Consider the following 57,671-nt stretch of genomic DNA (forward strand, 5'->3'; position numbering starts at 1 on the left):
GAGAGGGACTCGAACCCTCACACCCGGGGGGCACTAACACCTGAAGCTAGCGCGTCTACCAATTCCGCCACCTTCGCACATTCGGGTTTTCTAGTTGGATTTACATGCTGCTGAATCAGCATGGCAGTATTGGTGCGAAGAGAGGGACTCGAACCCTCACATCCGTGGGACACTAACACCTGAAGCTAGCGCGTCTACCAATTCCGCCACCTTCGCATCACTGCGGAGGGGGATTCTATAGAGTTTTGGGGGAGCGTCAACAGCCAAAGGGGACTTTTTTCGCTGTTGACGCCCAAAGTGGCGCCAAGGGTACAAAACTTCAGCAATCAGCTGACGTTTGGCGTTCAGTAACGGCCCAATGCGCTCTGATACATCCGTTCATACTGGGTGACCGAGTCAGGCCAGTTGAAGCGGGTGCTCATGGCATTGCGCTGCACCTTGGCAAAACGCTCCTTGTCCTGCAGGAAATAGAGCAGGCTGCGGCGCATGGTATCGAGCAGGATGGCGGCAGTCGGATCGTTAAAACAGAAGCCGGTGGCATGCTCGGGATCGGCATCCCAATCCACCACGGTATCTTTCAGACCACCCACGGCGCGCACCAGTGGCAGGGTGCCATAGGCGAGACTGTACATCTGGTTGAGGCCGCAAGGCTCGAACAGAGAGGGCATCAGGAAGAAGTCGGCACCGGCTTCGACCAGATGAGCCAGCCGATCGTCATAGGTGTTGATGAAGGCGAGCTTGCCCGGATAATCCCGAGCCATGGTTTGCAGTTGCGTGGCGAGCGCAGGATCGCCAGAGCCGACGATCACCACTTGTACCTGATGGTGGAGGAATTTCTCCAGCGCAGGGAGCAGCAGGGGAACGCCCTTTTGCTCGGTCAGGCGGCAAACCATGCCGTAGATGGGCAAGTCCGCCACGGCCAGCCCCGCTTCCTGCTGCAGGCTCTCTTTGCAGATCTGTTTGCCAGCCATGTTGTCGATGCTGTAGGTCGCAGGCAGGAATTCGTCGAACTCCGGATCCCAGTCCTTGTAGTCGCAGCCGTTGAGGATGCCGCAGAGATCCGCCGCCCGTTGCTGGAAGATATGCGCCATGCCGTGGGCGCCGAGGTGAGTCAGCAGCTCCTGGGCATAGTTGGGGCTGACCGCATTGATCTTGTCGGCGTAGAGCACCCCGCATTTGAGCAGATTGACGTGGCCGTAGTCGTAGTTGATGCGGCGTTCGTAGTCGGCGATCTCGGGCATGGCCCAGAACTGCTCGCGGCCAAACACCCCCTGAAACGCCGCGTTGTGAATGCTGATCACGCTGCGGGTTTGCTGGAAGAAGGGGTTGTGGGCGTGACGGGTTTTCAGCAGCAGTGGCAGCAGGCCGGTGTGCCAGTCATTGCAGTGGGCGATATCAGGGGCAAAGCCGAGCTGCTCGCAGGCATGGAGGGCTGCGGCCGAGAAGAAGGCAAAGCGCTCGCCATTATCCGGATAGGCCTGATTGTTCTCGGCGTAGAGCTGGGGACGATCGAAATATTGCGGGCAGTCGAGCAGATAGACGCAGACGTCATCCAGCTCCATCTGGTAGATGCGATAACCGATATCCGGTAGCCCGGGGTGGGTTGGCAGCCAGCGTGACGCCACCAGTCTGGCCTCATCCCGTCGCTTTATCGTCTTGTAGAAGGGCAGCATGATCCTGACATCATGCCCCTTCTGGGCCAGGTACATCGGCAGGGCTCTGGCGACATCGGCCAGGCCCCCGGTTTTGACCAGCCCCTCAACTTCCGAGGCAACAAACAGGATTTTCAGTGGGTTAATAGCCAACTCTTGCTCCCTTAGGTACCACCACGATACCGCCTTCGGATACGGTAAATCGCTCTCTATCGTGGTCCAGATTTTCACCGATAACGGTGCCTGGCGCAATTTCAACGTTTTTATCAATGATGGCGCGCCGGATGGAGCACCCTTCACCAATCTTCACATCCCCCAGCAGCACGGATTCACTGATATGGCTGCACGCGCCGATATTGCAGCGGAAACCAAGGATGGATCGCTGGATCTGGCTGCCCTGAATGAAGCAACCGGCGGAGATCAGCGAGTTGGCGATCTTCACCTTGCACTCGTCGCTGTCGATGAAGGTGGCCGGTGGCAGCGCCGGATAGTGGGTGTGCAGGGGCCACTTGCGGTTATAGAGGGAGAAGGGGGGATTGTCGGCCACCAGGTCCATGTGCGCTTGCCAATAAGAGTCGAGGGTGCCCACATCCCGCCAGTAGACGTGCGGTTTCTCGCCGGGGATGACGTTGGTGCTGTAGTCGTAGACATAGACGGGGGCGCGCGGGTAGAGGCTCGGGATCACATCCTTGCCAAAATCATGGCTGGAGCTCTCCTCGGCGGCATCCCGCTTCAGTTCGCGGCAGAGAGCATCGGTCTCGAAGATGTAGTTGCCCATGGAGACCAGCGCCTGGGTCGGATCGCCGGGAATGTGCTTGGGCTGCTTCGGCTTTTCCTGAAAGCCGATCATCCGCCCTTCGGTATCCACCTCGATCACCCCGAAGGCACTCGCCTCTTCGATGGGCATGCGAAGTGCCGCGACCGTCATGGCGGCGTTCTTCTGCTTGTGGAAGGTGACCATCTGGCTCACATCCATCTTGTAGATGTGGTCGGAGCCGAAGATGCAGACGTGATCCGGTTCGGCCCGTTCGATAAAGCCTAGGTTCTGGTAAATGGCGTCGGCGGTGCCGTCATACCAGCGTTTGCCCATTCGCATCTGTGCCGGGATAGGGTCGATAAAGCGGTCGGTGATGCCGACGATATTCCACCCCTTCTTCATGTGCAGGTAGAGGGACTGTGATTTGAATTGGGTCAGTACATAGATGCGCAGAAAGTCGGCGTTGACGAAGTTGTTGAGGACAAAGTCGATCAGCCGGTAGCTGCCACCGAAGGGGACGGAAGGCTTGCTGCGGGTGGTGGTCAGAGGCTGCAGGCGAGTACCTTCGCCACCAGCCAGGATCATGGTCAAAATGCCTGCCATCGTATTTCTCTCCCTGAATTAACAACATGAAAAGGTTTTCAATGTTCAGTATAAAAACACCCCTAAAGGGGTGGTTTTTATCGTGTGCTTAATACCTTATCAGATGCCGGATGGCGCTCTCTAGCTGTTTTATTGTGCGGCTTACACTTATTTACATTTTGCTCAGATAGACCTTGAATTTGGCATCACTGCTGATCACTTCAGTCCGTTTGAAGTGTGTCTCCAGTATAGGCTGGTAGCGCAAGAAGGCGTTGGCAACAATGGTCAGCGAACCATTTGGCAGCAAAAATTCCGGCGCCTTGGCCAGGAACTGCTCGGTTGCCGCATAGAAGGTTTTGAGACCCGCATGGAATGGCGGGTTGGAGACGATGTGCTGGAAACGGGTGGAGACATCCGAATAGACATCGGAAGCGGTGACCTTGCCCTGCAGACCGTTGATCGCCAGGGTGCGGCGGCTCGATTCGAGCGCCAGCGCGCTGATATCCACCATGTTGACCTGCAGATCCGGATTGCGTTTGGCCAGCACGGACCCAATCACCCCCGCGCCGCAGCCAAAATCGAGCAGATCGCCCTTCATCGGTGGCACAGCAGCCAGCAGCATCTGGGTGCCGAGATCCAGCTCGGCGGCGCTGAAGACGCCGGGCAGTGCCAGCACGGTCAGCTCGGTATCACCGGCCTTGCACTGATAGCGGCCAAACCAGCTATCCAGATCGAACGGGGCGACCGGTTTGCTCAGCTCACCGTGATAGAGCGAGCAGCGGCGGGCCGAGTCACGTTTGATCGGCTTTTCGCCATAGGGGGCCAGCAGCTTGTCGGCGCCATTGATGCCGCCGCGGTTTTCACCGGCCAGGAACAGGTCGGCACCCGCTTCCAGCAAGGGGGTCATCATGGCCAGCAGATATTGTGCCTCGGCCTTGGCCTTGGGCATCAGCAGCAACAGGGCATCGAAGCGCGGGGCTCCACCAAGCTGGTGGTCGAACAGGATAGCCTCGCCGAGGGCTGCCTGCTGGCTGCGGTAGTAGCAGTAATCGGTGGTAAAGACGGTCAGGGTCTGGGCCAGGCTCGCCAGTTGGCGGGGGTAGTCATCCTCCAGCGCGCCGCAGACAAGTAGCCGCTTGCCGACAAAGAGGGCTTGGTTTCGTTCCAGCATCTGGCTGACGGCACTGATTGGGCTGCTCATCGGGTCTCTCCACGCAATTTTGGGCGGCCATTATACATAGCCCCTTTCGCCTTGACATTTATGCCGTGTTCCCGAAATATGCCCAGACACCATTTTTTGACCAGAGATGACGAAATGCGGTTCAGCGGGTTGAAACGAAAGCACAAAAAAAGCCTGAAATTCGGGCCTGCCGACGTTCGCGCGTAACCTCTCATCCCTGAGAAGCTTCAAACCCCGGTTGCGCACATCGTACCGGGGTTTTTTATTGCCATATGCGCGTCATTTAGGAGAAGGAGATCCCATGTTTCAAGGTTCAATCGTTGCGTTGATCACCCCGTTTCGACAGGGAAAGCTGGATGAAGAGGCGTTGCTGCGTCTGGTGGAGTGGCATATCGATCAGGGTACTCACGGCATTGTGCCGGTGGGCACCACTGGCGAAAGCCCGACACTGACCCATGACGAGCACTGCCGGGTGGTGGAGCTGGTGGTCAAACAGGTCGCTGGCCGTATTCCGGTGATTGCCGGAGCGGGCTCCAACAATCCGGTCGAAGCCATCGAGTACACCCTCCATGCCGAGCGGGTGGGGGCTGATGCCACTCTGCATGTGGCCGGTTACTACAACCGTCCCAATCAGGAGGGGCTCTACCACCACTTCAAGGCGGTCCACGATGCCACAGCCAAGCCGATCATCGTCTACAACATTCCGCCGCGCGCCATCGTCGACGTGCAACCCGCAACCCTGGCTCGTCTGGCCGAGCTGCCGCGTATTGCCGGGGTGAAAGATGCCACCGGCGACTTGTCCCGCCCCTGGACCGAGCGCCAGCTGATCAAAAAGCCCTTCGCCTGGCTCTCCGGTGAAGATGCCACGGCTGTGGCCTATAACATCGGCGGCGGTCAGGGCTGTATCTCTGTGACCGCCAACGTGGCCCCCAAGCTGGTGGCCGAGGTGCAGAACCTCACGCTGGCCGGCAAGTGGCAAGAAGCGCGTGAACTGCAAGACCAGCTGATTCCGCTCCATCAGGCGATGTTTGCCGAGCCGAGCCCGGCCGGTGCCAAATATGCCGCTTCCCTGCTCGGTTTCTGCAGCGAGGAGTGCCGCCTGCCGGTGATGCCACTGTCGGAAGCGACCCGCGAGCGCATTCGCAGCGCCATGCAGCAGCTCAACCTGCTGTAGTGCAAAACGGGTGAGCCAAGGCTCACCCGTTTTGTTTTCGGCTTTTGTTTCTGGCCTTTATTTCCGACCTTTAGTACCGGTATGGCCACGCTCAGGCTGCGTGATGCAGCCATGCGGCGATGGCCAGCTGCAACTCGACATACGCCGGATAGAGGAAGAGCTCGGCCAGTTCGGCAGGCCACTCGTCATGCTCGTCCGATTGGGCTTGCAGATGGGTGTGCAGGTTGGTCAGAGCTGGCAGCCAAGGTGCAGGTTGTGGCAGCACGGCCGCAGTGCGGGCGACCAGATCGATCCCCTGGCACAGGGCTGCGAGTGCCTGCTGTTGAATGCCTTTATCCTGAGGATGCTCCAGCCAGAGCTGCTCGTGATGCTGCCAGTGGCGCAGCCCCTCGCTTACCCCCGTTGTGCCATCCATACCTTCATGTTCGACCAGCGCCTGCAGGGCCAGCGGTTTGCCAAGACCAGCCAGTCGATAGCCGCGCTGGGCCTTGGATTGGGCGCCGAGACGCAGTCCACCAAGCTTGGCGAGGCGTTGGGCCAGTGCAAACAGCGCCGCGGTATCGCCCGACTTGAGCTCCAGTTCCAGCTCGTTGATCGCTGTGCGCCCCTGACTGCCGACGATCTCTCCCTGATCCCAGGCCAGCTCAATCTCGGCCCCCTCGAAGGCGATCAGCCAATGGCGGCGCAGGAAGTCGGTACGAAACTGGGCGACCAGCTGTTGCTGAATGTGGTCGCGCTCGGTCAGGGTCGGCCAAATCTCATCGGGAAAGGCCGAGAGGGTCGGCAGATCGCCGCTGACAGGGGCGTTGTACTCGGGTCTGGCGTGCAGGCCGCCCACCACCTGGCCACGGCATTTGATGGTCTGTTCGGCGAAGGCGTCGCAGCGGCGGATCCGCAGCCCCATGTCCAGACGACGCAGGGCAAGGGTCGGCGTATCGAAATAGACGTTGCCGAGCTGCTGTTGTGACGATTCTTTAATCTCAAGAGAATTCAGCAGGTTGGATAACTTGGCTTGAATGTCGCTGGCGACAAAAAACTTTATCTCGATCTCAGTTTGCATAGTCATTCCGGGCTGGCAGGCAACTTTGGGGGGCAGGATTCGGGTCGCGGGGATATAATGCCCGCGAGACGACTAGATTAATTCGCGGTTTAATTGAGGGCGCAGTTCGGTTACCATGCGCGCCTCATAAAATCGTATCGAGTGTTTTTTCACCGACACAGGTTTGGCCATGCCAGTAAATACTATTTTGGGGCTTTTTGCCAAGTCCCCCATCAAGCCGCTGCAGAAGCATATCGTCAAGGTTCACCAGTGCTCCCAGCAGTTGGTTCCTTTCTTTGACGCCGTTGCCGAAGACCGTTGGGAAGATGCCGAGAAGATCCGGCAGCAGATCGCCCAACTGGAAAAAGAGGCAGATACCCTCAAGCGTGAAATCCGTCTGAAACTGCCTCGCGGCCTGTTCCTGCCGGTTGCACGTACCGACCTGCTGGAGCTGTTGACCCAGCAAGACAAGATTGCCAACCGTGCCAAGGATATCTCCGGCCGCATGCTTGGCCGTCGCATGGAATTCCCCGCTGAAATGCGGACGGATTTCATGGCTTACCTCAAACGTTGTATTGATGCGACCGCTCAGGCCGAGAAAGCGATCGGGGAGCTCGACGAGCTGCTCGAGACCGGCTTCAAAGGACGGGAAGTGGAAATGGTTGCCGAGATGATCCACCAGCTGGATCTGATCGAGGACGATACAGACACCATGCAGATCGGACTGCGCCAACAGCTGCAAGCGGTTGAGCACAATTACAATCCGATCGATGTGATGTTCCTTTACAAGATCCTCGAATGGGTAGGTGACCTGGCAGATCAGGCCGAGCGCGTAGGCGCCCGTCTGGAACTGATGCTGGCTCGTTCGTAATCGACTGACTGGGTAAACACAACTAATGGACATTATCGCGAATTACGGCACCACTCTGGTGCTCGTGGCGGCCTTGTTCGGCTTTTTGATGGCTTGGGGCATTGGCGCGAATGACGTGGCCAACGCCATGGGCACATCGGTCGGCACCAAATCCCTGACCATCCGTCAGGCGATCATCATTGCCATGATCTTCGAATTTGCCGGTGCCTATCTGGCCGGTGGCGAAGTGACGGCCACCATCCGTAACGGCATCATCGACAGCAATGCATTTGTCGACAGCCCGGACCTGCTGGTACTCGGCATGATCGCCTCCCTGCTGGCGGCGGGCGCCTGGTTGATCCTCGCCTCCTACTTCGGCTGGCCTGTCTCGACCACTCACTCCATCATTGGCGCCATCGTCGGTTTTGCGGTGGTGAGCATTGGCCCGGAAGCGGTGCAGTGGAGCAAGTTTGGTGGCATCGTCGGCTCCTGGGTAATCACCCCGGCTATCTCCGGTGTCATTGCCTACTTCATGTTCATCAGCGTGCAGAAGCTTATCTTCAACACCGATGATCCCCTGAACAACGCCAAGCGCTATGTGCCGTTCTACATGTTCCTGACTGCGCTGGTGATCTGTCTGGTGACCATCAAGAAGGGGCTGACCCACGTCGGTCTGCACCTGAGCGATGGCGAGGGCATTCTGCTTTCCATCGCCATCTCCATCGCAGTGGCGTTTGCCGGCTGGATCTACATTCGCGGCCAGAAGTACAACCCGCAGGATGACAGCAAGATGCACTTCGCCAACGTGGAGAAGGTGTTCGGCATCCTGATGGTGATCACCGCCTGTGCCATGGCCTTTGCCCACGGCTCCAACGATGTGGCCAACGCCATTGGCCCGCTCTCTGCGGTGGCCTCTATCGTGGCTTCCGGTGGCGAGATTTCCAGTCAGGCAGCCATTGCCTGGTGGATCCTGCCCCTTGGCGGTATCGGTATCGTAATCGGTCTGGCGACCATGGGCGAGAAGGTGATGGCGACGGTCGGTACCGGCATCACTCACCTGACCCCGAGCCGTGGTTTTGCTGCCCAGCTGGCCACTGCCGCGACCGTGGTGATTGCCTCCGGTACCGGTCTGCCCATCTCCACCACCCAGACCCTGGTCGGTGCTGTGATGGGTGTCGGTCTGGCGCGCGGCATTGCGGCGCTGAACCTGGGGGTACTGCGCAACATCGTGGTCTCCTGGATCATCACCCTGCCTGCCGGTGCCATTCTGGCTATCGCCATCTTCTACGTGCTGCAGGCCTGCTTCTCCTAATCGAAGCGGCATTCAGCAAAAAGCCCGAGTCATCGACTCGGGCTTTTTTATTGTGCGCGTGAGCTGAGTGCTGCTCCCGTTGCATATCAGCCTTAGAGGCTGGCGCAGATTTGCCACAGATCGTACTGGATAGCGGCGGCGGTCACTTCCCGGCCCGCCCCCGGTCCCTGAATCACCAGCGGGTTGGTGCGGTAGCTGTCGCTCTCGATGGCGAAGATGTTGTCGCATGGCAAGAGGTTGGCAAACGGGTGATGGGGCTCCAGCGCCTCCAGTCCGACCCGCGCCTTGCCGTCATGCTCGAAGCGGGCCACGTAGCGCAGCACCTTGCCGAGGCGCTTGGCTCCCTCGAAGGCGGTCTGGATCGGGCCATCCAGCTCTTTCAGTCTGTCCATGAACTGATCGGCGGTCACCTTGCGCAGTGTGACGGGCACCAGATTCTCCAGCTCGATATCGGCGGAGTCGAGCTCGAAGCCCGCCTCCCGCGCCAGAATAAGCAGCTTGCGCCGCACATCCTGACCGGAGAGATCTTCGCGGGGATCCGGTTCGGTCAGACCGTGCTGCCACGCCTCGTCCACCAGCTCGGAGAAGGGGCGGGTGCCGTCATACTGCTGGAACAGCCAGGAGAGGGTGCCGGAGAAGATGCCGGAGACCCCCTGAATGCGGTCGCCGCTCTGGCGCAGCATCTGGATGCTGGACTGGATTGGCAGCCCGGCGCCCACGGTGGCGTTGTAGCGCCACTGCACCTGATGGTCGCGGCAGGTCTGCTTGATGCGCTGGTAGAATTCGCTGTCGGCGGCACCGGCAAACTTGTTGGCGGCGATGATGTGAATGCCGAGCTGGGCAAAATCCGGATAGTAGCGGCTCACCGTTTCGCTGGCGGTCATGTCCAGTGCAATCAGCGCATCGAAGCCGTGCTGCTCAAGCTGGGAGAGCAACTCCGGCCAGATCAGCGGTTTGGGGTTGAAGTTGTCCTGTACCTTGAGGGGGTTGAGCCCCTCTTCATCCAGCAGGCCCCCTTCCGAGCTGAACACCCCGTAGAGGGTGAGCGCCAGATTGAGTTCATGTTCCAGCCGTGCCTTTTCGCGGGCATAGAGGCTCAGCCAGTGGCCGCCGATATTGCCCTTGCCGAACACCACCAGTCCAACCCGGGTCGGGCGGCTGAAGAGGGCGCTGTGGAGGGCGATGAGCAGCGGCTCCAGCACTACCTGACGCAGCACGGCCACCAGACTCAGGCCATCTCGGGCCACCTGTACGAACTCCAGCGGTTGATCTGCCAGCAGCTGATAGAAGCGATGACACTGCTCCGCGTTGTCGGTGACACCGGCGCCGACCAGCGCCACCAGACTGAACCCCTCTTTCTGGATGAGGCCGGTGAAGCTCCCTTGCAGCTGGAAGTCGCGCAGCAGCTCGAAGGCGCCTTGTGCCACCTCGAGGGTGTAGGCGAGACGCAGGATCCGGCGATCCGGCTGGCGCTGCAGGGTGAGCGGGTTGAGGCGGTGACGGGCCAGATGGGCCTCGATGGTGGCCACCGTCTGCTCATAGTTGGTCTGCGGCAGCACCTTCAGCTCGATGAGGGCGATCTGATCCACCGAGGAGACGATGCGGGCGCCGCCGGAGCGGGGGGCGCGGCGCAGGATATGGGTGCAGCCCTCGTCCGGGTTGTAGCTGCAGCGCAAAGTGAGGCGCTGGCGGCTGTCGGCCACAGGTTGCAGGGTGCGTGAGTGCAATACCGAAGAGCCAAGGCGGGCCAGCTCGTTGGCTTCGGCGAGGCTCAGGCGCTCCAGCAGACGCGCCTCCTTCACCCGACGGGGGTCGGCGCTGTAGACCCCGGCCACATCGCTCCAGATGGTGGTGGATTCGCCGTCCGCCAGCAGTGCCAACAGGCTGGCGCTGTAGTCGGAACCGTTGCGACCGAGCAGCAGGGAGCGCCCCTCCATGTCGGCGGCGATAAAGCCGGTCACCACGATGCGACCGGCATGTTCGGCCAGCCGTGCCTTGAGCAGCTCGCTGGAGAGGGCGGTATCCACCTTGACCAGAGCGCCATCCTCGGCGCGCAGGAAGCTGCGGGCATCGAGCCAGATGGCCTTGTCGCCTCGGCTGGTGAGCAGGGCTGCCAGCAGGCGCGCCGACCACACTTCGCCAAAAGCGAGCAGGCCGTTGCGGGCGAAGCGATCAAACTGCCCTTCAAGCGTTTTGGCGATCAGTTGCATGTCGTCGGCCAACTGCTTGCTCAGATCGAGCTGCAGTTCACCCTCCAGCAGGCCGTCGATCAGGCTCTGCTGATAGGCCTGCAGGGCAGAGATGGCTTCACCGGCGGCTTCGTCCCCCGCTTCGGCCAGCTCCACCAGCTGGATCAGCCGGTTGGTGGTCTTGCCGGCGGCGGAGACCACGATCAGTTCATCCCCGCCCACCTGTTGTTCAACGATGCTGGCGACCCGGCGATAACAGACCGGATCCGCCAGACTGCTGCCACCAAATTTGTGGACGTGACGTCGCTTCAATCCTGCTTCTGCTGCCACCGCGATCTCTCCTTGTTGCTGCTGTTCCATTACTTCGCTACCTGTTCTGCCTGCTGCGCCTGTGCAAAAGCCTGAGCCAGATCGGCCACCAGGTCTTCACCGTGTTCAATACCGACCGACAACCGCAGCAGCTGGGCGCTGATGCCTGCTGCCTGCTGCGCCGCCGGGGTCATTGCCCTGTGAGTCATGCTGGCCGGATGGGCCACCAGACTCTCCACCCCGCCGAGGGACTCGGCCACCGAGAAGAGGGTGAGGGCCGCGAGGAAGGCGCGAATGCCCGCCTCGCTGCAATCGAGTTCAAAACTTAGCATGGCGCCGAAGCCGGACTGTTGACGGCGCGCAATATCATGGCCCGGATGGCTCGGCAGGCTGGGGTGATAGATGCGTTTTACCAGCGGCTGTTGTTGCAGGAAGGCGAGGATGCGGTCGGTATTCTCCTGATGGGTGCGCAATCTGGGGGCCAGAGTGCGCAGGCCGCGCAGGGTGAGGTAGGAGTCGAACGCCCCGGAGGTGAGCCCCAGACAGTTGGCCCACCACACCAGCGACTCGGCCAGTGCTGCCTCCTTGGCAATCGCCACTCCGCCCACCACGTCGGAGTGACCGTTGATGTACTTGGTGGTGGAGTGCACCACCACGTCGGCACCAAGGGCCAGCGGCTGTTGCAGCAGGGGGGAGAGGAAGGTGTTGTCCACCACCACCTGCGCACCCACCTCGTGGGCGGCGCTGGCAATGGCGCTGATATCCACCACTCGCAGCAACGGGTTGGAGGGGGTCTCCACCCATACCAGCGCAGGCTTTTGCGCCAGCGCGGCGGCCAGAGCGGCCTCGTCACCCTGATCGACAAATTGCACCCGGTAGTGGCCCTTGGCCGCCAGATACTCAAACAGACGCCAGGTGCCGCCGTAACAGTCGTGAGGGGCGATCAGCAGATCTCCCGCCTTGAGCAGTGCTGTGGTGACCAGATGGATGGCCCCCATGCCGGTGCCGGTGACCACGGCGCCAGCGCCCCCTTCCAGCGCCGCCAGCGCGTCCGCCAGATTGGTGCGGGTCGGATTGCCGGAGCGGGCATAATCGTATTGACGGGGCTCGCCAAAGTCGGCAAAGGTGTAGTTGCTGGAGAGGTAGATGGGGGGCACCACGGCACCGTGCTGTGTGTCTGTCTCAATCCCGGTGCGAACCGCCAGGGTGGCCTTGTGGGTCATATCACTCTCCTTGATGTCTTTTCACACGCCGGCATCTTGCTGCCACGCGCCATCCCGCCATTGCGGGCTCATGGTCAACCACACTACGCCAGCTTAAAAAAGCCGTCAACACTTCCAGACGTCTAAATGGCTTTGCTGTTGGATTGCCATTAATTTCCTTAAGGGTTAAAATCCGCGCTCACGGCTAAATGAGAACAGGTGAGTCATGGGAACAGAGTGGAACGGCGACTACGTCAGCCCCTACGCGGAACACGGTAAGAAGAGCGAACAGGTCAAGAAGATTACCGTCTCGATCCCGCTCAAGGTGTTGAAAGTGTTGACCGATGAGCGCACCCGCCGTCAGGTGAACAACCTGCGTCATGCGACCAACAGCGAGCTGCTCTGTGAAGCCTTCCTGCACGCTTTCACCGGCCAGCCGCTCCCTTGCGACGAAGACTTGCGCAAGGATCAACCGGACAGCGTCCCGGCCGAAGCGCGCGCCATCATGGAAGCGCTGGGCAAAGAGATCGAAGATTTCGACAAGGAATAACCCCCAATGACGCGGCCCTGGCCGCGTCATTGCTATCTGCCATGTCCCGCTTCAGCCTGCGCCACTATCACCACCAAGTCTGCAGCCATAGTCACGACTTTGCCCAGCTGGTGATCCCCCTCGACGGCCCCCTCGAGATCGAGGTGCAGGGCCGGGCGCGTCGACTTGCCCCCGGTTCTGCCTGCGTCATCGCCCCCGGCGAGCGGCACGACTACGCTGCCGATCCCGCGCTTTCGTTTCTGGTGCAGGAGAGCGACTGGCTACCCGGCGATTTGGCGGCCCGCCCCTTTATCGAGCTGGATGAGCCCCAGCGCCACTACCTCGCTTTTCTGCACCGCATGGTGGCCGAGGGGCGGCAGGTGGCGGGTATGGAGCAGGTGTGGCTCTCCCTTCTGGCGGAAGGGCAGGGGATGAAGAGCGCAGCCATTCCACGCCTTGCCGCCCGCATCCTCAAGGTGCAACGCCATATCGATGTCAACCTTGCCGCCCCGCTGACCAATCAGCAACTCGCCGCCATCGCCTGCCTTGGCCAGAGCCAGTTCAAGCTCGCCTTTCGCCAGCAGCTGGGGATGAGCGTCTCCCACTACATTCGCAGTCGACGCATGGCGCTGGCGCGTACCCTGCTTGCCGGTACGCAACTGCCTGTTGGCGAGATTGCCAGCCGCTGCGGTTACCAGAATCAGGGGGCCTTCAGCGAGCGCTTCCTGGCCGAGAACGGGCTTACTCCGTCCCTCTGGCGCCAGCAAAACGGCTACCTGCCGCAACGAAACGGCTGAGCGCCGAAGACGGGATGCTCTCTTTGGGCCATGCTGCGGGTCATGCAAGGTGCACGATAAACAGGAGCAGAAATGGAGACGATTAGCTGGCAGGATTTTGAGATGGTGGAGCTCCGGGTGGGCACCCTGGTGCGGGTCGAGCCGTTCCCCGAGGCGCGCAAACCGGCCTACAAGGTGTGGGCGGATTTTGGCTCTGAACTGGGGATTCGCAAGAGCAGTGCCCAGATCACCGCCCTCTACCAGCCAGAGCAGCTGGTGGGCCGCCAGATCATCGCCGTAGTCAACTTCCCGGCCAAACAGATAGGGCCGTTTCAGTCGGAGTTTCTGCTGACCGGTTTCTATCGGCCGGATGGCGCCGTAGTGATGGCTATTCCCGAGCAGGCGGTGGAGAACGGCGCCAAGCTGGGCTGAGTTCACGTCCGAACAGAGACAAGAGAGGCGACCCCGGGGTCGCCTCTCTTTTTTGTTTTCTGCTGCGAGTCGTTACTTCAACAGGCTGAAGATCAGCGCCGATACCGCCAGCGAACCGGTCAGCAGGATAAAGCCGTTGGTCCAGCCGTGACGGAAGCGGGCCAGCGCCTCCACCTTGTAGATGGCAATCACTGGCATGATGAACAGGATCATGGCGATGACCGGGCCGGAAAGGGTCTCCATCAGCCCCAGAATGCCCGGGTTGATCACTGCGGCGCCCCAGATGGCGAAGAACATCAGGACGATGCCCAGCTTGTCCGCCTTGGCAAGCGGCAGGCCGGTGGGCTTGGCGATCAGGCTTTTCAGGCTCTCGCGGGCACCGAGGAAGTGACCGAGGAAGGAGGAGCTGATGGCGATAAAGGCGATGAGCGGCCCCAGAGTCACAATCACCGGGTTGTCAGTGATGTTGGCGAGATAGGAGAGCACAGAGACGTTTTGGGCCTTGGCTTCGGCCAGCTGGGCTGGCGAGAGGCTCAGCACGCAGGAGAAGACGAAGAACAGCACAAAGCCCACCAGCATCACTGTGGTGTTGCGCAGGATCAGGCCGCTCTTGGCTTCTGCCTGCTCGCCATATTCACGGCGCTGCACGTTGGCAAAGCCGGAGATGGCGGCGGCGTGGCTGAAGGCGAACACGGTGACCGGCAACGCCAGCCAGACGGTGTTGAGGAAGCTGACTCCTTCAAACGCGGTCACTTCCGGCCATTGCCACTGAGGGATCAGGTAGCAGGAGAGGGCTGCCAGAATGGCCGCCAGCGGATAGACCATAAAGGCGAAGGCGCGCAGCATCGCTTTCTCACCCGCCAGCATCACGGCGATCATGGCGAATACCAGCACGCCGGAGAGCATCACCCGATCCGGGGTTGCCATGCCGAGCTGGTTGACCATAAAGCTCTCCACCGTGTTGGTCAGACCGACCCCGTAGATGAGCAGGATCGGGAAGATGGAGAGGAAGTAGAGCGCCGAGATAAGGCGGCCGGCCATTTTGCCGAAGTGCTCCTCCGCCACTTCGGTGAAGTCGGCGTGGGGGCGTGACGAGGAGAGCACGAAGCGCGCCAGTCCGCGGTGGGCCAGGAAGGTCATGGGGCCTGCCAGTACCGCGACGATGACGAGAGGCCAGATCCCGCCCAGACCCAGATTGATAGGCAGGAACAGGATACCGGCGCCAACGGCGGTGCCAAACAGGCTGATAACCCAGTGGGTGTCGTGACGGCGCCAGCGGGTGATGCTGGACGTGGTGGAGCAGGAACCGGATAGCTCCTTGGTAGCCTCTACAGATAAACTCATTACTAATTCACTTTTTGTTAGTGTTTTAATCTGAGTTCATTGTGGTTTATCGGGATTTAATTCTCAAAAAGCGAGACTGAAACATATCACTGCTATTGCGGGGTTTAGCCAGCGAGATTGGGAATGGAATCTGGGTCACAGAATGAAACAAAACTGATATTGGTGGTTTTTGTGAAATATAAAACCAAAATTTGATCTGCTGTCATTTTTTTATTTTGGCTAATCAGGTGTTTTCAGAATTACGTGAAAAATCGTACCATTTCTCGCCGACCGATTGTGATGTTTCACTATCATTTTGCCGCTTTGCCAGCGTATCACGCTGTTCAAGAGCGCCTTGACCAGCGGATCACACCGGCCATCACCCGGGGCAACTTCCCTGAAAAAGCAGGCGGCCATCGGGCCGCCTGCTTGTCTGGTGTGATGATATTGCTACTCGTCTAGTGGGCCAGAATGTTGCCCCAGGCGAGATCCGGATCCCCCATCACGATAAAGTCAGGGTTCTCCAGCGACTCGGTTTCGTTGTAACTGAGTGGCTGCAACGCCAGGCTGAGGATACGGCCACCGGCTGCCTCGACGATGCACTGGGCGGCGGCGGTGTCCCACTCGCCGGTGGGGCCGAGCCTTACGTAGCAATCGGCCGCCCCTTCCGCCACCAGACAGGATTTGAGGGAGCTGGAACCAAGCGGGATCAGCTCGTAGTTGATGGCCGGGTTGAGACGGCGGGTGAGGTTCTCCAGCTTCTGGCGGCGGCTGATAGCCACCACCAGTGAGTCAGGCTGGTCATGCTCGTGATGCATGGCGCTGATGGGCAACACCTCGCCATTCACCTCCTTGAAGGCGCCGTAGCCGCGCACCGCCCAGTAGAGCACGTTGGACTCGGGAGCATAGATGACCCCGAGCACCGGCACATTGTCCCGCACCAGGGCGATCAGGGTGGCGAAATCGCCGCTACCCTCGATAAATTCGCCGGTGCCGTCGAGGGGGTCCACCAGCCAGTACTGCCGCCAGTTGGATCGCTGGCTGAAGGGGATGTCGGCCGCCTCTTCGGTCAGCACGGGAACGTGGGGAGTGAGCGCCGAGAGCGCCTGTTTGAGGTAGGCATCGGCAGCAAGATCGGCACTGGTGACCGGGGTCGCATCCTCCTTCAGCTGACGCTCGAACTGACCGCCATGATAGATGTCGTGAAGGATCCTTCCGGCTTCGCGGGCAATCTCCTTGACCCCCGGCACCCAGGCCAACAACTCCTGCATCTCGTTATCCTCTGTCTGTTAACTGCCCGTCTGCGGGCTACTCTGCCTGCTCCGCCAGCCACTTCTGGGCCAGGAGCAGGGCACTGATGCTGCGCGACTCGGTGAAGTCGGGTCGCGCCAGCAATTCGTCGATCCGGTTCAGCGGCCAGGGGATCACTTCCAGCGGTTCGGGCTCGTCGCCGATCCGCTGCTCGGGGAAGAGATCCCGCGCCAGTAAAATGTCCATCCGGCTGGAGAAGTAACCGGGCGCCAGCGACACCTGCTTGAGCAGGGTGAGGCTGTTGGCGCCAAAGCCTGCCTCCTCCATCAGCTCCCGGTTGCCCGCCTCGAAGGCATCTTCGCCCGGGTCGATCAGCCCTTTAGGGAAGCCCAGCTCGTAGGAGTGGGTGCCTGCGGCATATTCGCGCACCAGCAGCAGGGTGTGGGCATCGAACAGCGGCACCACCATGACGGCGCCACGATTACCGCCGCGCATCCGCTCGTAGACCCGCTCTTCGCCATTGGAGAACTTGAGGTGTAGCGATTCCACCTTGAACAGTCGGCTCTCGGCGACGATATCGGCTTTGAGGATCTCCGGTTTGCTCTTCTCCTGCTCCAGCTGGTCGATCGAAATCTGTTCGGGGGGGCTTTTGTGGTGCTCACTCATCAGGGGTGACGGCTCGTTAAAAAATCGTGCTTCAAGAGTAAACGACTCACACACCGAACACCACGGGGCAGGGAGGGGAAAGGGGGGGGAAAAATCCGTTATACTGCCGCCCCGTTTTCCGAGATCCGCGATCAAGAGGCCCGATGCCACACTCCCGCTCCACCACCTTGCCATGGCACCAGATAGATACCGTCTTGCTCGATATGGATGGTACCCTGATCGATCTCCATTTTGACAACCACCTCTGGCAGCAGCTGGTGCCGGAGCGTTACGCCGAGCGGCTCGGGCTGCCACTGGATGAAGCCAAAGCGCAGATCGATGTCCACTATCACGCCGTCAACGGCACCCTCAACTGGTACTGCGTGGATTACTGGAGCGAGACCCTGGGGCTCGACATCCGTGCCCTCAAGCAGGAGCTGCTGGCGAAGATCCAGTGGCGTCCCCACGCCATCCCCTTTCTGGCCGCGTTGCGCGCCGCGGGCAAGCAGCTGGTGCTTTTCACCAACGCTCACCCCGCCAGTCTGTCGGTGAAGGATGCGCAACTCGGTCTTGCCGACCATCTGGATCTGATGGTGAGTACCCACGAGCTGGGCTGGTCGAAGGAGAGCCAGCACTGCTGGCAGGCGCTGGCCGAGCGGCTGGCGTTCGATCCGGCCCGTACCCTGTTTGTGGATGACAGCGAGCGGATCCTCCGGGCTGCCGCCGACTATGGCATCGGCTATCAGCTGGCGATCCAGAATCCGGATAGCTGCAAGCCGGAGCAGAGCATCACCGCTTTTCCGGCGATCCGCGATTATGCGGAGTTGCTGCCGCTGGCAATCTGAATTTGCTGAAACGAGAGAGGGCTGCATCATGCAGCCCTCTTTCTTTGATTTGAATTTTGGTTATCTGACGCCTGATGGCGAAAAATCACAGCTCCCGAAACGGGCGCCGTTTCTCTTCCTCGATGACGATCGCCTCCAGATTGGCGATCCGCTCCTGTAGCTCTCTTATGATCATATCCTGCTTGCCGAGGCGATCGGTGATGCGGGCATCCCCCATCTGGTAGCGAGCCCGTTTGCCGAGATATCCGAACAATAGGCTGATAAATACGATCAGGACTATGCCTGTCCACATGGTCATGTCACGACTCCTTGTCGTCTATAAACGGCGAAAACGCTGATGGGATCCGTTCTGTTTTCTCACAGCCGCCAATTGGCCGCAATGGGGCCCTTTTCGCCTTTGTGATGCAGTTGGCTATTGCTGCCAGAGGGGTCGACCGACCCAGAGCGCCCACAGGGTGAGGTGCAGCAGCACGATAAACCAGAAGACCAGCCGGTAGCTGCGCTTCTGGGTCTTGTGGCGCAGCCACTGGCGGGCAACCAGCGCCCCCGGCCAGCCGCCGCACAGCTCCAGCAGATGGAGCCTCGATTCGGGAATGCGCCACTCACCCCGTACCGCCTGCCGCTTGTCCCAGGCGTAGGCGGCTACCGTGAGCAGGCTCATGGAGAGCAACACGGCCAGCGGCCACCACTGCTGCTCGTCGAGGCCGAGCCAGAGGGCGGCGCCCAGTGGCAGCAGCGCCAGCGCCATCATTGGGCCAACTCCCAGCAGCGCTCCTCGTCCTGTTTGAGGGTGCGGATCACCCTGGCCGGATTGCCCACCGCCACCGAGTCGGCCGGGATGTCGCGGGTGACCACGGCGCCGGCACCTATGATGGAGCGCGGCCCTATGGTGACGCCGGGGCAGATGATGGCGCCGCCGCCAATCCAGCAGTCGTCACCGATCCGCACCGGCTTGTTGTAGGCGGTCCAGTTGCGTCGCTCCAGATAGTTCATGGTGTGGGTGGCGGTGTAGATCTGCACGTTGGGGGCCAGCAGCACATGGCTGCCTATATGCACTTCGCCCAGATCGAGAATGGTGACGTTGAAGTTGAAGAAGGTCTTCTCGCCGATATGGATGTTGCGGCCGAATTCGCAGGTAAACGGCGTGCTGATCCAGCAGGAGTCGGGGCAGTGGCCGAACAGCTCGCGGCAAATCTGCTGGCGCAAAGGGCCATCGCCCGCCGATGAACCGTTGAGCTTGGCCAGCAGCGCCTGACCGCGGATCCGGTCGTTGGCTATCTCCTCGCTCTGGCTATCCAGTGCCCCGCCTGCCAGTACCTTGTCCCAGTCGCTCGCCATTGCTACCTCCTCATGCTGCAAGAGGTGGCAGTATACGTGACAAGCGCGAGAGGCGTCAGTCTGTCACTTCTGGCGGGTGATCCCCGTCAACCTGCGGGCCAGACGAGGGGCAGGATCAGCAGGGCCGAGACGAAGTAGGGGAGCAGCACCCGCAGTCCCAGCCGGCGGCCGCCTATCCCCAGGGCCAGCAGCCCCTTCACCAGCGAGTTGACCAGCCCGGCTAGCAGGATGCCGCGGGCCGCCACCTCCAGCGCCAGCTCCTTGTGGGAGAGCTGGGAGAGCGACAAGGTGATGGCATCCACGTCGGTGATCCCCGACACCAGCGCCAGCAGATAGACCCCCGAGTTGCCCACCTTGTCTTGCAGCAGCGTTGCCATAAAGCCGATCAACGCCAGCAGCAGGCCGAACTTGATGGCAGTGGCCAGATCGAGCGGGTTGCTGGTTTCCGGTTTTACCGGTCCGTCGGTCAGCTCCTCGCGCTGACGCCAGAACCAGAAGGCAAAGCCGTAGACTGTGGTGGCCAGCAGCAACAGGGGGGCGACGAGGCGCATCGCCAGCTCGCTGTGAATGAGCAGCACCAGCACCAGCAGCCGCAGCCACATGGTGGCCCCTGCCAGCAGGATGCCGGTAGCCAGCAGTCGCTCCAGCCCCCCTTGTTCCTTGTTGAGGCGGGCGAACTGCAGGGTGAGGGCGGTGGAGGAGGCCAATCCCGCCAGTATGCTGGTGAGCACCAGCCCGGCGCGAGTGCCGAGCAGCCGCACCGCGAAGTGGCCACAAAACGAGATGCCGGCGATCACCACCACCATCAGCCAGATCTTGAAGGGGTTGAAGGCATCGAGGGGCCCCATCTCCTCGTTGGGCAGTACCGGCAGCAGCACCAGCGAGATGAGCAAAAAGCGCAGGGTGGCGTGAAATTCGGTTTCGCTGAGAAACAGCATCCCCTGCTGGATCTTGCCCTTGAGCCCCATCAGCAGGGCCGCCAGCACGGCGCAGGCCACCGCCTCGCTCGGGCTGAGCAGTACCGACATCAGCCCCAGCAGATAGGTGAGCAGCATAGCCACCGAGCTGGTGAGGCCGAACTCTCCCTGCCAGCGCTGGGCCAGCCAGACCGAGAGGCCGCAGCCGGTCACCACCGCCAGCAGGCCGAGCAGCGGCAGCCAGGGGCCCAGAGTGGGCAGCAACAGCGCACAGACCCCGCCGAGCAGGCCGATAAGGCCGTAGGTCCGCATTCCGGCGATGCGCTGGTTGTCCCCCAGCTGGCGCACCTGCCAGCCCCGCTCCAGTCCGATGATAAGGCCGATGGCCAGTGAGACCAGGGCTCCGTTGACGGGTTCGGCATTGATCCACATGGCGGCTTCCTTTTCGCGTTGTTGCTGCCTGATCCCATGATGGCACAGGGCGTAAGGAGGCAGAGGGGCATGGCTCACAGAGTCTGCGTCCGGCTCCCGATGCGAGTGGCCGATATGAGCAATAGAGATGGAGCGCGAGCACTGCACAAGAGTCGTGCAGGCTATCGGGAAGGTGTTATGGGCTGCTAGCCCGCCATCGACGTCCAGATTTGAACGGGGATAGAAGACAAGAAGGGGAGCCAATGGCTCCCCGTTTTATTGATGGCGTCATGACCCGCTGCGGATCACTTCAGCTCAATCCAGGCTTCTTGCCAGTGGGACCCGACACCCGGCTCGAACTGGGTGGCGGTGGTGGCCCACTGCACGCAGTAGCCGCTGTAGGGGAAGGGCTTGCACTGATAGACCTTGCCATTTTTCGGCTGCTGCACCTTGGTTCCGGCGGTGTAGGACTTGATGTTGTTCGGGAAGACGAAGTCATATTCGCCGCTGCTCTGATCCTTGAACATCAGATCCATGGTTTGCTGGATGGTCTCGCCGCCCGCTTTCGGGGTGGCCTTGATCACCAGCTGGTGGTGACCTGCCTTGAGCCCTTCCAGCGCCATGGTGAAGGTGTGGCTGCTGTCCTTGATGTCGGCACTGCTTTCACCCTTGGCGACGCCGCCGTGGTCATAGAGGGTGTTGGAGACGGTCAGATCGCCCTGTGCGGTGACGGTGAAATCGAGGGTTGCCTTGCCGTTGTCCAGCACATAGTCGCTGGCCAGACCGCTGACGCTGATACTGTCCACCACCGGCGGTTGCTGCTGTTGCAGGTCAATCTCGACCCGCTTCAGCTCGCTGTTTCGCTTCAGATAGATGGGGTTCATACCGTAGACCGGATTGAACTGGCCATCGGCCCCTTGCTGACCGGCGCGGATCAGGCTTTGCTCGGCGTTGATTTTGCTGGCGAGGGCATGGGCCCAGTTGTTCTTCTGGCCCTGTTCGGCAGTGGTGATGGTCAGCACGGTTTGCAGATCGGGGCGCTCGCCGTTGGCATCGAATACCCGGGTCATTGCCTTGTCACCTGCCGCGAGGTCGATGGAGGGGTAGATGGTGCCGGCCTGACTCCACTCCAGCGGCGGCAGGCTGCCATCTTTGAACTTGGCATCGATGATGTTGTAGAAGCTGTTGCTGGTGTCGCCAACTTCCCACACACCGAGGATCAGCTGATAACCGGTGCGCTCCGGCAGGATGCAGTTGTGGGTCACCTGCTTGGGCGGCTGCACCATGTTGCCGTCGATGACGCAGAAGGGATTAAGGTCGAACGAGGCGCGGGTGAGCGGCTGGTTGGGGTTCCAGTCCTGCTTGGTGAGGTAGTAGCGCCAGTTGCGGGTGACGTGGTTGGCGGTGAAGGTCCAGCTGATGGCGAAGGGGCCGGGCTGTACTTCACGCTTGGTCCAGCGGTCGCTGGTCTGGATGTTCAGCTCGCTCCAGCGCGGGCTGCCCGCCGAGGCGATTTGACCATCCTGTGGGCCGCTCTGCGGGAAGCCGGAAGGGCCCTCCACGCTCTGGGGTTCCCACTGCACGCCGCCACACTGGCTGTTGCCGCCGGTTTTGCACAGATAGTTGCGGCTCTCGGGCTGGCTGATGTAGCCATGCGCCAGAGCGCTGCCGCTGGCCAGCAGGGCCAGCATCGCCGCGATGTGATTGAGTTGGATTTTTGCTGCCATACATTCCTCTGTTCGATAGATGTGGGCAGTCAGTTGGCCGGGGAGTTCCCCGATGCACACTTGCGTGTGGCAACCCCGCTATCCTGGACAAAACGTCTGTAGACCGGAGGCTTTGCGTCCCGACCTTTCGGTCAGTTTGCCAAATGACTAGATGGTTAGTTATGGGCCAAATGTTCGGCCATCAGCATTGTGCACCGCATTGATTAATTGTTTGAAGTTAAATGTTTAAACGCATCATCCAATGGCGCGCAAATCATTCTAACTGGCTGTTTTTAAATTGTTCTCTTATCTGTGAATGGCGTCGAATGCCGTTGAATATGCCAATAAGATGCATGCTCGCCGCGTGTTTTGCGGCGTAAAAAAACCTGCCAGCTTGGCTGGCAGGTCGGGTGACAAGGCGACACGGATTGACGCCATCAATGACGGGCGCGCTGTTCTCCGGAGGGGGGAGACACGGGAGCCATCATTGGCGCAGTGGAGGACTCCTTGCCCAGTTTGAACACCGCAAGCCGCTCATCCAGACTGCGGGAGAGACCGGCCAGCAGCTCGCTCTCCTGCGCCAGTTGCGAGGCGGACTGGGACATCTCCAGCGCCGAGTCGTTGATGCCGCTGACGTTGCGGTTCATATCCTCGGCCACCATGCTCTGCTGCTCGGCGGCGGTAGCGATCTGGGTTGCCATGTCGCTTACATGCTGGATGTGGTTGACGATCAGGGTGAGATCCTGCCCCGCCTGCTGGGACTGGTTGACGCTGCTCTCTGCCAGTTTGCGGCTGGTGTCCATGGCATTGGCGGCGGTGACGGCCCGTTGCTGCAGCTGGGCTATGGTGCTCTGGATCTCCTCGGTGGACTGGCGGGTGCGGCTGGCCAGCTGGCGCACCTCGTCGGCCACCACGGCAAAACCGCGTCCCTGCTCGCCAGCCCGTGCTGCTTCGATGGCGGCGTTGAGGGCCAGCAGGTTGGTCTGCTCCGAAATGGCGCTGATAACGGCGGTCACTTCGCTGATCTGCATCACTCCCTCCTTGAGCTGGTTGACCTGCTGGGTGGCCTGCTCCACCTCGGTGGCCAGCGCCTTGATACCGTGCACGCTGGCGTGAACGTCGCGGTTGCCGAGCCCGGCTTCTCCAGTCGCTTCCTGGGTATCCCGCGCGGTATTTTCGGCGTGTCCGGCCACATCGGAGATGGTGGCGCTCATCTCGTTCATGGCGGTAGCGAGCTGGGCCAGTTGATCCCGCTGGCTGGTCACCGCCTGATTGGTCTGCTCGGCAGAGGCGGCGATGCGCAGGGCGGCATCTGCCACGTTGCGAGCTCCCTGGCTGGCCTCCAGCAGGGCGTGGCGGATGGCATCGAGACTCTGGTTGGTACAGTGGGCGACCACTCCCAGCTCATCCTTGCCCTGTACCGGGATGCTTACCACCAGATCCCCCTTGGCGACCCGCTGCATGGCGTGGTTGATCTGACTGAGGGGGGAGACGATGGAGTGGGTGATGCGCCAGCCCAGCAACCCCATCAGCAGGATCACGATGGCGGTGGCGGTCCCCATCTTCATGTACTGGGCCCAGATGGTCTGCTGAATATCCTGCAGCAGCATGCCGGAACCGAGGATCCAGCCCCAAGGCTGATAGCCGGAGACCATGGATAGCTTGTCGGCGGTTTCGCCCGATGGGCCGACCCACACATATTGCAGAGTGCCCTGTTTGCCCCCTTTGGCGATATCCACCATCTGATACCAGAACTGCCCGGCGGTGGCGGCGCCTCCTTCACCCATCTTCTGGCCGACCAGTTCGGGACGGATGGGGTGAACCACCATGGTGCGGTTCTCGTCGATGACGAACAGGTAGTTGTTGCCATCAAAGCGGGTGTTGGTCAGCAGCTTGCGTGCCTCCTGCTGAGCCTGCTCTGCTGGCAGGGTGCTGGCCAGAAACTGGATCTGGCTCATGGCCTGCTCCAGTACCGCATTGAGCCGCGCTTCTCGCTCGCTCATCAGATTGCGCTGGAGCGCGTTGGCCGAGATAAGCAGCAACGAGACAAAACCGACAAACGCCAGTGCGAGCAGCAAAATCAATTTGCGGCTCACGGTAATATCACCGAGCTTGAACATGACTAAACCCTCATTTCCCTGTTGATTTTATGTGGCTCTGTACCGCGGCAGCCAGTTCGTAAGAGTTAACAACTCATTTACTTTCAGTCTCTTGCCGAGCTTTCTCAAATGAGCGTTTTAACATCAGTATAGTCAGCAGACAGCAACCCCCACTTTTTGGTAGCGTGTTGATGCGCATCCCTGCGCAATTTTTGCCAAAGAGTGTGAATGGTTTGGCATTTCTTCAAAAAAAGGAGTGGGCCCCGCTGCGGGTGACCCCATAACAAGAGGGAATTTATGAGTTCCATTGCCAGGAATTACTTCAACCAGCTCAACGCCGACTACCTGCAGGTGCACAGGCGCAAGGAGGATCTCTTCTGGTCCACCTATATGGGCACCAGCGATGATCAGGCCGGTTTCACCACGGCCGAGCAGGCCTACAAGGCCTTTTGTGCCAATCCGGCCCGTCTGCCCGAATTGCGGGAGATGTTGGTGCAGGCCGACGAGGATGATCTCAAGCGCGGTCTGCAAGGCTGGATCGCCTTCTTCGAGTGCAATGTGATTGAAGATCCCGCCGCTGCCGCCCTGATGGATGAGCTGGTAGCTGCCGAGGCGGAGCTGTTCGCCCGCCGCAAGGGGCTGAAACTGACCCTGCTGGATGAGCAGGGCCAGCAGGTCGCAGGCAGCCTGCCCGCCGCCAGTACCTCGCTCGCCGCCAGCCCGAACGAGGCGGTGCGCCAGAGCGCGCTCGCCATGTTCCACACCCTGGAGCAGTGGGTGGTCGGCAACGGTTTTCTCGAGGTGGTGGCGATCCGCAACCGCTTTGCCCGCGCCATGGGCTATCGCGACTACTTCGACTATAAGGTGCGCAAGAACGAGCAGATGAGCCCGGAGCAGTTGTTTGCCATCCTCGACGACTTTATTGCCCGCACCGACGCCCGGTTGCAGCAGAGTCTGGTCGAGCTGAAGGCCGCCAAGGGCGAGGCGGCCCTGCTGCCCCACAACCTGCGTTACAGCGTGAGCGGCGACGTGACCCGCCAGCTCGATCCTTACGTGCCCTTCTCGCGGGCGCTGCGGGATTGGGTCGAGAGCTTCCGCCGGCTCGGCATCCAGTATCGCGGGGCGACCCTGACGCTGGATTTGCTGACCCGGGAGGGGAAATACGAGAACGGCTTCTGCCACGGCCCGGTACCGAGCTTCTTCCAGCAGGGGGAGTGGGTGCCAGCTGTGGTCAATTTCACCAGCCTGGCCGATCCGGCGCAGGTGGGCAGCGGCTGGAGTGGCCTCAACACCCTGTTCCACGAGGGTGGCCATGCCGCGCATTTTGCCAATGTCACCGGCAACGCCCCCTGCTTCTCACAGGAGTTTCCGCCCACCTCCATGGCCTATGCCGAGACCCAGTCGATGTTCTGCGACAGCCTGCTGGACGATGCCGACTGGCTGAAACGTTACGCCAGAAATGCGGCGGGAGAGGCTGTTCCCGACGTCCTCATCAAGGAGATGATCGAAGCGCGTCAGCCGTTTCGTGCCTTCAACGAGCGCCAGATCGCGCTGGTGGCCTACTTCGAACGGGATCTCTACGCCATGGATGAGGCCGAACGTAGCCCCGAGGCGGTGCTGGCGCTGGCCCGCCAGTGGGAGCGCAAGATTGTCGGGGTCGAGAGCCCGCGCCCGCTGCTGGCCATTCCGCACCTTCTTAATCAGGAGTCAGCCTGCGCCTATCACGGCTACCTGCTGGCGCTGATGGCGGTGGAGCAGACCCGCGCCTACTTCCTCAAGCGTGATGGTTACCTCACCGACAACCCGCGTATCGGGCCGGATCTGGCCGCCCACTACTGGGGACCGGGCAATGGCATGAGTCACGATGAGACTTTGCGCAGCCTGACTGGCGAGGGATTCAGCGCGGTGCCGCTGGCCGAGGCATGCAACCTGATCGCCGCCGAGGCGTGGCAACAGGCGCAAGCCTGCATGGCCGCCGCCCAGCAGCGCCCCGCGGCTGGCGAGGGAGGCCCGATCGACGCCCATATCCGGGTAGTACACGGCGCCGAGCTTATCGCCGACAACAGCGAGTCGGAAACCCGCATGCTGGCCGATTTCGAAGCGTGGATCCTGAGCCACAGCGCACGAGCCTCAGTTGCGTAAGCTGGAATGCTCCCGGTTCTTGAGCCGGGGGCACTCTTGGCGTGGTTCTGATGTCTGTTCGCGGCGATGACTGGCTGGTGCGACTTTAGAAATGCTGATGACACAGGCTGTCGCATGATGGTTTTGGTATGCGGATTTCAGATTAAATATGTATTCATATGAACAAGTCTCTACAGAGCAGGCCATAAGCTCTTAGAACCTTATCGCCTCATATCTTTGTTTATTTTGTTAATAGTGTTTTTTGCACTCACCTTTGTGCATAAAGATTGATCTATTCATCTTTTTGAGAACCATTCCCATCTTGTCGGATTGACTAAATTGTCCACAGCTGCAAAATCGCCCACCTTGCCACTCCCGATGTGAATCGGGTTCGGAAAGCCTCAGATCTCCGCCCGGAGATGGCTGGGCCGCACATAGGAAAGGTGTGGCCGCTGCCCGCCTTTCACCCTCGAAATCAGCACACAAGTCAGGAAGCCCTCTTGCTCATCAGGCAGGAGCGGACGGGTGTGTATATCCGTATGGTCGTGCAGGGACGATATGACCAGCGTTTGTTATGGGTGGTATGTTGCGAATGAATCGCATCTTTTTGATATTGGCGCTGTTGCCCCTGCTGGTGTGTGCCAGTGAGGTGGACAGAGTGCGTGAAGCCTGGGTGATCAAGGCCCGGGCGGGAGAGCTGGATGCGGCAGCGCATGGGCTGGATGCTCTCTATCGACAAAGTGGTGATGGCAAGGTGCTCGATGATCTGATTGCCGTGCAGCTGTGGCGGGGTGATCGCAAGGGGGCGCTGGCCGCCTGTGAGCCGTGCGAGCTCAGCCCCATCAGCAACAGTACGCTGGAAGGGGTGGCCCGTGCCGCCCGCGACGAGAAGCGCTACTCCGAGGCGATCAGCTATTACCGCATCCTGCAGGGACGCGATCCCGCCAACCGCAATGGCTGGCTCGGGCTGTTTCTCACTGCCAGTGATCAGGGCAACCGCGAGCTGGCCCGCCACGCTGCGGGTGAATATGAGGCCAACTTTGGCCGCGATCAGGCGATCCTCGAAGCCCGCATCTATGCCGCCCGCCAGGGTGAAGATCCCATGGGTGAGCTGCTGGCCCGCCAGCAGTGGCTGGAGCTGGAGCCGGATAACCCCGAGCAGGTGCTGGCACTTTATCGGGTAGCCGTGAGCCTGGGGGCGGGGCCTGCGGCAGCAGACCTGATGGGCCGTTACCCCAAGCTGTTCAAACCGGTCGACCGGCTCTGGCTCGACTACTACCAGGCGGTCAATCTGCTGCGGATCTCGGCCCAGACCGAAGATCCGGCGCTGGCCCGCCGCTCCCTGACTCGCACGTTGGCATTGCAAGACAGGATCCTGGCCCGCGCCCCCCACGATCATGTGCTCTATATCAGTGCCCGCCGAGATGTAGTGGTGACGCTGGTGGCCCTCGGCGAGTTTGCCCGAGCCGAACGGGAGTCCGCTACGCTGCAGGCCGAGGGGCCATTGCCTGACTATGTGCTGGAGGCGCGCGCCGATGCACTGGCCGGGTTGGGACGGGTGGATGAGGCCTCCGTGATTTACCAGCAACTGGCGACCCCCGCACGGGCCAAAGACAAGCGCCTGCTGGAGAAGCGCTTCTACGCCTATTCGGATGGCGAGCGCTATGGCGCGGCACAGGGTCTGCTGGCCGGTTGGCAGGAGCCACCGACTCGCTGGGATTTCACCGGCAATATGCGGATGGCCAACGACGACTACGAGAAGGTATTACAGCTGAAAACCTTGCTGCAGGCCTGGCGTGGTCAGGCGGGCGCCGCAGAGGCTCAGTTGGAAGCGTGGCTGCAAACCGCGCCAGCCAATCCCTGGCTCTGGCTGCAACTGGGGGATATCCGCCGCTGGCGGGGTCATCCCGATGAAGCCGAGCAGGCCTATCAGCAGGCTGTGCGCTGGCTGCCTGCAGGACGCACCGTGCTGGCCGAGCCCGGCCGCCTCAATGCCCGGCTCGACAAGGGCGACTGGCAGGGCACGCCGCAGGCTGTGCGCACCCTCGGCAACCTGACCCGGGATCGTCAGGAGTTACAGCAGCGGCTGACTCTGGAGCAGGCCCCGCAATTTGTCACTGACCTGACTCATGGTCGCAACGAAGGGGGCTCGGTGCAGGCCAGTCGTGACTGGAGCTACGACAGCCGCCTCTACAGCGCTCGCACTGATGGCGGTGATCGGCTGTTTGTCCGTCGTCAGGGCAGCTTTGGCGAGTTCGACCAGCAGCCCGAGCGCGCCGCCTATACCGGGTTGGGGGCCGAGCTTTCTTTCTACCCGCTGCAGCTGACGCTGGAGGGGGGCACGGGGAGCGAGCTCAACCACAAAGGCTATCTCTGGAGTCGCCTCGACAGGCGGTTGAATGATCACTGGACGCTGGGCACGGCCATCAACCTCAACAGTGCCGACACCCCGCTGCGGGCATTGGCGCGCGGCAACTACGCCGATCAATACCAGCTCGATCTGGGCTGGCGTCAGGATGAGACCCGCGAGGGGGCACTGCGACTGGAGCAGATGGATATCAGCGATGGCAACCGGCGGCTGACCGCCTCCGGCTGGCTGCGTCAGGATCTCTGGCGCCGGGATCGCTGGTGGTTCGATACCACCTTGCGTGGTGCCACCTCCTGCAACGAGGCGGTGGAGGTCGACTACTTCAACCCCCTGCAGGATCGCAATCTGGAGCTGGAGCTGGCGGGGCGCTACCGGCTGCCGCTGGATGGGCGCCGCTCTTTACTACAGAGCCTGACCATGAGTGGCAACCACTACTGGCAGCAGGGCTATGGCAGCGATCAGGGGTGGCAGCTCAGCTATCGCCACGACTGGATCCTCTCTCCCGCCCTCAGCCTGGGCTATGGCCTTGGCCGCCGTCAGGCCATCTATGACGGCAACCCCGAGTTCGGAAATTTCATCTTCGCCAATCTGCAATGGAGTTTCATGTGATGAGACGCTGGCTTGCCCCTTTCGTTTTGCTGCTTGCACTGCTGCCTTCGCTGACGCAGGCGGCCCGGCAACCCGATGACTATGTGGTGCTCTGCTACCACGATATCGTCGACCTGAAATTGACCCCCAACCTCAAGCTCTATCCCCAGACCATCCGGCGCGACACCCTGATCCGCCACTTCAACTGGATCAAACAGCAGGGCTATCACCCGGTCAGCTTCCAGCAGATCCTGGATGCCAAAGCGGGCAAGGCACCGCTGCCGGAGAAGGCGATCCTGCTCAGCTTCGATGACGGCTACGAGAGCTTCTACCGGCTGGTCTATCCGCTGCTCAAGCTCTACAACTATCCGGCGGTTTTTGCGCTGGTGGGCAGCTGGCTGGATGTGGCTGATGACAAGATGGTCCCCTACGGCAATGACAAACTGCCGCGCAGCTACTTCGTCGGCTGGCCGCAGATCCGCGAGATGCAGGACTCCGGACTGGTGGAGCTGGCCTCCCACACTTTCACCTCCCACTACGGGTTGCTTGCCAACCCGCAGGGCAACGTGCAGCCGGCGGTGACCACCGCAGGCTGGAGCCAGAATGGCTATGAGAGCATGGCCGACTATCGGGCCCGGATAAAAGCGGACTTCGACGCATCTGCCAGCCAGCTCAGGGAGCAGACCGGTCGGGCACCACGGATCCTGGTCTGGCCCTACGGCGCCTTCAACCAGACGGCGTTGGAGCTGGCCAGTGCGGCGGGGATGCCCTACACCTTCACCCTGGCGGAAGGGCTCAACAAGCTGAGTGACTCGGGCAGTACGGTGCGCCGTTATCTGCTGGAGGAGGACACCAGCCTCGAAACCCTGGATGAGATCATGGGGGGCAATACCTGGGAGCGGCAGGTGGAGCGCTTGGTGCACGTGGATCTGGACTATGTCTACGACAAGGATCCGCAGCAGATGAACAAGAACATCGACATGCTGCTGGATCGGATCAAGGGTTACGGCATCACCACCGTCTATCTGCAGGCCTATGCCGATGACAACGGCGACGGGGTGGCGGAGGCGCTCTATTTCCCCAACCGTCATATGCCGGTCAAGGCGGATCTCTTCAACCGGGTGGCCTGGCAGCTCAAGACCCGTGCCGGGGTCAAGGTGTTCGCCTGGATGCCGGTGATGGCCTACGACATGGGGCCGAACCATGCCTATGTCACCGACAGCCGTACCGGCGCCCCCGCCAAGGGGCAGTATCTACGCCTTTCGCCCTGGGATCCTGCCAGTCGTCAGCTGCTGCTGGATATCTATGAGGATCTCGGTTTTTACACCAAGTTCGATGGTCTGCTGTTCCATGACGATGCGTTCCTCAGCGACTACGAGGGGCCGATGTCGCTGGCTCGCACCCCGAATGCGCTGCAGGCGCAGGGGGAGCAGAAGACCGATCTACTGATCGACTTCACCATGGCGCTGCGCGATGCCGCCGCCCGCTACCGCCAAGGGGGCGCCGACGGCCTCAAAACCGCCCGCAACATCTATGCGGCGCTGGTGACCGAGCCGCAATCCCAACAGTGGTTTGCCCAGAGCATGGCGGCGTTTGCCAAGGCCTATGACTACACCGCCGTGATGGCGATGCCCTATATGGAACAGGCAGAAAACCCCGATGAGTGGCTGGCCAGGCTGGCGGAAGATTCACTGGCGCAGGTGCCGGCCAATCGGCTGGTGTTCGAGCTGCAGAGCCGCAACTGGCGCACCGATCAGCCCATCCCCGATGCCGAGTTGGCGCGCTGGATGCAGATCATCCAGCGCAAGGGGGTGACCAACTTTGGCTACTACCCGGATGATTTTCACAACAACCAGCCGGATCCGGCAGTGCTCAAGCCGGTCTTCTCGGTGCAGACCCAGCCTCAGCCGACCCAGCTGCCGGTGACGCCGGTCGCAGTCAGTGCAGCTAAAGCCACCCCAGGGGAGGCGATGCGGTGAAGGATCTTCTGGAAGGGATTGCCATCTTTACGTTGGCCTATCCCAGTCTGATGGCCATGGTGTGGGTCTGTGGTGGTCTCTATTACTACTTCCAGTGGGAGCGAAGGGATATTGCGCTGGCCAAGCGGGGGCTGGAGCTCCCCTATTACCCCAGAGTGACCTTGATGGTGCCCTGCTACAACGAGGGGGCCAACGTCGAGGAGACCATCGGCCACCTGCTGCGCCAGCGCTATCCCGATTTCGAGGTGCTGGCCATCAACGACGGCAGCAAGGACGACACAGGCGCGCGGCTGGATCGACTGGCGCAGCAGGATCCGCGCCTGACCGTGCTCCACCAGCACAATCAGGGCAAGGCGATGGCGCTCAACAACGGGCTGGCGGTGGCCAGCGGGGAGATCCTGGTCGGTATCGACGGGGATGCGGTGCTCGACTATGACGCGGTGCGCTGGATGGTGAAGCACTTCATCGAGAGCCCGAGGGTCGGGGCGGTCACCGGCAACCCGCGGGTGCGCACCCGCTCCACCATCATCGGCAAGATCCAGACCGGCGAGTTCAGCTCCATCATTGGCCTCATCAAGCGGGCCCAGCGGATCTACGGCACTGTCTTTACCGTCTCCGGGGTGGTGGTGGCCTTTCGCAAGCTGGCGGTCGAGGCGGTCGGTGGCTGGAGCAATGACATGGTGACCGAGGATATCGACATCAGCTGGAAGCTGCAGCTGGCCGGCTGGCTCATCCACTATCAGCCGCAGGCACTCTGCTGGGTGCTGATGCCGGAGACGGTACGCGGTCTCTACAAGCAGCGGCTGCGCTGGGCGCAGGGGGGCGCCGAGGTGTTTCTGCGCTACGGGTTGCAGGCGATGCGCTGGCGCAACCGCCGCTTCTGGTTGCTGCTGCTGGAGTATCTCTCCAGCGTGGCCTGGTGCTACAGCATGTTGCTGCTGGCGCTGATCTGGCTGATTGAGCCTGACGTGAGCGGACTGGCGGTGGGTCATCTGTTCCAGTGGACCGGGGTGATGATGACCGCGATTTGTCTGGTGCAGTTCGGGGTCAGCATCTTTATCGACAACCACTACGACAAGAGCATGGCCCGCAGCTTTATCTGGTGCGTCTGGTATCCGCTCATCTACTGGCTGCTCAATCTGGTGACCGTGGTGGTGGCGGTGCCCAAGGCGATCCTGCGTCGTCGTGGCCAGTTGGCGGTGTGGGAGAGTCCTGACAGGGGGGAGTCGTTCCGTGACAAAACATAAGTTGGCGAACGAGATGATCATCAGCAACGGTACCCGGCGCAGCTGGAAGTATCGGCTGCGGGATCTGCTGATCCTGCTGGTGACCTGGGTCGGCTGGATTTTTCTGGCCCTGCAACCCTGGCTCAACTATCTGGAGGCGGAGGAGGGTGAAAGCTTTATCGGCTCGCTGGATGCCATCGAAGTGGGACAACTGTTTCTGGCCCTGCTGTTCGGCATCTTCCTGCTGATCCACTCTTGGGCAAAATACAACAGGCTGCTGCACCGGTTGGTGGGCAAGCGAACTGCCTCAAAATCGCCGTAATCATAAGGGGCCGGTCGGCCCCTCTTTTGTTTCCGTTTGTCACACATTGCCACACAAGCTTCCCCCTCTGGCAAAGTCTTGTGACCGGACGGGGTTGTAATGGAGCCATGAGCAGGGGGGAGGCCCTGCCGCGATGTAACCAGGGAGCATGTTATGACGAACAAATGGATGTGGTGGCTGTTGCCGCTGCTGGCGGTCGGGGTCTGGTGGCTCGGTTATGCGGGGGATGCCAACGGGGTGTGGCCCTGGCGCCATGAGATGTTGCTGCTGACGGGCCTGCTGGGGATGGCCTATATGGCCATTTCGCTGTTGTTGGCGTTGCGCCTGCCGCGGCTGGAGGTGTGGTGTGGCGGTCTGGACCGGATGTTGCGATTGCACCGTCAGACGGCCATCGGCGGCGCATTGGCGCTGACCGCCCACTGGCTGCTGGTGGAGGCCCCCAAGTGGGCGGTCTCGGCAGGTTGGTTGAGTCGTCCCGCACGGCGTGGGGCCAGCGGTGCCGAAGTGGGTGCCGGAGCAGGCAATGGCATCTCGCTCCATGCCCTTGGCAATACCCTGGGGGAGTGGAGTTTCTATCTACTGATCGCGTTGGTGGTAGTGAGCTTGCTGGCGCTGGTGAGTTATGGCCGTTTTCGGCTGATCCACCGGCTGGCGCCGCTCATCTACCTGGCGGGGTGGGGGCACGGGCTCTGCCTGTTGCCTCAGGTAGGGGCCATGACCCCTGTTGGGGTATCGATCTGGTTGATCGGCGGGATCGGCGCTATCGGGGCCCTCTACTCCCTGCTGGGGCAAGTGGGGGCGCGGGATCGCCATCCGGGCCGGGTCATTGCGGTGCGGGCGCTGGCGGATCAGACCTGCGAGCTGACCATGCAGCTGGAGCGGCCGCTCGCCCATTACCGCCCGGGCCAGTTTGCCTTCTTCGAGTTTGACGCCAAGGAGGGGCCGCACCCCTTTACCCTAGTGCGGGTGTCAGCGGATCGGCGCCAGTTGGTGATCGCGGTGCGGGCGCTCGGGGATCATACCCGTCAGCTGGTGGCAGAGGCGCGCGTCGGGGATGGGGTGGTGGTGACCGGGCCCTATGGCGCCTTTGTCGCCCCGCAAGGGGGAGGGCGAGCCCTCTGGCTGGGGGCCGGGATAGGTATCACGCCGTTCGTAGCCTGGCTGGAGGGGGTGGCTGCCCGTGGGGAGCGGGGCGAGGGGATCACCCTGATCCAGTGCGCACCGGATCTGGCGGGGGCTGTCTACCACCGACGGTTGGCCGAGCTCTGTCATCGCACCGGTGTGTGCTATCAGCTGCATCTGGACAAGGCGGCTGGGCGGCTGGATCTGGCTCGCATCGCGCAGGATGCGCCCGAGCAGGTGTGGTTTTGCGGGCCGGAGGGGATGGCAGATGCCCTGACCCGGCTGTTGCCGGACGGGCATCTGCATCGCGAGCTGTTTCGCTTTCGTTGAGCTCGACGGGGGCCGTTATTTGGCGCTGGCTGGCAACTGCTTGAGGGCGGCTTGTACCGCCGCCTCCAGTTGTGGGTCACGCCCGGCCACCATGTCGGCGGGGGTGAGCGGCACCTGAACGTCCGGGATCAGCTCCTGATTTTCGTAGAAGGTGCCGTCCGGTTTGCGTAGCCCCAGAGTCGGAATGCCGTAGGCGAGCCCCGGGATCAGCCGGGAGTCGTGGTTGTATACCATGGTGCCGGTGCCGGGCACCGGATCGCCGACGATGGGGCCGACCTTGAGGGCGCGGTAGTACTCGGGGAAGGCGGAGCCTTCCGAGTAGCTGGCGGCGTTCACCAGTACCACCGAGGGCTTGGTCCACTGGCGGGTGGCTGCGTCGGTCTCACCCTTGCCCTGACGGGGCCAGCTGCTGCCCATCCCCTTGGTGCTGCCGCTGCCGGTCAGAAACTCCACCAGGGTATTGGCGAGATAGCCGCCGCTGTTGAAGCGGACATCGACGATCAGCGCATCGCGATTGCGCTCTCTGCCGAGGGCATCCGCCACCACCGCATCGTAGACCTCGCTATTCATTGCAGGCAGATAGACGTAGCCGACCCGTCCTCCGCTCAGCCTGGCCACCTGCTCCCGCCGTTTCTCAATCCAGCTAGCCTGTTGCAACTGGTACTCCTGCTGTTTGTCGATGGCGGTGAGCACCACCTCGTCAGTTTGCTTGTTGCCCGCCTGCTGGAAGGTGAGGGCGAGCCGGGCACCGACCTGATGGTTGAGGGCCCGATCCAGCTCGGCCTGATTGGCAATCGGGCTGCCGTTGATGGCGAGCAGGCGGGCGCCCGGGGCGATATTGCTCTCCTGATCCAGCGGGCCGCCAGAGAGCAGGGCGGTGAGCATCACCCCTTGCTCGCCATCCTGCCAGTAGCCGCCGAGGCTGGCGGTCTCGTCCGCCATGCGCGGGAAGGGGGCGGGGCCGTTGCCCCAGGTGTGGGAGACATTGAGTTCGCCGGCCAGTTCTGCCAGCAGGTTGCCCAAGTCCCGCGGGTTGCCGATGCCCGGCAGCAGGCGGCGGTAAGCCGCGACATAACTCTCCCAGTTCACCCCGTTCATGTTGTCCAGATAGAACTCGTCCCGGGTGAGCCGGGCGATCTGATCGAAGGCGGCGGTCATGCGTTCCTGCCAGCGGCCGGTGGGCTGCAAGGCGAAGGGGGCGCTGGTGGCTTCGCCGGAGTCGAGGTGGATGCGGGTGATCTCCCCATCCCGCACCAGGGTAGCCAGGGTGCCCTGCTGGTTGAGGCTTGCCAGCGCTGGGCCGGGCTGCTCACCAAACAGTTCGCTGGTTTTGCCCTTGCGCAGATCCTGGCTGTAGCCCTTGATCTCGCTCTCGCTGTTGACCCCCATCTCTTCCACCAGATAGATCACTTGGTCGCCGATGATGCGGCTGGCGAGCAGGGTACCGGTGGGTTGCAGCAGCAGCGCTTCGCGATGGTTGAGACGATCGCTCTCAAAGCCGTATCCCCCTTTCGGCGGCTCCAGCTCGGCAATCGCATCGGCTCTGGCGGCGCGGCTGCTGTAAATGCCGAGCAGGTTGGTGACGAGGGGCTCGCCATCGGGCCCCAGTGCGCCAAACCGGGTCGATTGCCAGTAGAGGATGGCGCCATCCTGACTCCAGCCCGGTTGCCCATCCTGATAGCCGTTGAGGCTGACATTGACCGGTTTGGCCTTGGGGTTGGCCGTGTCGATCACCGCGATCTCCTGCTCTGCCGCATCGGGGCGGAAGGTGAGCGCCAGATGGCGGGAGTCGGGGGCAAAGGCGAGATGCACCTCGTGGCGCGACGGGTTGAAGCTGGCAGGCACCAGCTCCCGCTGCTTGTTGCTCGCCAGATCCAGCAGATGGATGGCCTGGCCATCCACCACGAAGGCGAGCTGCTTGCCATCGGGGGAGAGCACCGGACGGCTGATCCCTTTGCCGGGAATGGCCAGCAGCAGACTCTCGGTCAGAGTGCCGGGATCGCTGAACAGCAGATCCGGATTACCCTTGCGCAGGCGATAGAGGGCGGCGTGCCCCTGCTGCTCCGACAGATAGATGAGGGCGCGGCCCTGCTCGGCGAAGAGGGGGCTGGACTGCTCGCTCGGATCTCGGGTCAGCTGGCGCACCCGCTCCCGCTCGGGGTCGACGGCAAACAGGTTGCCCTCGCTCACCAGGATCAGCTCATCCGCCTCTTCGCTGACCAGCGCTTCGTCTGCCAGGGTCAGGGCCTCGCTCGTCTCATCCGGCGCGCTCGCCACTTGCGGTGTGAGGGTCAGTTGGCGTGGCTCGCTGCTACCGGCATCGAGGCGATAGAGTTCACCCAGCCATGACCAGACCAGATCGCCATTGCGAGAGGCGCTGAGCCCCCGCACCGGATGGCCCTGATAGTGGGTCAGCTGTTGCTCCTTGCCGCTGGCGAGATCCCGGCGCCAGACGTTGAAATCGCCGCTGCGCTCGCTCAGGTAAAAGAGGCTGTCCCCCTTGTCGCTCCAGACCGGATCGGTGGCCGCCACCCGATCTTCGGTCAGTTGCTTGTGCTGCTTGCCATCAAACAACCAGAGACGGGGCACCGCGAACGAGTGCTGATGCTTGCGAAAGGGTTGATCCGCCGCGGGCATCTGATAGGCGAGCCGCTCCCCGTGGGGACGGGCGAGGGTCGCAGGCAGCGGCAGATCGGCCTGCAAGGTGCCGCCGGTGATCGGGGTCCAGTAGAGCTCGCCCCATTGGTAGCCTTCCGCGACAAAATGGTCGGCATCGGGCGCCCCCAGGCGCTGGCTGCTCAGCAACAGCCGTTTGCCATCGGCGCTGAAGGCTTGCGGCAGATCGGTGCGCGAATCGCGGGTGAGGCGCACCATCTCGCCGCCACTAGCAGGCACTACGAACACATCCTCGTTGCCGTAGAGATTGGCGGCAAAGGCAAGCTGTTTGCCATCCGGCGACCAGATCGGCCGCTGGCTCAGGTAGTCGCTGCCGGTGAGCGCCGTGGCGGGGCCACCCTCGGCACTGGCGACAAAAATGCGCCCCTGCCAGGTGAAGGCAAGCTGCTTGCCATCGGGGGAGAGGGCGGGCTCGCGCAGCCAGAGCGCATCGGCGGCGACACTGGCAGGCAGCCAGAGCAGGAGTGGCGAGAACAGCAGGGTGGCGAGGCGGCACGAAGAGCGCATGGCATGATCCTGTCGGGGAGTGGAGTGTTATCTTCGCCGATCATTGCCCCGGGTGCCAGCGCGATAATTTTTGTATCTTGTTGTTTTAACTGTTAATTACTAATGCCAAATGACAGCGTTCAAGGAAGATGGCCTTGCTGCGGCAAGATATGTTTTGCCGGGCATATTGAGTATTGATGGCGATCCAATATCATGGCGCTCGCTCGCCGCTCGGCGGGCATCGTTCAGATGATCTGGTAACAAGAAAAGCCCGCACCAGAGGCTTGTCGAGGGATGGAATGAGAGCCGTATTACTGTGTTTGTTGGGGCTTTGGCCCGCATTGAGTTTTGCCTTTACCGAAAAAGCCGATTTGGTGGTGGTCAAGAAGTCGACCTATAGCCTGACCCTGATGAAGGATGGCAAAGAACTGAAGCGCTACTGGATTGCTCTGGGCCCGGCGCCCAAGGGGCACAAGCAGCAGGAAGGGGATCAGCGTACGCCGGAAGGGCGATACACCCTCGACTACAAGAAGACCAATTCCGGCTACTACAAAGCCATCCATATCAACTATCCGAACCTGGATGACATCAAGCGCGCCAATGAGCTGGGTGTTCGTCCGGGTGGCATGATCATGATCCACGGCCAGCGCAACAGTATTGGCAACCGCAGGGTTCAGCCCTCCAACTGGACCAACGGCTGCATCGCCATGCTCAACCACGAGCTGGATGAGGTGTGGGACGCTATTGACCCGGGTACGCCCATCGTCATCGAGCCCTGATCCCCTTGTGCACGCCCGCGACTCCGCGGGCGTTTTATTTCCCGCCAGTGATGACGTGACAGCGCTTGCTGTCCCGTGCTAGTTTTTTCGGCTCGCTTTGGCTGTGACAAGGAAGATCACATGATGTCAGTAACGAGCGTGCCCGAGCGAACGGGGATGCTCTGGTGGCGTGCCACACTGGATATGCTCCCGCTCTCCATTTCGGTGATCCCCTGGGGGATCCTGTGTGGCGCTTTGGCGTTGCAGGCAGGGCTGAGTCCGCTTCAGGCTCAGCTGATGTCGTTGCTGGTCTACGCCGGAGCCGCCCAGCTCTCGGCCACGACCCTGTTCGGGGCGGGCACGCCCCTGCTGCCCATCATGGGTTCCACCATGGTGATCACTTCCCAGCATCTGCTATACGGCTTCACCTTCCGCCGTGACGTATTGCCGCTCTCCCTGCGCTGGCGGGCCAGCCTTGCTTTTTTCCTGACTGATGAGATGTTCGCTGTGGCGCTGAAAGACCGGGAGCGCAGCGGCCACTTTGATCCGGCCTACGCGCTCATCGCGGGATTCGTCTTCTATCTGTTCTGGAATCTGGCGACCCTGCTCGGCATCGCGGCCGGTCAGTACATCGATGGACTGGACAGCATGGGGCTGGATTTTGCCATCGCGGCCACCTTCATCGCCATGACCATTCCCGCCATGAAAAACTTGCCCATGGTGGCGGCCACTCTGGTGAGCGGCGGCACAGCGTTGCTTACCAAGCCGCTGCTGGCGGAGATCCACATCATCGTCTCGGCTCTGGCTGGCATGGTGGTGGGCTATGTGCTGCACCGGATGAGGAGGTAGCGTGAGCTGGCTGATGATTGGCCTGCTGGCCCTGATCACCTTTTTCAACCGCTTCGCCTTCTTTTCTCGGTTGACCCGATATCAGCCGGGTGCCGAGATGGGGGCGTTTCTCGGCTTTTCGGCTCAGTCGGTGCTGACTGCAATCTGGTTGCCCATCGTCTTTAGCTACGAGCCGGGGATAGGTCTTGACTGGGATCCTGACTACCTGACTGCCACCCTGTGGGTGATGCTCTTGACCCTGTTGCGGCTGCCGACTCTGGTTGTGGTGGTGGGTGGAATGGGGGGCTTCTTCCTGCTGCGCTGGCTGGGAGGCATAGCCGAGCTCTTGCCTTGGTGAAGCGCGAGCCGTGATCTTGTGTAATGGATGTCATTATTCGACATCCGTCATGTCATGAATGTCACTTCAAAAAAAGCCTGCAAATGGTGAGGATATGGGCTCTGTCCGTGAAGGAGTGTCCCATGTCTTTGATCGAAACCTGTCAGCGCATCGTGCGCGATCCCCATCTCTCCGCCGCCCAGAAGAGCCACGCGCTGGCGCTGGCCGCCGAGAATGCGTTGCCCTACCCCGACCTGCCTGCCGCAGTCGCCGAGGCGATGGAGCAGGGATTTATCTGCGACATGTTCGAAGGGCACGCCCCTTACAAGCCACGTTATGTACTGCCGGACTATGAAAAATTCCTGACTCAGGGCTCTGCCTGGCTGGAGTTGGCGGCGCCGCAGGATTTCGACGAGGCGCTCAACGCCCTGCGCATCCTGTATCACCATGTCCCCTCCGTCACCGGCATGCCGGTCTGGCTGGGTCGGCTCGACCATCTGCTGCTGCCGTTTGTCGGCGAACTGGATGACGAGACCCTCTATCGCAAGCTGAAGGGGTTCTGGGTCTATCTGGACAGGGTGCTGCCGGACGCCTTCATGCACGTCAACATCGGGCCGGATGATAACCGCATCTGCCGTCTGATCCTGCGCATCGACAACGAGCTCAAGCAGGTGGCGCCGAACCTCACCTTCTTCCACGATCCGGAGCAGACCCCGGACGATCTGCTGCTGCAGGCGGTGAAGAGCATCGCCGAGTGCAGCAAGCCGCACATCGCCAACTACCCGATCCACCGCGACACCTTCGACAATCGCGGCTTTGGCATCGTCAGCTGCTACAACGCCCTGCCGCAGGCGGGTGGCGCCAATACCCTGGTGCGCATCTCCCTCAAGCGGGTCGCCGAGCAGTGTCAGGGGATCGATGACTTCCTCGGCTGCCTGCTGCCCCACTACTGCCGCTTGGCCTCCCAGCTGATCGAGGCGCGGGCCGCATTCCTCCACGATGAGTCCGGTTTCTTCGACAGCTTCCTGGTGAAAGAGGGGCTGCTGGATGAGGAGCGCTTTGTCCCCATGTTCGGCATCTACGGCATGGCGGAAGCGGTCAATATCTTGATGGATAAAGAGAATCTGCCGGATCGCTATGGCCATGGCGAGGAGGCGAACCAGCTTGGCTATCGCATCTCGGCCCAGCTCTCCGCCTATGTGACCACGACCCCGCAGACCCATGCCTGGGGTGGCCGCGCTTTATTGCACTCGCAAGGTGGCCTCAGCATCGATGTGGCTGTTACCCCCGGGGTGCGCATCCCCTACGGGCATGAGCCGGATCCCGCCAGCCATGTGCTGGCACTGGCGCCGCACCACACTTATTACCATTCGGGGATCAGCGAGATCCTCACGCTGGATCCCACCATCCGCCAGAACCCGCAGGCGCTGCTGCAGCTCTGCAAGGGGGCGCTCGCTATCGGTATGCGCGAGTTCACCGCCAACGTGGCCGACAGCGATCTGGTGCGGGTGACCGGCTACATGATCCGCAAGAGCGACGTGGCCCGCTTCGCAGAAGAGGGGTCGCGCTTGCAGACCACCTGTCTTGGTGCGGAGGCGAGTGAAGTGACCGCCATTCGTCAGCGGGCACCGCGAGTAGTCGCCCACGAATCGACCATTGGCGAGTATTGAGTTCGCACCGATGGCTGATGTCTTGCCAACACGCAGCGCCCTGGTGAGCAGGGTGCTGCCGTTCTCCTGTGTCGACGGGCCGGGCAACCGGCTGGTGCTGTTTCTGCAAGGGTGCAACTTTCGCTGCCCCGGCTGCCACAACCCGCACACCATAGGGCTGTGCGACGATTGCGGTGACTGCCTTGCGGTCTGCCCGAGTGGCGCCCTTACCCTGAGTGAGGGCAAGACCCATTGGCAGGCGGCGCTCTGCACCGATTGCGACGCCTGTCTGGATGCCTGCCCGCGCAGTGCCAATCCCAAGACTGCTACCATGACGGTGGACGAGGTGTTGGCCCTGCTGCGCCGCTACGGCCCAATGCTGAGCGGGATTACCGTCTCCGGTGGTGAGGCGACCACCCAGCTCCCCTTTGTGGTTGCGCTGTTTGCCGCCATCAAGGGCGCGCCGGATCTGACCCATCTCACTTGCCTGCTCGACAGCAACGGTTCGCTGGCCGAAACCGGCTGGCAGCGGCTGCTACCGGTGCTCGACGGCGCCATGCTCGATCTCAAGGGGTGGCGTGACTCGGTGCATCACACCCTGACCGGCTATGGTCGCGAGCGGGTGCTGGAGTCGCTGCAACTACTGGCACGTCACGGCAAGCTGACTGAACTGCGGCTGCTCCATGTGCCGGGCAGGAGCGATTTTCTGGATGCGAAGGGTGAGCTTGACGCGGATCTTGCCGCCTTCTTGCAGCAGCTTGGGCCTGTGCCCATTCGCCTCAACGGCTTTCGCCACCATGGGGTACGGGGGGCGGCGGCGCAATGGCCGCAGGCTCACCAAACCGAGCTGGAACAGCTGGCCAGCCGTTTGCGTGCAGCGGGATTGGGGCCGGTCTCACTGCCTGCCTTGATGGGCTGAGTGGCTGCGTCATCCGGTGACCGTCATGGCGTGAGGTGCGGCATGGAAAGGCCGCAACTGTGATTTCTGTCTATTGGAGGGGGCGAGAACGGCGGCTAGAATAATGGCCATCTTCTTACCCCTCAATGACAGATAATCATGAGTGAAAGCAAGGCGTTATATCGGGTTCAGTTTATTTGCCACAGCGAGCGCTACGAAGTGTATGTGCGCGAAGTCAATCAGGGTCAGCTGTTCGGTTTTATCGAGATTGCCGATTTTGTCTGGGATAACCACACGGCGCTTATCGTCGATCCCAGTCACGAGAAGCTCAAGAGCGAATTTGCCGATGTGCGCCAGACCCTTATCCCCATGCATCAGGTGCTGCGCATCGATCAGGTGAAAAAGCAGGGGGCTGCCCGCATCACGGATCTGGGCAGCAACGTCGCCTCCTTCCCCAGCCCCATCTATACCAAACGTCCCTAGTCCCTACTTGCCGTTGATGTTTCACCGCGGTGAAACATCAATCTCTGCTCGCTGTCGTCCGGCTCAGGGCTCAATCAATTCGCGACCCAGTTGCAGGATCCGCTGGCGGAACCAGTGACGGGCCGAGCCATCACCGGCCGGGCCATACCAGACCAGACTGTGACTCACCTTGCCGTAATCGAACGGTGCCGGACGCATCACCAGATCCGGCTGACTGGCCATGCAGGCCGCCCAGCCACCGATGGCGGTGAGGAGCAGGTCGGTTTGAGGCAGTAGAGCCGCCGCGCTGGCAAAATCGGGCAGGGTGGCGCCAATCTGGCGACGCACCTGCTGCTGGGCCAGGCTCTGCTCGAAGAAGGGGTTGGCCAGCTCCTGATCCCGGATGGCGATATGGCGCCAGCTCAGGTAGGCATCGAGATCCCAAGGCTTGGTCAGCGCGGGGTGGTCTTTGCGCAGCAGGCAGACCAGTTTTTCTTCCCGCAGGGTCTCCCACACCAGCCCGGGCTGGCGCGGCAACGGCTGGCTCTGGTCATGGGGCAGGATCACGAAGTCGAGCTTGCCCGCTGCCAGCGCCTCCAGTCCCTGCTCATCCTTGTTCCAGATCTCCGGCACCATGCCCGGCACCTCTTTCATCAGCTGACCCAGAATGGGGCCCACCGGCCAGGTCATCACGCTCTCGCGCAATCCCAGCCGCAATGTGCCCTGCCACTGCTGCGGGTTGAAGGCGTTCTGGCGAGTGAGGCCGTTCAGCTCCCCCAACAGCCGGTGCAGGGTGGGCGCCAGTCGCTCGGCCATGGGGGTGAGCAGCAGCTGGTTGCCCTGGCGGTAGAGCAGTTGATCCCCCAGCAGATCCCGCAGCTGGTTGAGGGTTTTGCTGACGGTGGAAGGTGTGGTGCAGAGCCGCTCGGCGGTGCGGGTGACGCTCTGGTTGTCGAGCAGCAGGTGCAGGGTGACCAGATGGCGACCTCCCAGCCTAGAGAGAGCGATCAGATCCATAGTGGCTCCTGAAATTGATGAAGATAAACAGGCTTGGAATCAGAAAGATTCAACGTGACCTGCTGGCATTCTCTCACAGCAGGGGGAGGGTGAGCAGATCCATCAAGAGGTGACCGCGAACGCAACAAACAAAAAAAGCCCCGCCAAAGCGGGGCTGATGCGGATTAGCCCTTGAGCACCGCCGCCATGGCGTCGGCCACATAGTCGACGTTGCGGCTGTTGAGGCCCGCCACGCACATGCGACCGGATCGCACCAGATAGACGGCGAATTCTTCGCGCAGGCGATCTACCTGCTCCGGGGTGAAGCCGGTGTAGCTGAACATGCCGCGCTGGTTGATGAAGTAGCTGAAATCGCGGCCCGGCACCTTGGCACTCAACACCTCGAACAGCTTCTGGCGCATCGCCTTGATGCGGGTGCGCATCTCGGTCACTTCATCGACCCACATGGTGTGCAGCTCGGGTTGGCTCATCACAGCCGCGGTGATCTGGCCACCGTGAGTGGGCGGGCTTGAGTAGTTGCGGCGCACGGTGGCTTTCATCTGGCCCAGTACACGGCTGGCCTCTTCGGCATCCTGACAGATGACCGACAGGCCGCCACAGCGCTCGCCGTAGAAGGAGAGGTTCTTGGAAAACGAGTTGCTGACGAAGAAGCTGACGCCTGCAGCCACCATGGCGCGAATGGCGTAGGCATCCTCTTCCAGCCCGTCACCGAAGCCCTGATAGGCGATATCCATAAAGGGGATCAGGTTCTTCTCGACCACCAGTGCGATCACCCGATCCCACTGGGCACGGGAGAGATCCACCCCGGTCGGGTTGTGGCAGCAGGGGTGCAGCAGCACGATGCTCTTGGCCGGTAGAGTGCTCAGGCAGTCGATCATCGCATCGAACTGCACGCCGCCGGTGGCCGCATCGTAGTAGGGGTAGTCATGCACCTTGATGCCGGCTCCCTCGAACATCGCCTTGTGGTTGTCCCAGGTCGGATTGCTGACCCACACCTCGGAGGTCGGGAAGTAGCGCTTGAGCAGATCGGCCCCGATCTTCAGGGCGCCTGAGCCGCCGATGGTCTGGATGGTGGCGATACGTCCCGCCTTGACCGCTTCATGGTCGGCACCAAACAGCAGGTGTTGCACTGCGGTGCGGTAGTTGGCGGCGCCTTCCATCGGCTGGTAGGGGCGCGGCGCTGGGGCGGCGGCGCGCTGGGCTTCGGCCTGCTGCACCGACGGCAACAGCGGAATGCGGCCCTGCTCGTCGTAATAGAGGCCGATCCCCAGGTTCACCTTCTGCTCGCGGGTGTCTTTGTGGAAGGTCTCGACTAGCGTCAGGATGGGGTCGCCAGCATAGGCATCGACGTGTTCAAACATGGGGGATCCTTGAAATTGACTGTCCAGTAAAACCGGCGGTCAGCCGGGCTGGACATCATGGCGCAATCCCCATTTTGCCTCAAGCAGTTCGCGTGTTGTGGTGCATGTGCAGACGGTGCCCAGTTCATTGGGGCCAGTGGCGCAATGAAATTGTGATGTCTGGAGCGGGAGTTAAGTGACGCCCTCTTATTTTGATTGTAAAGTGTACGCAATATTATTGAATTATGTAGCTAATAACTTGCATTTATTTGGTATGTAATACTGCTCTCGAGGTTGGAATGAAGATATTTAACTGATGGCATGTTACGCTGCATAGGTAAATAACGTTCTTGTCAATTTTGAAGTTGTGCCCTAGCCGCAATTGTTCGGTTTGGTGGCTACAGGTAGATCGGTTTCAATGACGCGACATACATCTTCAGACTCTTTTTCTACCCCTACTAGGAACTGGCTCGGATTGGGTGGCTGGAACCTCTATTTTCTGGGGAAGCTGGCGTTGCTTTGGGGGGGATATCTCAATTATCACCCGCTGGCCAATCTGGTATTTGCTGCGTTTCTGCTTTTTCCACTCTCCACTACTACACCAATGCGGCGCGCAAGGTCGTTGATCGCCCTGCCGATAGGTATCGGGCTCTTCTATCACGACACCTGGCTGCCTGGTTTCGAGAGCATTGTCAGTCAAGGGGGGCAAGTTTTCTCTTTTACGGCTGATTACTGGTTGGAGTTATTCGAGCGTTTCATCAATTGGGAGATGGTCGGGGTTGGTTTTGTCATGTTGACGACCTACCTGTTTTTGGCGCAGTGGTTACGGTTTACACCCTGGGTGCTGGTTGCTCTGCTCTGGCTGTGGTTCTCCCCTCAGTTGTCGAGTGTGCTGCCGGGAATGAATGCACAAGCATCAAGCGTGGCTACCCAACTGGTGAAAAGGGTCGCTGAACACGAATCTGGGACGGGAGAACTGGAACAGCAGCTTGATCAAAGTGCTCCGCCCACCAGTGCCAACCTCAATACCTATCTGAATGATTTTTATCTTGAAGAGCGTGGGCGCGAGACTCGGTTTCCACAGCAGTTGCCTGCCAAAGCGACGCCTTTCGATGTGCTTGTCATCAATATCTGTTCTTTGGCCTGGAGTGATGTCGAGGCGAGCGGTCTGCTGGAGCATCCTGTATGGCGTCATTTCGATCTGATGTTCGACAGCTTTAATTCTGCCACCTCTTATAGCGGCCCTGCCTCGATTCGTCTGCTGCGTGCCAGTTGTGGTCAGCCCAGCCATCAGGACCTCTATTTAGCCGCCCCCAAACAGTGCTTGTTAATGGAACAGTTGGCTCAATTGGGATTTGAGAAGCAGGTGGCAATGGACCACTCTGGTGGGTTTGGGAATTATCTCAAGGAGCTAAAAGAGCTGGTCGCTCTCGATATTGAACCTATGAGCAGGGAAGGCTTACCGCATGATTTGGCCTCTTTTGATGGTGAGCCTATCTATCGGGATGATGCCTTGTTTGCTCGCTGGTTGCAGAAACGAAGCCAGAGCCAAGCTGATCGCAATGCCACCTTCTTTAACCTTATTGCTCTGCATGATGGCAATCGTTATGCCAAAAATCGGCAGCCAGCCCCCTACAAAGCACGGCTGCGCACTTTGCTGGATCAACTGGATCACTTCCTCTCCGAGCTGGAGCGCTCCGGTCGCAAGGTGATGGTGGTGGTGGTGCCGGAGCATGGTGCCGCCCTGACCGGTGACCGTATGCAGATGTCGGGGTTGCGGGATATTCCGAGCCCTGCGATTACCCGCATTCCTGTTGGCGTGGCCTTTATCGGCACCCAGGCTCCCCATGAGCCGACTCGCCATATCCCGGGAGAAAGCAGCTACCTAGCCATCTCCGATCTGGTGGCCAAAACGCTGGCGAGTGACCTGTTCGGCATGCCGACCATCGACTGGAATGGGCTGATCAACAACCTGCCCAAGACCCCCATGGTGTCGGAGAATCAGGGAACCGTGGTGGTGCATTACCAGGATGATTACCAAATCAAACTGGGACAGGGCGACTGGGTTCCTTATCCCCAATGATCCGGAGAGCAGCATGACGACTGATGAGCAGGTCAGTAAACCGGCACCTTTTGATGTCTCCGTAGAAGGGGGGGGGGTCACTGATATCGAGCTTGTCCAGAAGGCGTTTGGTGTCAGTTTTCTTTATCACGATATCGCCCTGGAAGAGCATCTGACAGAGATCCGGTCGCGCTTTCCTCTGCTCGCCGAGCTGGATTTGAAAAAAAGGAACGAAGAGTGATTACCGTTGCGCTGCAAGGGATAAGAGGGGGCGTGGGAACGACCTCAATCGTTGCGGGGTTGGCGCTGGCTGCCAGGCGGCAGGGCGCCAGGGTGCTGGCTGTTGATCTCTGTCCTGACAATCAATTGCCGCTCCATTTCGGGAGACCTCACGATGAGGTGTGCGGGTGGGGTTTGCTGGCTGATCCGACAAACAATTGGCGTTCCGCCATCTATTGCTGGCAACCCGATCTGGATCTGTTGGCTCAGGGCGGTGTTACGGGACTGTTGTCTACTGAGTGGTTATCTGCGGTTGAGGGGTATGATCTGGTGCTGCTGGACCTGCCTGCTGGCGTGACGCCGGTGGCATCAACCCGATTGCTCACCGTGGTCAATGCCGACGCTAACGCCCATACGCGGCTCTATCGCCATTCATTTCTTCCCCACGAACAGGTAGTGGTCACTCAATTTACTAGTCGGCGTGCACTGCAGCAGGATCTGCTCGACCTCTGGATGGAGGGGGGGGTCCCTCTGCTCACTATTCGCCTGCATCGGGATGAATCGATGGCGGAGGCGATGGCAGCCAAATTGCCGGTCGGTGACTATGCGCCCGACAGCTTGATTGCCCATGAGCTGGATGCGTTGGCGCGCTGGTGCCTCAGTCACGATAGAGACGCTTCATGCTAACTGCCTTGCTGACACCTGCCGCCATGTGCTGGTTACGTGACCGTTACCGGGAGTTGCGGGGCTCTGGCTCATCCCGCTGGGCCGCTGCGTCAGTGACGCTGTTGCGGTTGCTGGCGTGGGCACTGTTTCCACTTGAGAAACCTGCTTGGCAACGCTTGCTTGCCCGGAGCGATACCCTTTATCCACATGTGACGCATGCCCGCCCCGGGGACCCGCTTCGCTGGCTACTGCAGTCACTCTGGCTACTTGTCTGCAGGCCAGAACCCAGACCTTTCCGCTGGCCAACATGGTGCCTGCGGCTGTGGCAGAAAGGTACCTTGTGGCTGGAGGGGCGCTTGGCGCACTTCGAGCGCAACCAGTTGCAGCGGTCACGCAATGCCGTGGCTGTTGCCAGATGGAAGAGCGTGTTGCTCTGTACTGTGGCCGGGTTATTGAGCCTGCTCTGTATTACCCAGCCCTTTGATCTTTATGCCCAGCTTGTCTTTGTCCTCATGCTGGCTGTGATGGCATTCGTGCTGCGTGCCGTACCGGGACGCTATCCCATGCTGATGATGATGGTGCTATCCCTGACCGTTTCATGCCGCTATATCTGGTGGCGCTATACCTCCACCCTCGACTGGCTTGATCCCATAAGTCTCTTCTGTGGCCTTTTACTGCTGGCGGCTGAGACCTATGCCTGGGTTGTCCTGATCCTGGGGTACTGGCAAACCGCATGGCCACTCAATCGCCCGCCCGTACCGATGCCGGCTGATATTGCCAGCTGGCCTTCGGTGGATTTGATGATCCCCACTTACAACGAGGATCTGGCCATCGTCAAAGGGACTGTCTATGCCTCGCTGGCGCTGGACTGGCCAAAAGACAGACTGACCATCTGGCTGCTCGACGATGGCGGGCGCGAGGAGTTCAGACTGTTCGCCGAGGAGGTCGGGATCCGCTATGTGGCGCGTCCTACTCACGAGCATGCCAAGGCGGGCAATATCAACCATGCCCTCAAGTTGGCGAGTGGGGAGCTGGTGGCGATCTTCGACTGCGATCACCTGCCGACCCGCTCCTTCCTGCAGATGACGGTGGGGTGGTTTTTCAAGGATCCCGCACTGGGTCTGGTGCAGACGCCCCACCACTTCTTCTCGGCCGATCCCTTTGAGCGCAACCTGCATCGTTTTCGCAAAATGCCCAACGAGGGGGCCCTCTTCTACGGGTTAGTGCAAGATGGCAATGACATGTGGGATGCTACCTTTTTCTGCGGCTCCTGTGCTGTCATCAAGCGTTCGGCACTGGATGAGATTGGCGGGCTGGCGGTCGAGACCGTGACCGAGGATGCCCACACCTCGTTGCGGTTGCATCGTCAGGGGTACACCTCAGCTTATATGCGGATCCCTCAGGCGGCAGGGTTGGCAACCGAGAGCCTGTCGGCTCATATCGGCCAGCGTATTCGCTGGGCCCGCGGCATGGTGCAGATCCTGCGGCTGGATAACCCGCTGTTTGGCAAAGGGATCAGCCTGGGGCAACGACTCTGCTACTTCAACGCCATGCTCCATTTCCTGGCCGGGGTTCCGCGGCTGATCTTTCTGACCGCTCCGCTGGCCTTTCTGATCCTTCATGCCTATGTCATCTACGCCCCCGCGGCGGCGATCGCCCTTTACATGTTGCCGCACCTGTTTCATAGCGCGATGACCAACTCCCGGATCCAGGGCAAGGTACGTCACTCCTTCTGGGGTGAGGTCTACGAGACAGTGCTGGCTTGGTATATCGCGCGGCCTACCACTGTGGCCCTCTTTGCCCCGCACAAAGGCCAGTTCAACGTGACAAGCAAAGGGGGATTGACGGAGGAGGTCTATCTCGATCTGGAAGTATCACGTCCCTATCTGATCCTGGTGCTGCTCAATATCTGCGGTCTTGGATTCGGTATCTGGCGCATTCTGGTCGGGCCGTCCGACGAGATCCCGACCCTGATCCTCAGCATGTTGTGGGCCCTCTACAACATGACCATTCTGGGTGGAGCATTGGCCGTTGCCTTCGAATCTCGCCAGATGCGCAGCAATCCACGGGTGGAGATGGCGATGCCTGCCGCCATCAAACTGGCCAATGGACATCTTTATCCCTGCACCCTCAGCGACTATTCGAACGGTGGTGTGGGCATTCGTCTCGATGCGCCTCTGCCTCTGGCTGGCAAGGAGCGGGTCTGGCTGTTGCTGCGCTATGGACACCGGGAAGCGGCATTCCCCGCCCGGGTTCAGCGCATATTTAGCAGTCGCCTCGGGCTGGAGCTGGAGCCAATGGACAAGGCGCAACATATTGCGTTTATCCAGTGCACCTTTGCCCGCGCCGATACCTGGTCTTTGTGGCAAAAACGGCTGGGCAGCGATCGTCCGTTGCACAGTTTTTTCCAGATAGTTCAGCTGGGCTGGGGGGCTTACTGGCGTCTGCTGCGCTCCACGCCGCTGGCTTCGCTCTGCATCCTCAGTGAGAAGCTGGTGTTCTGGCTGCTCTCTTTTGTTCCACGTCGCGTCTCTTCGGATTTTCGTTCCGGAACCCCGACAGCACAGACAGTAAAAGCATCATGAAACCAAAACCTTACTTGCTTACATTGATACTGGCGGCTTCCACGGTATCGGCGACAGAGATGACGGGACCGCTGCCCGCGGTAGATGCCCCGGTTCGCACTCGTTCCATGACGCTGGAGCAGATGGCTGCACAGCCAGGCACTTTCTCCCTGCGCGGCAACTTGCCAGATGGGCTCGCCGATTTCACCGTACGGCGTGACGAGGTGGTGACCCAGGCCACACTGGATCTGGATTTCACCCCTTCGCCTTCCCTGCTGCCGCTGGTTTCGCAGCTCAAGGTCTATCTCAATGACGAGCTGATGGGCGTGCAGCCCTTTGTTGACAAGCAGATGGGGCAGCGGAGCTACGCCTCTATGGTGCTTGATCCCCGTTACGCCAAGGATTTCAACCGGCTCAAACTGAACTTCATCGGCCACTATCAGAAGGTCTGTGAAAACCCGGCCAGCGATACCCTGTGGCTCAATATCAATCGGGATACCCGCCTCAATCTGCAGTTGCAGACCCTGCCGGTACGCAATGAGCTCTCCTTCTTCCCGATGCCGTTTCTCGACACGCGTGATGATGCGCAGCTGGTGCTGCCCATGGTATTTGCCGGGGCGGTTTCGCTGGAGCAGCAACAGGCGGCAGCGGTGCTGGCGTCCTGGTTTGGGGCCAAGGCGCAATGGCGCGGCCAGCATTTTCCGGTGCTGATCAATGAGATACCGACACGCAATGCCATTATTTTTATCACCAACAATAGTCGCCCCGACTTTCTGGTCGATTACCCCAAGGTGACGGGGCCCACCATCGACATGGTGAGTGCGCCTGATAACCCCTATGTGAAATTGTTGGTGATATCGGGGCGAAATGAGGATGACCTGCTGCTTGCCAGCAAAGGGATCGCGCAGGGGAATGTCTTGTTGCGTGGTCAGAGCGTACGGGTTGAAGAGCTCAAGCCTCTGGCACCAAGAGTGCCCTATGACGCACCCAACTGGGTCAGGCTGGATCGGCCGGTGCGTTTTGCCGAGTTGCTCGACTATCCGGGTCAGTTGCAAGCCAGCGGGCGAGCGATCTGGCCGCTGGATCTCACCGTCAAGTTGCCACCTGACCTCTATCAGCCGGGGGCGAACGGGATCAAGCTGCAGCTGGGATATCACTACACATCACCGGTGCTGCATGACGGCTCCCGGCTGGATGTGAAGGTGAACGATCAGCTGATGAAGTCGTATCCCCTGGCGCCAGACGAGATCAAGGGCAAGCAGTTGCTGACGCTGCCCCTCTGGTTGACTGGCGACGATGAGTCCAGAGCGTTGCGGATGCCCGGGCTCAAGAGCGGGCAACCCAATCGTCTCAGTTTCGCGTTCCAATATGGTCAGCAGCTCATGGGCGGGCATGAGGATGGTCGCTGCGATCTGCTGTTGCCACCGGCCCATCAGGTTCGGATTGATGAGAATTCGACCCTCGACTTTACCGGCTACCGCCATCTGATCGAGATGCCGAACCTGAAGGCCTTCTCCGGATCGGGTTTCCCGTTCAGCAAGCTGGCTGATCTATCTGAAACACAGATAGTTATGCCGCTTAAACCATCTTCCGAGCAGATATCTACCCTGCTCGATACCCTGGGGGCGATCGGTGCGGAAACCGGTTATCCGGCCCTGGCGGTGACCCTGACCAATGATTGGCAGCAGGTGCGGGATGCCGACCTTGATACCCTGCTGATCGGCGATTTGCCCGCCGAATTTCGCCATGATGCCGAACCGGATGCGCTGCTCGCCTCGCTGCAGAGCTGGATAAATCAGCCGAGGCGTGAGTTCAGGTCGGTCGAGCACTCGTCAGCCAGCGACCGCCAGCCAGAGGCAAGGGTCGGGATCAGCGGGAATGATGCGATAGCCGTGGTACTTGGTCTGCAATCGCCTGCTCACCCGCAGCGCAGTGTGGTGGCCCTGCTGGCAGATGGTAACGCCGGTATCCGATTGCTGAACGAGACGATGCAAGCTCCTTCGCTGCGGGCTCAGGTTGAGGGCTCGGTGGCGATTATCCGCGAGGCCGGGGTCACCGCGCTGGATGTCGGCGATCGCTACGAGGTGGGTTATCTCCCCTGGTGGGAGCGCGTGTGGCATCTGCTGGCCAACCATCCGGTGCGTCTGGCCGGGGTCACGCTGATCAGCATGCTGCTGCTGGGATGGGGTCTCAGGTTGTTGCTGGCTCAGGTCAGTCGCCGTCGTTTGAAGGAAGAGTAAGAGATGAGAAAGATGATCCGACAGATCGCGTTACTGCTGCTCTGGTGTGCCAGCGCACTCCCGGCACGAGCAGCGTGTGACTGGCCCGAGTGGCAGCAGTTCAAGCGGGATTACATGACTGCCGAGGGACGGGTGGTTGACCCGTCAGACGCGCGCCGCATCACCACCTCGGAAGGGCAGAGCTATGCGCTCTTTTTTGCGCTGGTCAACGATGATCGGGAGACGTTCGAGCTGGTGCTGAACTGGACCGAACGCGAGCTGGCAAAAGGGGATCTGACCGGCTTCCTGCCTGCATGGCTATGGGGGCAGCAGGGAGATAAGTGGGGTGTGCTGGATGCCAATAGCGCGGCAGATTCGGATCTCTGGATCGCCTACAGCCTGCTGGAGGCCGGGCGTTTGTGGCAGAACCACAGCTACGAATCCATCGGCACCATGCTGCTGCGTCGTATCGCCCGGGAAGAGGTGGCACGAGTGCCGGGCTTGGGGCCGGTGCTGCTGCCGGGGCCCAAAGGGTTTGTTGCGGAAAATCGCTGGACGATCAACCCCGCCTATTTGCCTCCCCAGTTGCTGGCGCGAGTCGCCGGCATGCAGGGGCCGTGGCAAGAGATGCACAAGCAGTGGCCCGCCATGTTGATGGCAAGTGCCCCCGGGGGATTTGCCCCTGACTGGGTCGACTGGCAGCAGCCGACAGGCTGGGTGAGCAACGCCAAGCATGGTGATCGCGGCAGCTATGATGCGATCCGGGTCTATCTCTGGGTCGGTATGCTCAGCGCTGACGATCCGGCGAAACAGCAACTGGTGGCCCACTTCTCGCCCATGCAGGCCTATATCAATCGAACCGGCCAGGTTCCGGAGCGCATCGATACCGCCACCGGCAAGGTTGAGGGAAGTGGTGCGGGCGGTTTTGCCGCGGCCCTGCTCCCCCTGATGCAAGGAGAGCCTGCACTTGAGGCGCTGCGCGCACAAGTCGGCCAGCGCGGCTGGGATGCCCATGCCTACTATGGCAGCGTGCTGACGCTGTTCGGCTCAGGCTGGGATCAGCAGCGTTATCGTTTTGCGGCAAATGGCAATCTGATCCCCCGCTGGAGCGAGCAATGTCATCAACCAGAGTGACATCCCTCTGCCTGGCGCTCGGGTTACTGATGAGCGGTCAGGCCCAGAGTGCGGTTGAGCCCGTCAGCTGGTTGCTGGAGCAGGTGCGCGTCGGGGAGGCGACCCATAACGAGGCGCTGATCAGCAATTCGCTCTACTCTCTCTCTCTGGTTGAGCCGAACCATCCCGAGCTGCTAGCTGCCAGGGCTCGTCAGGCGCTGCGTCTCGGCAAGCTGGTCGATGCCCGGCAAGCGCTGACAAAGTTGGCCAGCGTGGCGCCGGATTCGAGCCAGTACCGGCAGATCATGGCCGCACTGGCGCTGGAAGCTCCCGCTGTGCGCCAGCAGTTGCAGCAGGCTCGCGTGCTTGCCAGCGCAGGGCGCTTGCAGGAGGCGCAAGCCGAATACCGCAAGCTGTTTGATTCTGATGGGCCGCCGACGCTGGATCTGGCGGTGGAATATGCGCTGCTTGAGGCCCGCATTCCCGCTAGCCACAAGGCTGCGATGGCCACCTTGCAGGATCTTGAGCTGCGCTATCCCGGTCATGCAGGGTTGCGGGCCGGTCTGGTGAGCAACCTGCAGCAGGATGGTCGCTATCAGGAGGCCATGGTGTTGCTCAAGCGCATGGCACTTCATCCCGGTAGCCGAGATGCGGCCGCCTCTCTCTGGCTCGCTTCGATCCGCGATATGCCGGTCGGTACTGAGAGCATGGATGCGCTGCGCCAGTTCGTTGTGACGTTTGGCTCTGACAGCGAGGTGGATGAGGCCTTGAAGCTGCTTGATACCCAGGAGCAGCAGTGGGCATCTCCGGCCTTTCGCCAGCGTCAGGAAGCACTGGTACGCAACCGTGCCGGCAAGGCATCGGTGCGGGAGATCAGCGCTGCGCTGGCTGCCAACCCTGATGATCAGGGGCTGAGAGGCGCCTTGGCCGAAGCCTACTCACGCAACAACCGGCGTGCGGAAGCGGTATCCCAGCTGGAGCAGCTGTTGCGGCAGCCTGACGTAGCCCTGCGCGCAAAGTGGGAGAGCTTGCTGGCGACCAACCGTTACTGGTTATTGCTTGAACGTGCCGACAAAGCTGCCGCCACCCGGCAGTGGGAAGAGGCTGCGATTCTTTACCGGCAAGCCACCCAGCTTGATCCGCAGGAACCTGAGGGGTGGCTTGGGGTCGGTGACAGCGAACTCGCTCGTCAACAAGAGCGGGAGGCAGAGCAGGCTTATCGCAAGGTGCTTGCCTTTGCTCCCGGCAACGAGCGGGCGCTGGGGCGTCTGTTTGATCTTTATGTAAAGCAGGACCCGGCCAAAGCAGTAGCGCTGGCCAAACAGAGTCGATCTCCTCGCTTGCAGGCACAAGCTGCGCAGCTCAAGGCAAAGCAGCTGGAGGAGGAGGCCGACATGCTTGCTCAGGCGGGCAAATGGCCGCAGGCAGTGGCGCGGCGTCAGGAGGCATTGCGCTTGCGACCTGATGATGTCTGGCTGGCGTATCGGCTGGCTGAAGATTTGGCTCATGTCGATGGCTCTGCCGCGGGTGAGCATCTGCTGCGGCAACGTCTTGCAGCCACGCCTCGTGATCTCTCGTTGCGTTATGCCACCGCACTCTTTCTTTCCGGACAGGGCCACCTGGCGCAAGCCCGCACTCTGCTGGCCGAAGAGCCCGCAGCACGCTGGAGCAACGATATGCGTGAGCTGGATAGCCGACTTGCTCGCCGGGAACTGGTGGCACAAGCGACCCGACTTCGTGAGCAGGGCGATGAGGCTGCGGCCGAGCGGTTGCTGCAACCCCTGTTGCCTGATGAGGATATCGCTTTGCGCTTGGCGCAATGGGCGATGGTGCGCAGTGACAGGGGACGCGCCGCGCAGCTCTATCAGGGTATTCTGGCTGAACATCCGCAGCATCCCGATGCGCGGCTTGGCATGGCTGAAATCGCGTTGGCCAGAGGGGATCGCCAAGCTGCTTATCGCTGGCTGCCTGCATGGCCAGATAGCCCATCGCCAGACAAGGTGAATCTCTATCGTCAGGCCGCCAATCTTTACCTGCAGCTGGGGGAGCCTGACATTGCACAGGCGATTTTTGCCACCTATGCCCCGCTGGTGTCCGGGCTGCCCTCCTCTCAAGAGACCACCCTGTTTTGGCGTGATGCTGCGCGCCAGCGTTTTGCCAGCGGAGACAACAAGGGGGCCCTGGCCCTGGATAGAAAGGCTCTGCTGGCCGGCGGTATTATCCCCCGGGAAGATATATCTGATGGCGATCTGAGCGAGCAGGCGCGTCGCCAGCGTGGTGACGATTGGCTGATCTCTGGCCTGCGCAGCGATCTTGATCGGCACTATCGTCAGGAGCAAACCACCTTCTCGTTTGACAGTGACTACTGGGGCTCCAGTGGTACGCCTGGCTTATCCAATCTTCGCGCCCTGACCCAGATGCTGCAGCTGGATATGCCTTTGGCAGGCGGAACCTGGTTCAACCGACTCGAGCTGGTCGAGATGGATGCGGGAACTCTGCCTGCCTCGCCCTACAAGGAGCAACTGGGCACCTGTGCCGAGACCAGTTGCAGTAGTATGGAGCGACAGCGACAGCAGGGTACTGCGGTCGCCACCGGTTGGCACGATGAGCGTTGGTCTTTTGATCTGGGGACAACACCGGTCGGGTTCGAGGTGGTGGACTGGGTCGGGGGGGCGAGTGTGAGAGGGGATTGGCAGAGCCTGGGGTGGCGGGCCATCGCGTCACGCCGTCCGCTCAATAGCTCTCTGCTCTCCTATGCCGGTGTCAGCGATCCCGGCAGTGGCATTCGTTGGGGCGGTGTGCGAGCCAATGGCATACGCCTGGATCTGAGCCATGACCAGGGTGGGGACACAGGTCTCTGGGGGAGCGTTCAGCAGCATCTCCTGACGGGCAAGAATGTGCCTGACAACTGGCGTACCCGACTGATGGGGGGCAGTTATTACAAGCTGATCAATGAGGATCACCGCCGGGTCAGTGTCGGACTGAACGCCATGTGGTGGCACTATCAGCAGGATCTGAGTGGTTACACCCTGGGGCAAGGGGGGTATTACAGTCCCCAGAATTATCTCTCGGTATCGCTGCCGGTCAGCTATCGCCAGCGCGTGCAGGACTGGTCCTGGGAGCTTGGTGGCTCTGTCTCCTGGTCACAGGCCAGAACCGATGACAGTCGCCGTTATCCTCTGCCCGGTCTGTTGCCGGATGGCTTGCCGGATAAGGATGCCCCCGTGGCGGGGGGGAGCAGCAGTGGCATGGGTTATACCCTCAATGGGATGGTCGAGCACCGCCTGACCGATCATTGGCGTATCGGTGGTCGCATCGACATTCAGCAGGCGGATGACTATGCCCCCAGCCATGCCACTCTGTTCCTGCGTTACACCTTCAAGCCGTGGCGGGGAGATCTCGATATGCCGCCACTGCCTCTGACCCCGTATGCGGAGTTTGATTGACGAGATGCCCGGTTTGCCACCGGGCATCTTTGCATGGCGTCACTTCAGATAGGATCGCAGGACGCTGACCACCTGATCCAGATCCTCCAGCCGCTCGGCCGGGGTGGCATCGGGGGCGCCGAGATGCTCGCGCATATGCCCCTCCAGCACCTCCAGCATCAGGCCGTTGACGGCGCCGCGGATGGCGGCGATCTGCTGCAAGATAGCGGTGCAGTCGCTCTCCTGCTCCAGTGCACTCTCCAGCGCACCGGCCTGTCCCTTGATGCGGCGCACCCGTGCCAGCAGCTTCTTTTTGTCGTGAATGGTGTGGGACATGACGGATCCTCTCGATCAGTAAAACTATACTGGGGTATAGTA

At 61.0% G+C, this 57,671-nt stretch carries 45 protein-coding genes, 1 tRNA gene and 1 riboswitch; of the genes, 26 read left to right on the top strand and 20 right to left on the bottom strand.

Annotated features, from left to right (window positions below; all coding sequences use genetic code 11):
- Positions 1 to 130: 130 nt before the first annotated feature.
- The 4 genes from OKB77_RS09670 to rsmC all read right to left on the bottom strand — a co-directional run bounded on the left by OKB77_RS09670 (position 131) and on the right by rsmC (position 4,192).
- A tRNA-Leu gene (locus OKB77_RS09670) sits at positions 131 to 216 on the bottom strand.
- A 128-nt stretch (positions 217 to 344) separates the two neighbouring features.
- On the bottom strand, positions 345 to 1,805 hold the full coding sequence (gene glgA, locus OKB77_RS09675) for a glycogen synthase GlgA (protein ID WP_139429970.1): 1,461 nt from the start codon (positions 1,803 to 1,805) through the stop codon (positions 345 to 347).
- Complete coding sequence (gene glgC / locus OKB77_RS09680; protein ID WP_150390195.1) at positions 1,795 to 3,012, bottom strand: glucose-1-phosphate adenylyltransferase; 1,218 nt, start codon at positions 3,010 to 3,012, stop codon at positions 1,795 to 1,797. Before glgC ends, glgA begins: the two co-directional genes overlap by 11 nt.
- A gap of 151 nt (positions 3,013 to 3,163) precedes the next feature.
- Complete coding sequence (gene rsmC / locus OKB77_RS09685; RefSeq protein ID WP_150390196.1) at positions 3,164 to 4,192, bottom strand: 16S rRNA (guanine(1207)-N(2))-methyltransferase RsmC; 1,029 nt, start codon at positions 4,190 to 4,192, stop codon at positions 3,164 to 3,166.
- A 280-nt stretch (positions 4,193 to 4,472) separates the two neighbouring features.
- On the opposite strand from rsmC, the gene dapA reads away from it, so the two are divergent.
- Entirely contained in the window at positions 4,473 to 5,345 is an 873-nt protein-coding gene (gene dapA, locus OKB77_RS09690) for a 4-hydroxy-tetrahydrodipicolinate synthase (RefSeq protein WP_042053266.1), read from the top strand.
- Between the two features lie 91 nt (positions 5,346 to 5,436).
- On the opposite strand, the gene OKB77_RS09695 is transcribed toward dapA, so the two are convergent.
- Complete coding sequence (locus tag OKB77_RS09695; protein WP_150390197.1) at positions 5,437 to 6,405, bottom strand: CYTH domain-containing protein; 969 nt, start codon at positions 6,403 to 6,405, stop codon at positions 5,437 to 5,439.
- 169 nt (positions 6,406 to 6,574) lie between these two features.
- Between OKB77_RS09695 and OKB77_RS09700 the strand changes: the two genes are divergently transcribed.
- Positions 6,575 to 7,255 (top strand): TIGR00153 family protein, encoded by a 681-nt coding sequence (locus OKB77_RS09700; protein WP_005340244.1) that lies wholly within the window; start codon positions 6,575 to 6,577, stop codon positions 7,253 to 7,255.
- Between the two features lie 25 nt (positions 7,256 to 7,280).
- Positions 7,281 to 8,546 (top strand): inorganic phosphate transporter, encoded by a 1,266-nt coding sequence (locus tag OKB77_RS09705; RefSeq protein ID WP_005343043.1) that lies wholly within the window; start codon positions 7,281 to 7,283, stop codon positions 8,544 to 8,546.
- A 92-nt stretch (positions 8,547 to 8,638) separates the two neighbouring features.
- Here the strand turns inward: OKB77_RS09705 and OKB77_RS09710 are convergent, their stop codons facing one another.
- Positions 8,639 to 11,095, bottom strand: coding sequence for a bifunctional aspartate kinase/homoserine dehydrogenase II (locus OKB77_RS09710; protein WP_150390198.1), 2,457 nt, complete (start codon positions 11,093 to 11,095; stop codon positions 8,639 to 8,641).
- Positions 11,095 to 12,267, bottom strand: coding sequence for a cystathionine gamma-synthase (metB, locus tag OKB77_RS09715; RefSeq protein ID WP_150390199.1), 1,173 nt, complete (start codon positions 12,265 to 12,267; stop codon positions 11,095 to 11,097). Before metB ends, OKB77_RS09710 begins: the two co-directional genes overlap by 1 nt.
- A gap of 205 nt (positions 12,268 to 12,472) precedes the next feature.
- Here metB and metJ point away from each other — a divergent pair, with 205 nt between their 5' ends.
- The 3 genes from metJ (at position 12,473) to OKB77_RS09730 (ending at position 13,983) form a co-directional block, all read left to right on the top strand.
- Entirely contained in the window at positions 12,473 to 12,796 is a 324-nt protein-coding gene (gene metJ, locus OKB77_RS09720) for a met regulon transcriptional regulator MetJ (protein WP_005340251.1), read from the top strand.
- Positions 12,797 to 12,837: 41 nt separating this feature from the next.
- Positions 12,838 to 13,572 (top strand): AraC family transcriptional regulator, encoded by a 735-nt coding sequence (locus OKB77_RS09725; RefSeq protein ID WP_150390200.1) that lies wholly within the window; start codon positions 12,838 to 12,840, stop codon positions 13,570 to 13,572.
- 72 nt (positions 13,573 to 13,644) lie between these two features.
- Complete coding sequence (locus tag OKB77_RS09730) at positions 13,645 to 13,983, top strand: tRNA-binding protein (RefSeq protein ID WP_150390201.1); 339 nt, start codon at positions 13,645 to 13,647, stop codon at positions 13,981 to 13,983.
- Positions 13,984 to 14,055: 72 nt separating this feature from the next.
- Here the strand turns inward: OKB77_RS09730 and OKB77_RS09735 are convergent, their stop codons facing one another.
- The 3 genes from OKB77_RS09735 to nudE form a co-directional block, all read right to left on the bottom strand.
- Positions 14,056 to 15,327 carry an aromatic amino acid transport family protein gene (locus OKB77_RS09735; RefSeq protein ID WP_150390202.1) on the bottom strand — a complete coding sequence of 424 codons (1,272 nt, stop codon included), beginning with the start codon at positions 15,325 to 15,327 and terminating at the stop codon, positions 14,056 to 14,058.
- Between the two features lie 437 nt (positions 15,328 to 15,764).
- Entirely contained in the window at positions 15,765 to 16,577 is an 813-nt protein-coding gene (gene cysQ, locus OKB77_RS09740; protein ID WP_150390203.1) for a 3'(2'),5'-bisphosphate nucleotidase CysQ, read from the bottom strand.
- A gap of 37 nt (positions 16,578 to 16,614) precedes the next feature.
- Positions 16,615 to 17,223 (bottom strand): ADP compounds hydrolase NudE, encoded by a 609-nt coding sequence (gene nudE / locus OKB77_RS09745; RefSeq protein ID WP_199415351.1) that lies wholly within the window; start codon positions 17,221 to 17,223, stop codon positions 16,615 to 16,617.
- 143 nt (positions 17,224 to 17,366) lie between these two features.
- Between nudE and yrfG the strand changes: the two genes are divergently transcribed.
- Positions 17,367 to 18,047 carry a GMP/IMP nucleotidase gene (gene yrfG / locus OKB77_RS09750; protein ID WP_139741524.1) on the top strand — a complete coding sequence of 227 codons (681 nt, stop codon included), beginning with the start codon at positions 17,367 to 17,369 and terminating at the stop codon, positions 18,045 to 18,047.
- An 85-nt stretch (positions 18,048 to 18,132) separates the two neighbouring features.
- On the opposite strand, the gene OKB77_RS09755 is transcribed toward yrfG, so the two are convergent.
- From OKB77_RS09755 to OKB77_RS09780, 6 genes are all read right to left on the bottom strand, one after another.
- A complete protein-coding gene (locus tag OKB77_RS09755; RefSeq protein WP_040067337.1) occupies positions 18,133 to 18,345 on the bottom strand; it encodes a hypothetical protein in 213 nt (70 codons plus the stop codon).
- Positions 18,346 to 18,459: 114 nt separating this feature from the next.
- Positions 18,460 to 18,798 carry a DUF1294 domain-containing protein gene (locus tag OKB77_RS09760; RefSeq protein ID WP_194495237.1) on the bottom strand — a complete coding sequence of 113 codons (339 nt, stop codon included), beginning with the start codon at positions 18,796 to 18,798 and terminating at the stop codon, positions 18,460 to 18,462.
- Positions 18,795 to 19,385, bottom strand: a complete 591-nt coding sequence (locus tag OKB77_RS09765; RefSeq protein WP_005348802.1) for a sugar O-acetyltransferase — start codon at positions 19,383 to 19,385, stop codon at positions 18,795 to 18,797. The genes OKB77_RS09760 and OKB77_RS09765 overlap by 4 nt, the downstream gene beginning before the upstream one ends.
- Positions 19,386 to 19,471: 86 nt before the next feature.
- A complete protein-coding gene (locus OKB77_RS09770) occupies positions 19,472 to 20,734 on the bottom strand; it encodes an MgtC/SapB family protein (protein ID WP_199415352.1) in 1,263 nt (420 codons plus the stop codon).
- Positions 20,735 to 21,018: 284 nt separating this feature from the next.
- Positions 21,019 to 22,440 carry an N-acetylglucosamine-binding protein GbpA gene (gbpA, locus tag OKB77_RS09775; RefSeq protein ID WP_199415353.1) on the bottom strand — a complete coding sequence of 474 codons (1,422 nt, stop codon included), beginning with the start codon at positions 22,438 to 22,440 and terminating at the stop codon, positions 21,019 to 21,021.
- Between the two features lie 65 nt (positions 22,441 to 22,505).
- A riboswitch (cyclic di-GMP riboswitch) is annotated at positions 22,506 to 22,591 on the bottom strand.
- A gap of 265 nt (positions 22,592 to 22,856) precedes the next feature.
- Positions 22,857 to 24,539, bottom strand: coding sequence for a methyl-accepting chemotaxis protein (locus tag OKB77_RS09780; protein WP_150390208.1), 1,683 nt, complete (start codon positions 24,537 to 24,539; stop codon positions 22,857 to 22,859).
- A gap of 276 nt (positions 24,540 to 24,815) precedes the next feature.
- Between OKB77_RS09780 and OKB77_RS09785 the strand changes: the two genes are divergently transcribed.
- From OKB77_RS09785 to OKB77_RS09810, 6 genes are all read left to right on the top strand, one after another.
- Entirely contained in the window at positions 24,816 to 26,660 is a 1,845-nt protein-coding gene (locus OKB77_RS09785) for a M3 family metallopeptidase (RefSeq protein ID WP_265775983.1), read from the top strand.
- A 571-nt stretch (positions 26,661 to 27,231) separates the two neighbouring features.
- The gene (gene pgaA / locus OKB77_RS09790; RefSeq protein WP_265775982.1) at positions 27,232 to 29,616 is read left to right on the top strand and encodes a poly-beta-1,6 N-acetyl-D-glucosamine export porin PgaA; all 2,385 of its coding nucleotides are present in this window, start codon (positions 27,232 to 27,234) and stop codon (positions 29,614 to 29,616) included.
- Positions 29,616 to 31,574, top strand: coding sequence for a poly-beta-1,6-N-acetyl-D-glucosamine N-deacetylase PgaB (gene pgaB, locus OKB77_RS09795; RefSeq protein ID WP_199415356.1), 1,959 nt, complete (start codon positions 29,616 to 29,618; stop codon positions 31,572 to 31,574). The genes pgaA and pgaB overlap by 1 nt, the downstream gene beginning before the upstream one ends.
- The gene (gene pgaC, locus OKB77_RS09800; RefSeq protein WP_100654609.1) at positions 31,571 to 32,821 is read left to right on the top strand and encodes a poly-beta-1,6-N-acetyl-D-glucosamine synthase; all 1,251 of its coding nucleotides are present in this window, start codon (positions 31,571 to 31,573) and stop codon (positions 32,819 to 32,821) included. Before pgaB ends, pgaC begins: the two co-directional genes overlap by 4 nt.
- Positions 32,808 to 33,122 carry a hypothetical protein gene (locus OKB77_RS09805; RefSeq protein WP_199415357.1) on the top strand — a complete coding sequence of 105 codons (315 nt, stop codon included), beginning with the start codon at positions 32,808 to 32,810 and terminating at the stop codon, positions 33,120 to 33,122. Before pgaC ends, OKB77_RS09805 begins: the two co-directional genes overlap by 14 nt.
- Positions 33,123 to 33,275: 153 nt before the next feature.
- The gene (locus OKB77_RS09810) at positions 33,276 to 34,574 is read left to right on the top strand and encodes a ferredoxin reductase family protein (protein WP_150390213.1); all 1,299 of its coding nucleotides are present in this window, start codon (positions 33,276 to 33,278) and stop codon (positions 34,572 to 34,574) included.
- 15 nt (positions 34,575 to 34,589) lie between these two features.
- Here the strand turns inward: OKB77_RS09810 and OKB77_RS09815 are convergent, their stop codons facing one another.
- The gene (locus OKB77_RS09815; protein WP_150390214.1) at positions 34,590 to 37,757 is read right to left on the bottom strand and encodes a S41 family peptidase; all 3,168 of its coding nucleotides are present in this window, start codon (positions 37,755 to 37,757) and stop codon (positions 34,590 to 34,592) included.
- A gap of 278 nt (positions 37,758 to 38,035) precedes the next feature.
- Between OKB77_RS09815 and OKB77_RS09820 the strand changes: the two genes are divergently transcribed.
- The 6 genes from OKB77_RS09820 (at position 38,036) to OKB77_RS09845 (ending at position 42,689) form a co-directional block, all read left to right on the top strand.
- Positions 38,036 to 38,515 carry a L,D-transpeptidase family protein gene (locus OKB77_RS09820; protein WP_042084254.1) on the top strand — a complete coding sequence of 160 codons (480 nt, stop codon included), beginning with the start codon at positions 38,036 to 38,038 and terminating at the stop codon, positions 38,513 to 38,515.
- A gap of 120 nt (positions 38,516 to 38,635) precedes the next feature.
- Entirely contained in the window at positions 38,636 to 39,343 is a 708-nt protein-coding gene (locus tag OKB77_RS09825; RefSeq protein ID WP_005348822.1) for an AzlC family ABC transporter permease, read from the top strand.
- Between the two features lies 1 nt (position 39,344).
- Positions 39,345 to 39,680 carry an AzlD domain-containing protein gene (locus OKB77_RS09830; protein ID WP_005340292.1) on the top strand — a complete coding sequence of 112 codons (336 nt, stop codon included), beginning with the start codon at positions 39,345 to 39,347 and terminating at the stop codon, positions 39,678 to 39,680.
- Positions 39,681 to 39,802: 122 nt separating this feature from the next.
- Entirely contained in the window at positions 39,803 to 41,329 is a 1,527-nt protein-coding gene (locus OKB77_RS09835) for a YjjI family glycine radical enzyme (RefSeq protein ID WP_265775980.1), read from the top strand.
- A 10-nt stretch (positions 41,330 to 41,339) separates the two neighbouring features.
- Positions 41,340 to 42,227 carry a YjjW family glycine radical enzyme activase gene (locus OKB77_RS09840; RefSeq protein WP_265775979.1) on the top strand — a complete coding sequence of 296 codons (888 nt, stop codon included), beginning with the start codon at positions 41,340 to 41,342 and terminating at the stop codon, positions 42,225 to 42,227.
- A gap of 138 nt (positions 42,228 to 42,365) precedes the next feature.
- Entirely contained in the window at positions 42,366 to 42,689 is a 324-nt protein-coding gene (locus OKB77_RS09845) for a DUF1820 family protein (RefSeq protein WP_005340296.1), read from the top strand.
- 63 nt (positions 42,690 to 42,752) lie between these two features.
- Here OKB77_RS09845 and OKB77_RS09850 read toward each other — a convergent pair whose 3' ends face one another.
- The gene (locus OKB77_RS09850) at positions 42,753 to 43,685 is read right to left on the bottom strand and encodes a LysR family transcriptional regulator (protein ID WP_265775978.1); all 933 of its coding nucleotides are present in this window, start codon (positions 43,683 to 43,685) and stop codon (positions 42,753 to 42,755) included.
- Positions 43,686 to 43,849: 164 nt separating this feature from the next.
- Positions 43,850 to 45,046, bottom strand: coding sequence for an amino acid aminotransferase (locus tag OKB77_RS09855; RefSeq protein ID WP_265775977.1), 1,197 nt, complete (start codon positions 45,044 to 45,046; stop codon positions 43,850 to 43,852).
- 454 nt (positions 45,047 to 45,500) lie between these two features.
- On the opposite strand from OKB77_RS09855, the gene bcsG reads away from it, so the two are divergent.
- Genes bcsG through bcsC form a run of 7 tightly spaced genes read left to right on the top strand, consistent with a single transcriptional unit; the run spans position 45,501 to position 57,314 of the window.
- The gene (bcsG, locus tag OKB77_RS09860; RefSeq protein WP_252656114.1) at positions 45,501 to 47,108 is read left to right on the top strand and encodes a cellulose biosynthesis protein BcsG; all 1,608 of its coding nucleotides are present in this window, start codon (positions 45,501 to 45,503) and stop codon (positions 47,106 to 47,108) included.
- Between the two features lie 13 nt (positions 47,109 to 47,121).
- Entirely contained in the window at positions 47,122 to 47,328 is a 207-nt protein-coding gene (gene bcsR / locus OKB77_RS09865) for a cellulose biosynthesis protein BcsR (RefSeq protein ID WP_100654600.1), read from the top strand.
- Entirely contained in the window at positions 47,325 to 47,993 is a 669-nt protein-coding gene (locus OKB77_RS09870; protein ID WP_042084270.1) for a cellulose synthase operon protein YhjQ/BcsQ, read from the top strand. The genes bcsR and OKB77_RS09870 overlap by 4 nt, the downstream gene beginning before the upstream one ends.
- 23 nt (positions 47,994 to 48,016) lie before the next feature.
- The gene (gene bcsA, locus OKB77_RS09875; protein ID WP_270817622.1) at positions 48,017 to 50,557 is read left to right on the top strand and encodes a UDP-forming cellulose synthase catalytic subunit; all 2,541 of its coding nucleotides are present in this window, start codon (positions 48,017 to 48,019) and stop codon (positions 50,555 to 50,557) included.
- On the top strand, positions 50,554 to 52,776 hold the full coding sequence (gene bcsB / locus OKB77_RS09880; RefSeq protein WP_150390216.1) for a cellulose biosynthesis cyclic di-GMP-binding regulatory protein BcsB: 2,223 nt from the start codon (positions 50,554 to 50,556) through the stop codon (positions 52,774 to 52,776). Before bcsA ends, bcsB begins: the two co-directional genes overlap by 4 nt.
- A 3-nt stretch (positions 52,777 to 52,779) precedes the next feature.
- On the top strand, positions 52,780 to 53,889 hold the full coding sequence (bcsZ, locus tag OKB77_RS09885; RefSeq protein ID WP_190973209.1) for a cellulose synthase complex periplasmic endoglucanase BcsZ: 1,110 nt from the start codon (positions 52,780 to 52,782) through the stop codon (positions 53,887 to 53,889).
- Entirely contained in the window at positions 53,871 to 57,314 is a 3,444-nt protein-coding gene (gene bcsC, locus OKB77_RS09890; protein ID WP_270817550.1) for a cellulose synthase complex outer membrane protein BcsC, read from the top strand. Before bcsZ ends, bcsC begins: the two co-directional genes overlap by 19 nt.
- Positions 57,315 to 57,353: 39 nt before the next feature.
- Here bcsC and OKB77_RS09895 read toward each other — a convergent pair whose 3' ends face one another.
- Positions 57,354 to 57,629 carry a metal/formaldehyde-sensitive transcriptional repressor gene (locus OKB77_RS09895; RefSeq protein WP_005340299.1) on the bottom strand — a complete coding sequence of 92 codons (276 nt, stop codon included), beginning with the start codon at positions 57,627 to 57,629 and terminating at the stop codon, positions 57,354 to 57,356.
- Positions 57,630 to 57,671: the final 42 nt, after the last annotated feature.

The sequence above is a fragment of the Aeromonas sp. Y318-3 genome (genome assembly GCF_027706185.1).
Lineage (GTDB): Bacteria > Pseudomonadota > Gammaproteobacteria > Enterobacterales > Aeromonadaceae > Aeromonas > Aeromonas veronii.

What these genes read in the sequence shown, in the direction of transcription:
- glgC (WP_150390195.1), bottom strand. Translation starts at nt 3,012, where the DNA reads ATGGCAGGCATTTTGACCATGATCCTGGCTGGTGGCGAAGGTACTCGC.
- rsmC (WP_150390196.1), bottom strand. Translation starts at nt 4,192, where the DNA reads ATGAGCAGCCCAATCAGTGCCGTCAGCCAGATGCTGGAACGAAACCAA.
- dapA (WP_042053266.1), top strand. Translation starts at nt 4,473, where the DNA reads ATGTTTCAAGGTTCAATCGTTGCGTTGATCACCCCGTTTCGACAGGGA.
- OKB77_RS09695 (WP_150390197.1), bottom strand. Translation starts at nt 6,405, where the DNA reads ATGCAAACTGAGATCGAGATAAAGTTTTTTGTCGCCAGCGACATTCAA.
- OKB77_RS09700 (WP_005340244.1), top strand. Translation starts at nt 6,575, where the DNA reads ATGCCAGTAAATACTATTTTGGGGCTTTTTGCCAAGTCCCCCATCAAG.
- OKB77_RS09705 (WP_005343043.1), top strand. Translation starts at nt 7,281, where the DNA reads ATGGACATTATCGCGAATTACGGCACCACTCTGGTGCTCGTGGCGGCC.
- OKB77_RS09710 (WP_150390198.1), bottom strand. Translation starts at nt 11,095, where the DNA reads ATGGAACAGCAGCAACAAGGAGAGATCGCGGTGGCAGCAGAAGCAGGA.
- metB (WP_150390199.1), bottom strand. Translation starts at nt 12,267, where the DNA reads ATGACCCACAAGGCCACCCTGGCGGTTCGCACCGGGATTGAGACAGAC.
- metJ (WP_005340251.1), top strand. Translation starts at nt 12,473, where the DNA reads ATGGGAACAGAGTGGAACGGCGACTACGTCAGCCCCTACGCGGAACAC.
- OKB77_RS09725 (WP_150390200.1), top strand. Translation starts at nt 12,838, where the DNA reads ATGTCCCGCTTCAGCCTGCGCCACTATCACCACCAAGTCTGCAGCCAT.
- OKB77_RS09730 (WP_150390201.1), top strand. Translation starts at nt 13,645, where the DNA reads ATGGAGACGATTAGCTGGCAGGATTTTGAGATGGTGGAGCTCCGGGTG.
- OKB77_RS09735 (WP_150390202.1), bottom strand. Translation starts at nt 15,327, where the DNA reads ATGAGTTTATCTGTAGAGGCTACCAAGGAGCTATCCGGTTCCTGCTCC.
- cysQ (WP_150390203.1), bottom strand. Translation starts at nt 16,577, where the DNA reads ATGCAGGAGTTGTTGGCCTGGGTGCCGGGGGTCAAGGAGATTGCCCGC.
- nudE (WP_199415351.1), bottom strand. Translation starts at nt 17,223, where the DNA reads ATGAGTGAGCACCACAAAAGCCCCCCCGAACAGATTTCGATCGACCAG.
- yrfG (WP_139741524.1), top strand. Translation starts at nt 17,367, where the DNA reads ATGCCACACTCCCGCTCCACCACCTTGCCATGGCACCAGATAGATACC.
- OKB77_RS09755 (WP_040067337.1), bottom strand. Translation starts at nt 18,345, where the DNA reads ATGACCATGTGGACAGGCATAGTCCTGATCGTATTTATCAGCCTATTG.
- OKB77_RS09760 (WP_194495237.1), bottom strand. Translation starts at nt 18,798, where the DNA reads ATGATGGCGCTGGCGCTGCTGCCACTGGGCGCCGCCCTCTGGCTCGGC.
- OKB77_RS09765 (WP_005348802.1), bottom strand. Translation starts at nt 19,385, where the DNA reads ATGGCGAGCGACTGGGACAAGGTACTGGCAGGCGGGGCACTGGATAGC.
- OKB77_RS09770 (WP_199415352.1), bottom strand. Translation starts at nt 20,734, where the DNA reads ATGTGGATCAATGCCGAACCCGTCAACGGAGCCCTGGTCTCACTGGCC.
- gbpA (WP_199415353.1), bottom strand. Translation starts at nt 22,440, where the DNA reads ATGGCAGCAAAAATCCAACTCAATCACATCGCGGCGATGCTGGCCCTG.
- OKB77_RS09780 (WP_150390208.1), bottom strand. Translation starts at nt 24,539, where the DNA reads ATGTTCAAGCTCGGTGATATTACCGTGAGCCGCAAATTGATTTTGCTG.
- OKB77_RS09785 (WP_265775983.1), top strand. Translation starts at nt 24,816, where the DNA reads ATGAGTTCCATTGCCAGGAATTACTTCAACCAGCTCAACGCCGACTAC.
- pgaA (WP_265775982.1), top strand. Translation starts at nt 27,232, where the DNA reads ATGAATCGCATCTTTTTGATATTGGCGCTGTTGCCCCTGCTGGTGTGT.
- pgaB (WP_199415356.1), top strand. Translation starts at nt 29,616, where the DNA reads ATGAGACGCTGGCTTGCCCCTTTCGTTTTGCTGCTTGCACTGCTGCCT.
- OKB77_RS09810 (WP_150390213.1), top strand. Translation starts at nt 33,276, where the DNA reads ATGACGAACAAATGGATGTGGTGGCTGTTGCCGCTGCTGGCGGTCGGG.
- OKB77_RS09815 (WP_150390214.1), bottom strand. Translation starts at nt 37,757, where the DNA reads ATGCGCTCTTCGTGCCGCCTCGCCACCCTGCTGTTCTCGCCACTCCTG.
- OKB77_RS09820 (WP_042084254.1), top strand. Translation starts at nt 38,036, where the DNA reads ATGAGAGCCGTATTACTGTGTTTGTTGGGGCTTTGGCCCGCATTGAGT.
- OKB77_RS09825 (WP_005348822.1), top strand. Translation starts at nt 38,636, where the DNA reads ATGATGTCAGTAACGAGCGTGCCCGAGCGAACGGGGATGCTCTGGTGG.
- OKB77_RS09835 (WP_265775980.1), top strand. Translation starts at nt 39,803, where the DNA reads ATGTCTTTGATCGAAACCTGTCAGCGCATCGTGCGCGATCCCCATCTC.
- OKB77_RS09840 (WP_265775979.1), top strand. Translation starts at nt 41,340, where the DNA reads ATGGCTGATGTCTTGCCAACACGCAGCGCCCTGGTGAGCAGGGTGCTG.
- OKB77_RS09845 (WP_005340296.1), top strand. Translation starts at nt 42,366, where the DNA reads ATGAGTGAAAGCAAGGCGTTATATCGGGTTCAGTTTATTTGCCACAGC.
- OKB77_RS09850 (WP_265775978.1), bottom strand. Translation starts at nt 43,685, where the DNA reads ATGGATCTGATCGCTCTCTCTAGGCTGGGAGGTCGCCATCTGGTCACC.
- OKB77_RS09855 (WP_265775977.1), bottom strand. Translation starts at nt 45,046, where the DNA reads ATGTTTGAACACGTCGATGCCTATGCTGGCGACCCCATCCTGACGCTA.
- bcsR (WP_100654600.1), top strand. Translation starts at nt 47,122, where the DNA reads ATGACGACTGATGAGCAGGTCAGTAAACCGGCACCTTTTGATGTCTCC.
- bcsA (WP_270817622.1), top strand. Translation starts at nt 48,017, where the DNA reads ATGTGCTGGTTACGTGACCGTTACCGGGAGTTGCGGGGCTCTGGCTCA.
- bcsB (WP_150390216.1), top strand. Translation starts at nt 50,554, where the DNA reads ATGAAACCAAAACCTTACTTGCTTACATTGATACTGGCGGCTTCCACG.
- bcsZ (WP_190973209.1), top strand. Translation starts at nt 52,780, where the DNA reads ATGAGAAAGATGATCCGACAGATCGCGTTACTGCTGCTCTGGTGTGCC.
- bcsC (WP_270817550.1), top strand. Translation starts at nt 53,871, where the DNA reads ATGTCATCAACCAGAGTGACATCCCTCTGCCTGGCGCTCGGGTTACTG.
- OKB77_RS09895 (WP_005340299.1), bottom strand. Translation starts at nt 57,629, where the DNA reads ATGTCCCACACCATTCACGACAAAAAGAAGCTGCTGGCACGGGTGCGC.